Source organism: Agromyces intestinalis (assembly GCF_008365295.1).
Taxonomy (GTDB): Bacteria; Actinomycetota; Actinomycetes; order Actinomycetales; family Microbacteriaceae; genus Agromyces; species Agromyces intestinalis.
Genome location: NZ_CP043505.1, coordinates 2,390,397 through 2,447,211, shown reverse-complemented (window position 1 = coordinate 2,447,211; position 56,815 = coordinate 2,390,397). Strand labels below are relative to the sequence as shown.

51 protein-coding genes (2 of these 51 only partly in view) are annotated in these 56,815 nt (G+C 72.5%); 25 read left to right on the top strand and 26 right to left on the bottom strand.

All coding sequences use genetic code 11. The features are described from left to right. Both FLP10_RS11145 and FLP10_RS11140 read left to right on the top strand, forming a co-directional pair. Positions 1-18 carry the 3' portion of a bifunctional hydroxymethylpyrimidine kinase/phosphomethylpyrimidine kinase gene (locus FLP10_RS11145; RefSeq protein WP_149160926.1) on the top strand. Its footprint begins 2,274 nt before the window's first position, so the window shows 18 of its 2,292 coding nt (coding positions 2,275-2,292); the start codon falls outside the window, past its left edge; the stop codon is at positions 16-18. Then, positions 15-1,460, top strand: a complete 1,446-nt coding sequence (locus tag FLP10_RS11140) for an MFS transporter (protein WP_149160925.1) — start codon at positions 15-17, stop codon at positions 1,458-1,460. The genes FLP10_RS11145 and FLP10_RS11140 overlap by 4 nt, the downstream gene beginning before the upstream one ends. Here the strand turns inward: FLP10_RS11140 and FLP10_RS11135 are convergent. The 4 genes from FLP10_RS11135 to FLP10_RS11120 form a co-directional block, all read right to left on the bottom strand. Next, positions 1,382-2,194, bottom strand: coding sequence for an MOSC domain-containing protein (locus FLP10_RS11135; protein ID WP_149160924.1), 813 nt, complete (start codon positions 2,192-2,194; stop codon positions 1,382-1,384). The genes FLP10_RS11140 and FLP10_RS11135 overlap by 79 nt on opposite strands. 161 nt (positions 2,195-2,355) lie before the next feature. Then, on the bottom strand, positions 2,356-3,351 hold the full coding sequence (gene gap / locus FLP10_RS11130) for a type I glyceraldehyde-3-phosphate dehydrogenase (RefSeq protein ID WP_149160923.1): 996 nt from the start codon (positions 3,349-3,351) through the stop codon (positions 2,356-2,358). Positions 3,352-3,490: 139 nt separating this feature from the next. After that, the gene (locus FLP10_RS11125; RefSeq protein WP_149160922.1) at positions 3,491-4,336 is read right to left on the bottom strand and encodes a 3-hydroxyacyl-CoA dehydrogenase; all 846 of its coding nucleotides are present in this window, start codon (positions 4,334-4,336) and stop codon (positions 3,491-3,493) included. Between the two features lie 46 nt (positions 4,337-4,382). Then, positions 4,383-4,919 carry a MarR family winged helix-turn-helix transcriptional regulator gene (locus tag FLP10_RS11120; protein ID WP_149160921.1) on the bottom strand — a complete coding sequence of 179 codons (537 nt, stop codon included), beginning with the start codon at positions 4,917-4,919 and terminating at the stop codon, positions 4,383-4,385. A gap of 277 nt (positions 4,920-5,196) precedes the next feature. On the opposite strand from FLP10_RS11120, the gene FLP10_RS11115 reads away from it, so the two are divergent. Next, positions 5,197-5,877, top strand: a complete 681-nt coding sequence (locus FLP10_RS11115) for a ClpP family protease (protein WP_149160920.1) — start codon at positions 5,197-5,199, stop codon at positions 5,875-5,877. Then, positions 5,874-6,488 carry a ClpP family protease gene (locus tag FLP10_RS11110; protein ID WP_149160919.1) on the top strand — a complete coding sequence of 205 codons (615 nt, stop codon included), beginning with the start codon at positions 5,874-5,876 and terminating at the stop codon, positions 6,486-6,488. Before FLP10_RS11115 ends, FLP10_RS11110 begins: the two co-directional genes overlap by 4 nt. Before the next feature lie 226 nt (positions 6,489-6,714). Here the strand turns inward: FLP10_RS11110 and FLP10_RS11105 are convergent, their stop codons facing one another. Together FLP10_RS11105 and FLP10_RS11100 are read right to left on the bottom strand one after the other, a co-directional pair. Further along, on the bottom strand, positions 6,715-7,104 hold the full coding sequence (locus FLP10_RS11105) for a helix-turn-helix domain-containing protein (protein WP_149160918.1): 390 nt from the start codon (positions 7,102-7,104) through the stop codon (positions 6,715-6,717). 9 nt (positions 7,105-7,113) lie between these two features. Further along, positions 7,114-8,445: an MFS transporter gene (locus tag FLP10_RS11100; protein ID WP_149160917.1), complete on the bottom strand. Its 1,332-nt coding sequence runs from the start codon at positions 8,443-8,445 to the stop codon at positions 7,114-7,116. Positions 8,446-8,525: 80 nt separating this feature from the next. Here FLP10_RS11100 and FLP10_RS11095 point away from each other — a divergent pair, with 80 nt between their 5' ends. Next, positions 8,526-8,960: a MerR family transcriptional regulator gene (locus tag FLP10_RS11095; RefSeq protein WP_149160916.1), complete on the top strand. Its 435-nt coding sequence runs from the start codon at positions 8,526-8,528 to the stop codon at positions 8,958-8,960. 212 nt (positions 8,961-9,172) lie between these two features. Here the strand turns inward: FLP10_RS11095 and FLP10_RS11090 are convergent, their stop codons facing one another. Both FLP10_RS11090 and FLP10_RS11085 read right to left on the bottom strand, forming a co-directional pair. Further along, a complete protein-coding gene (locus tag FLP10_RS11090) occupies positions 9,173-10,120 on the bottom strand; it encodes a GlxA family transcriptional regulator (RefSeq protein ID WP_149160915.1) in 948 nt (315 codons plus the stop codon). Between the two features lie 98 nt (positions 10,121-10,218). Then, on the bottom strand, positions 10,219-11,079 hold the full coding sequence (locus FLP10_RS11085) for an alpha/beta fold hydrolase (RefSeq protein WP_168209178.1): 861 nt from the start codon (positions 11,077-11,079) through the stop codon (positions 10,219-10,221). Positions 11,080-11,140: 61 nt separating this feature from the next. Here FLP10_RS11085 and FLP10_RS11080 point away from each other — a divergent pair, with 61 nt between their 5' ends. After that, on the top strand, positions 11,141-11,572 hold the full coding sequence (locus FLP10_RS11080; protein WP_149160913.1) for a hypothetical protein: 432 nt from the start codon (positions 11,141-11,143) through the stop codon (positions 11,570-11,572). 37 nt (positions 11,573-11,609) lie between these two features. On the opposite strand, the gene FLP10_RS11075 is transcribed toward FLP10_RS11080, so the two are convergent. Continuing rightward, positions 11,610-12,329, bottom strand: a complete 720-nt coding sequence (locus FLP10_RS11075; RefSeq protein WP_149160912.1) for a type 1 periplasmic-binding domain-containing protein — start codon at positions 12,327-12,329, stop codon at positions 11,610-11,612. 279 nt (positions 12,330-12,608) lie between these two features. On the opposite strand from FLP10_RS11075, the gene FLP10_RS11070 reads away from it, so the two are divergent. From FLP10_RS11070 to FLP10_RS11060, 3 genes are all read left to right on the top strand, one after another. Beyond that, entirely contained in the window at positions 12,609-13,895 is a 1,287-nt protein-coding gene (locus FLP10_RS11070) for a HupE/UreJ family protein (RefSeq protein WP_149160911.1), read from the top strand. A gap of 172 nt (positions 13,896-14,067) precedes the next feature. Continuing rightward, on the top strand, positions 14,068-16,494 hold the full coding sequence (locus tag FLP10_RS11065) for a purple acid phosphatase family protein (RefSeq protein ID WP_149160910.1): 2,427 nt from the start codon (positions 14,068-14,070) through the stop codon (positions 16,492-16,494). Positions 16,495-16,586: 92 nt separating this feature from the next. After that, the gene (locus tag FLP10_RS11060) at positions 16,587-17,702 is read left to right on the top strand and encodes a WxL protein peptidoglycan domain-containing protein (RefSeq protein WP_210418386.1); all 1,116 of its coding nucleotides are present in this window, start codon (positions 16,587-16,589) and stop codon (positions 17,700-17,702) included. Positions 17,703-17,713: 11 nt separating this feature from the next. Here FLP10_RS11060 and FLP10_RS11055 read toward each other — a convergent pair whose 3' ends face one another. The 4 genes from FLP10_RS11055 to FLP10_RS11040 are packed head-to-tail and all read right to left on the bottom strand — an operon-like array spanning position 17,714 to position 22,825. Beyond that, on the bottom strand, positions 17,714-19,666 hold the full coding sequence (locus FLP10_RS11055; RefSeq protein WP_149160909.1) for a glycoside hydrolase family 127 protein: 1,953 nt from the start codon (positions 19,664-19,666) through the stop codon (positions 17,714-17,716). A gap of 2 nt (positions 19,667-19,668) precedes the next feature. Further along, a complete protein-coding gene (locus FLP10_RS11050; RefSeq protein WP_149160908.1) occupies positions 19,669-20,622 on the bottom strand; it encodes a carbohydrate ABC transporter permease in 954 nt (317 codons plus the stop codon). Continuing rightward, on the bottom strand, positions 20,622-21,533 hold the full coding sequence (locus FLP10_RS11045) for a carbohydrate ABC transporter permease (RefSeq protein WP_149160907.1): 912 nt from the start codon (positions 21,531-21,533) through the stop codon (positions 20,622-20,624). Before FLP10_RS11045 ends, FLP10_RS11050 begins: the two co-directional genes overlap by 1 nt. After that, on the bottom strand, positions 21,530-22,825 hold the full coding sequence (locus FLP10_RS11040; protein ID WP_149160906.1) for an ABC transporter substrate-binding protein: 1,296 nt from the start codon (positions 22,823-22,825) through the stop codon (positions 21,530-21,532). The genes FLP10_RS11045 and FLP10_RS11040 overlap by 4 nt, the downstream gene beginning before the upstream one ends. 208 nt (positions 22,826-23,033) lie before the next feature. On the opposite strand from FLP10_RS11040, the gene FLP10_RS11035 reads away from it, so the two are divergent. Further along, positions 23,034-24,065: a LacI family DNA-binding transcriptional regulator gene (locus FLP10_RS11035; RefSeq protein WP_149160905.1), complete on the top strand. Its 1,032-nt coding sequence runs from the start codon at positions 23,034-23,036 to the stop codon at positions 24,063-24,065. 182 nt (positions 24,066-24,247) lie between these two features. Here FLP10_RS11035 and FLP10_RS11030 read toward each other — a convergent pair whose 3' ends face one another. From FLP10_RS11030 to FLP10_RS11020, 3 genes are read right to left on the bottom strand one after another with little or no spacing between them, the layout of a single operon-like run. Then, positions 24,248-24,583, bottom strand: coding sequence for a gamma-glutamylcyclotransferase family protein (locus FLP10_RS11030; RefSeq protein ID WP_149160904.1), 336 nt, complete (start codon positions 24,581-24,583; stop codon positions 24,248-24,250). 46 nt (positions 24,584-24,629) lie between these two features. Next, complete coding sequence (locus FLP10_RS11025) at positions 24,630-25,571, bottom strand: 5'-3' exonuclease (RefSeq protein WP_149160903.1); 942 nt, start codon at positions 25,569-25,571, stop codon at positions 24,630-24,632. A gap of 27 nt (positions 25,572-25,598) precedes the next feature. After that, on the bottom strand, positions 25,599-26,426 hold the full coding sequence (locus FLP10_RS11020; protein ID WP_149160902.1) for an MBL fold metallo-hydrolase: 828 nt from the start codon (positions 26,424-26,426) through the stop codon (positions 25,599-25,601). 47 nt (positions 26,427-26,473) lie between these two features. Here FLP10_RS11020 and FLP10_RS11015 point away from each other — a divergent pair, with 47 nt between their 5' ends. Continuing rightward, positions 26,474-27,514: an FUSC family protein gene (locus tag FLP10_RS11015; RefSeq protein ID WP_149160901.1), complete on the top strand. Its 1,041-nt coding sequence runs from the start codon at positions 26,474-26,476 to the stop codon at positions 27,512-27,514. 26 nt (positions 27,515-27,540) lie between these two features. Here the strand turns inward: FLP10_RS11015 and FLP10_RS11010 are convergent, their stop codons facing one another. Continuing rightward, positions 27,541-27,765, bottom strand: coding sequence for a hypothetical protein (locus FLP10_RS11010; RefSeq protein ID WP_149160900.1), 225 nt, complete (start codon positions 27,763-27,765; stop codon positions 27,541-27,543). A 185-nt stretch (positions 27,766-27,950) separates the two neighbouring features. Between FLP10_RS11010 and FLP10_RS11005 the strand changes: the two genes are divergently transcribed. The 4 genes from FLP10_RS11005 (at position 27,951) to FLP10_RS10990 (ending at position 32,603) form a co-directional block, all read left to right on the top strand. Further along, a complete protein-coding gene (locus tag FLP10_RS11005) occupies positions 27,951-29,063 on the top strand; it encodes a carboxylate-amine ligase (protein WP_149160899.1) in 1,113 nt (370 codons plus the stop codon). Beyond that, positions 29,060-29,980, top strand: coding sequence for a tryptophan-rich sensory protein (locus FLP10_RS11000; protein ID WP_210418385.1), 921 nt, complete (start codon positions 29,060-29,062; stop codon positions 29,978-29,980). The genes FLP10_RS11005 and FLP10_RS11000 overlap by 4 nt, the downstream gene beginning before the upstream one ends. After that, entirely contained in the window at positions 29,977-30,636 is a 660-nt protein-coding gene (locus FLP10_RS10995; protein WP_149160898.1) for an alpha/beta hydrolase family protein, read from the top strand. The genes FLP10_RS11000 and FLP10_RS10995 overlap by 4 nt, the downstream gene beginning before the upstream one ends. 107 nt (positions 30,637-30,743) lie before the next feature. Further along, on the top strand, positions 30,744-32,603 hold the full coding sequence (locus FLP10_RS10990) for a S8 family serine peptidase (RefSeq protein WP_149160897.1): 1,860 nt from the start codon (positions 30,744-30,746) through the stop codon (positions 32,601-32,603). A gap of 15 nt (positions 32,604-32,618) precedes the next feature. Here the strand turns inward: FLP10_RS10990 and FLP10_RS17715 are convergent, their stop codons facing one another. Then, positions 32,619-33,563: an NADP-dependent oxidoreductase gene (locus FLP10_RS17715; RefSeq protein ID WP_149160896.1), complete on the bottom strand. Its 945-nt coding sequence runs from the start codon at positions 33,561-33,563 to the stop codon at positions 32,619-32,621. Between the two features lie 78 nt (positions 33,564-33,641). Here FLP10_RS17715 and FLP10_RS17710 point away from each other — a divergent pair, with 78 nt between their 5' ends. After that, on the top strand, positions 33,642-35,207 hold the full coding sequence (locus FLP10_RS17710) for a molybdopterin-dependent oxidoreductase (RefSeq protein ID WP_149160895.1): 1,566 nt from the start codon (positions 33,642-33,644) through the stop codon (positions 35,205-35,207). A gap of 81 nt (positions 35,208-35,288) precedes the next feature. Here the strand turns inward: FLP10_RS17710 and FLP10_RS10975 are convergent, their stop codons facing one another. Further along, entirely contained in the window at positions 35,289-37,178 is a 1,890-nt protein-coding gene (locus tag FLP10_RS10975) for a DUF2207 domain-containing protein (RefSeq protein ID WP_149160894.1), read from the bottom strand. 184 nt (positions 37,179-37,362) lie between these two features. Between FLP10_RS10975 and FLP10_RS10970 the strand changes: the two genes are divergently transcribed. Both FLP10_RS10970 and FLP10_RS10965 read left to right on the top strand, forming a co-directional pair. Further along, the gene (locus FLP10_RS10970) at positions 37,363-40,935 is read left to right on the top strand and encodes a TM0106 family RecB-like putative nuclease (protein ID WP_149160893.1); all 3,573 of its coding nucleotides are present in this window, start codon (positions 37,363-37,365) and stop codon (positions 40,933-40,935) included. A gap of 151 nt (positions 40,936-41,086) precedes the next feature. Then, positions 41,087-41,365 (top strand): glutaredoxin family protein, encoded by a 279-nt coding sequence (locus FLP10_RS10965; protein ID WP_149160892.1) that lies wholly within the window; start codon positions 41,087-41,089, stop codon positions 41,363-41,365. Between the two features lie 22 nt (positions 41,366-41,387). On the opposite strand, the gene FLP10_RS10960 is transcribed toward FLP10_RS10965, so the two are convergent. Continuing rightward, entirely contained in the window at positions 41,388-42,206 is an 819-nt protein-coding gene (locus FLP10_RS10960) for a hypothetical protein (RefSeq protein ID WP_149160891.1), read from the bottom strand. Between the two features lie 205 nt (positions 42,207-42,411). Next, the gene (locus FLP10_RS10955; protein WP_149160890.1) at positions 42,412-43,410 is read right to left on the bottom strand and encodes an LLM class F420-dependent oxidoreductase; all 999 of its coding nucleotides are present in this window, start codon (positions 43,408-43,410) and stop codon (positions 42,412-42,414) included. A gap of 98 nt (positions 43,411-43,508) precedes the next feature. On the opposite strand from FLP10_RS10955, the gene FLP10_RS10950 reads away from it, so the two are divergent. Next, positions 43,509-43,973, top strand: a complete 465-nt coding sequence (locus FLP10_RS10950; protein ID WP_149160889.1) for a hypothetical protein — start codon at positions 43,509-43,511, stop codon at positions 43,971-43,973. Between the two features lie 91 nt (positions 43,974-44,064). On the opposite strand, the gene FLP10_RS10945 is transcribed toward FLP10_RS10950, so the two are convergent. From FLP10_RS10945 to FLP10_RS10935, 3 genes are all read right to left on the bottom strand, one after another. Beyond that, the gene (locus FLP10_RS10945; RefSeq protein ID WP_149160888.1) at positions 44,065-45,264 is read right to left on the bottom strand and encodes a baeRF11 domain-containing protein; all 1,200 of its coding nucleotides are present in this window, start codon (positions 45,262-45,264) and stop codon (positions 44,065-44,067) included. 107 nt (positions 45,265-45,371) lie between these two features. Then, positions 45,372-46,718: a DUF4407 domain-containing protein gene (locus tag FLP10_RS10940; RefSeq protein WP_149160887.1), complete on the bottom strand. Its 1,347-nt coding sequence runs from the start codon at positions 46,716-46,718 to the stop codon at positions 45,372-45,374. 121 nt (positions 46,719-46,839) lie between these two features. Further along, complete coding sequence (locus FLP10_RS10935) at positions 46,840-48,309, bottom strand: FAD-binding oxidoreductase (protein WP_149160886.1); 1,470 nt, start codon at positions 48,307-48,309, stop codon at positions 46,840-46,842. 182 nt (positions 48,310-48,491) lie between these two features. Here FLP10_RS10935 and FLP10_RS10930 point away from each other — a divergent pair, with 182 nt between their 5' ends. Next, complete coding sequence (locus FLP10_RS10930) at positions 48,492-49,550, top strand: LLM class flavin-dependent oxidoreductase (RefSeq protein WP_149160885.1); 1,059 nt, start codon at positions 48,492-48,494, stop codon at positions 49,548-49,550. Positions 49,551-49,637: 87 nt separating this feature from the next. Here FLP10_RS10930 and FLP10_RS10925 read toward each other — a convergent pair whose 3' ends face one another. After that, positions 49,638-50,054, bottom strand: coding sequence for a transferase (locus tag FLP10_RS10925; RefSeq protein ID WP_168209177.1), 417 nt, complete (start codon positions 50,052-50,054; stop codon positions 49,638-49,640). Between the two features lie 218 nt (positions 50,055-50,272). Here FLP10_RS10925 and FLP10_RS10920 point away from each other — a divergent pair, with 218 nt between their 5' ends. From FLP10_RS10920 to FLP10_RS10900, 5 genes are all read left to right on the top strand, one after another. Further along, positions 50,273-50,944, top strand: coding sequence for a DUF4956 domain-containing protein (locus tag FLP10_RS10920; RefSeq protein WP_246149999.1), 672 nt, complete (start codon positions 50,273-50,275; stop codon positions 50,942-50,944). Further along, positions 50,941-51,852, top strand: coding sequence for a VTC domain-containing protein (locus FLP10_RS10915; RefSeq protein WP_149160882.1), 912 nt, complete (start codon positions 50,941-50,943; stop codon positions 51,850-51,852). Before FLP10_RS10920 ends, FLP10_RS10915 begins: the two co-directional genes overlap by 4 nt. Further along, on the top strand, positions 51,849-53,690 hold the full coding sequence (locus FLP10_RS10910) for a carbohydrate-binding domain-containing protein (protein WP_149160881.1): 1,842 nt from the start codon (positions 51,849-51,851) through the stop codon (positions 53,688-53,690). Before FLP10_RS10915 ends, FLP10_RS10910 begins: the two co-directional genes overlap by 4 nt. Before the next feature lie 80 nt (positions 53,691-53,770). Further along, positions 53,771-55,567, top strand: coding sequence for an ABC transporter ATP-binding protein (locus tag FLP10_RS10905; RefSeq protein WP_149160880.1), 1,797 nt, complete (start codon positions 53,771-53,773; stop codon positions 55,565-55,567). Continuing rightward, a complete protein-coding gene (locus FLP10_RS10900) occupies positions 55,564-56,430 on the top strand; it encodes an energy-coupling factor transporter transmembrane component T family protein (RefSeq protein ID WP_168209176.1) in 867 nt (288 codons plus the stop codon). Before FLP10_RS10905 ends, FLP10_RS10900 begins: the two co-directional genes overlap by 4 nt. A gap of 129 nt (positions 56,431-56,559) precedes the next feature. Here FLP10_RS10900 and FLP10_RS10895 read toward each other — a convergent pair whose 3' ends face one another. Next, positions 56,560-56,815, bottom strand: partial view of an FKBP-type peptidyl-prolyl cis-trans isomerase gene (locus FLP10_RS10895; RefSeq protein ID WP_149160879.1) — the end only. The gene runs 731 nt beyond the window's last position; 256 of the gene's 987 nt are visible here — the last part of the coding sequence; its start codon lies off the right edge, out of view — the gene reads right to left on this strand; it ends in the stop codon at positions 56,560-56,562.

Genomic DNA, 56,815 nt, shown 5'->3' with positions numbered 1-56,815 from the left:
GCAGGTGCGTCCTCGTGAACGGCGCGAACCGCGCCCCCGCCCGCCGCGCCCTGGTCGGGGCGACCGCCGGAACCGTGCTCGAGTGGTACGACTTCTTCCTCTACGGCACCGCAGCCGCGCTCGTGTTCCCGACGCTGTTCTTCCCCGACGAAGACCCGCTCACCGGCGTACTGCTGTCGTTCGCCGTCTACGCCACCGGCTTCGTCGCCCGCCCGCTCGGCGGCCTCCTGTCGGGGGCCCTCGGCGACCGCATCGGCCGGCGACGCACGCTGCTCGGCACGCTGCTCGTCATGGGCATCGCATCCGCGCTCATCGGGCTCCAGCCCACGCATTCCCAGATCGGCGCGGCGGCACCCACGCTGCTCGTCGTGCTGCGCTTCATCCAAGGGGCTGCCACCGGCGGTGAGTGGAGTGGCGCCGTGCTGCTCGCGCTCGAGCACTCGCGCGTGCGACCGGGATTCCGCGGAGCGTTCGTGACCAGCGGGGTCTACGTCGGGCTGATCCTCGGCAACCTGGCATTCGTGGTGCTCGTCGCGACGCTCGACGAACAGGCGCTGCTGTCGTGGGGGTGGCGCGTGCCGTTCCTGGCGAGTCTCGTGCTCGTCGCGATCGGCCTCGTGCTGCGCCGTCGCGTCGGCGAATCGCCGGAGTTCCTCGACGTGGTCGCGCGGCACGAACGCGTGCACCGACCGATCGCCGTGGTGCTGCGTCGACCGCGGAACGTGCTCGCGATCCTGCTCATCCGCGGCGGACAGAACGCGACGTTCTACGTCGTGACGGTGTTCTGCCTGAGCTACGCGGCCACGACCGGCATGCCCCGCTGGGTCACGCTGACCGCACTGCTCGTCGGCGCAACGCTCGCCGCGGTGCTGTGCCCGCTGTGGGGCGCGGTCGGCGACCGGATCGGCGCCCGGCAGCTGACCGCGTGGGCGCTCGCCGGCCTGGGCCTACTCGCCGTACCGCTGTTCGTGGTGCTCGACACCGGCAACGCGGCGCTCGTGGTCGGGTTCGTGGCGCTGCTGATCGGCATCGTCAACTCCGCCGCCGATGGCATGCAGCCCGCCTGGTTCACCGCGATGTTCCCCGCGAACATCCGCTATTCGGGCATCTCGATCGGCCGGGAGGCCGGAGGCATCCTCGGCGGAGCGCTCGCTCCGATCGCCGCGACCGCGATGCTCGCTGCGACCGGCCACTGGTGGCCGGTCGCAGCGATGATGATCGCCGGCGCCGCGCTCGGCATCGTCGGCACCGCGGTCGCCCGGCCCGTGCGCACCTCGCCGCTCGCGCAGCCGAACTCCGAGGGTGCTGGCGGGCGAGATCGTCTGGGCGGCGTCGCGTCGTCGAGGCTCATCGCTCGCGCGGAGGCCTCGAAGCCGAGCGATCAACCGAGCCTCGGCACGACCTCCTCGGCGACGGCGATCTCGCCCGTCGTCTCGGGTGCGAGCCAGATGCCGAAGTAGGTCTTGCCGTTGCGACGGCGATGCCGGGCGAGTGTGCGGATCGGTTCCTTGCCGCGTACGAGCGTCGTCGGGTCGATCGTGGTCATCACGCATCGGTCGCACACGCCGACCACGCGGAACCGCATCGATCCGATGTCGACGTGCGACCACGCCTCCTCGGCGAACGGCTCATCGCCGTCGATCACCACGTTCGGGCGGAACCGCAGCATGTCGAGGGGTGGCGTCTCGTCGTCGGTCCACCGGTCGAGTTGCGCGAGCGAAGCCTGCGTCGTGAGCAGCAGCGGCCCCACGTCGGCGAGGCTCACGTGCTCGCCCGCGAGGCCGCCGTGCGTCGGGTTCACCGGACGCACGCGCGGGTCGGGCTGCCACACGAGCCGTACCGGCTGCCCGATCCTGGTGCTCAGCCACTCGTCGGCCTCGTCGCCCGCGGGCAGCGCCTCGCGCTGGCGTGAGATGCCGACGGGGATGGGTGTTGCGTCGGTAGGCGGATCGACGCGCAGCAGGTCGCTGCCGGATGCCCCGGCATCGCCGAGCAGCACCCCGCCGTCGGCGAGTGCCTCGGCGGTGAGCCCGAGCATGCGGTTGCGTTCGCGCGCTGTCACGGTCGCGCCGTCGCGGTCGACCACCGCCCAGCGTCGGTCGCCGGCGAGCCCCCAGGTCTCGACTCGCGCCATGCCGACGTCGTATCCCGCGAGCGACTTCACCGGGTGCACCCGCAGCCTCGTGACCAGCATCCGTCCACGTTAACCCGGCGCGGCCGGCGCACGGGGCCGACGCACCCCTGCGGGGACGCTCGTGGTCGCTCACGTCGGGTGCGGGCGACCACAAGCGTCCCCGACGAAGGGGGCACCGGGCGGGGCGGGGCGGGACGGGCGGGACCCGCCCGGCGTGGCGATCAGGCCGCGAGCAGCAGCAGCGTGTCGATGACGCGGTTCGAGAAGCCCCACTCGTTGTCGTACCAGGCGACGACCTTGACGTGGCGGCCGTCGACGCGCGTCAGCGCGGCGTCGAAGATCGACGAGTGCGGGTTGCCGGTGATGTCGCTCGACACCAGCGGGTCCTCCGAGTACTCGAGCACACCTGCGAGCGGCCCCTCGGCGGCCGCGCGGTAGGCGGCGAGCACGTCCTCGCGAGTCACGTCGCGCGCGACCGTCGTGTTCAGCTCGACGATCGAGCCGACGGGCACGGGCACCCGGATCGAGTCGCCCGACAGCTTGCCGTCGAGCTGCGGCAGCACGAGGCCGATCGCCTTCGCGGCACCGGTCGTCGTGGGCACGATGTTGATGCCGGCGGCGCGGGCGCGGCGCGGGTCGCGGTGCGGGCCGTCCTGCAGGTTCTGCTCCTGCGTGTAGGCGTGCACGGTCGTCATGAAGCCGTGCTCGATGCCGGCGAGGTCGTCGAGCACCGCGGCGAGCGGCGCGAGCGCGTTCGTCGTGCACGACGCGTTCGACACGATGGTGTGCACGGCCGGGTCGTACGCGTCGGTGTTCACGCCGTAGGCGAGGGTGACGTCGGCGCCGTCGGCGGGGGCGCTCACGAGCACCTTCTTCGCTCCGGCGACCAAGTGCGCCGACGCGGCGTCCTTGGAGGTGAAGCGACCGGTCGACTCGAGCACGATGTCGACGCCGAGCTCGGCCCAGGGCAGGTTCGCGGGGTCTCGCTCGGCGAGCACCGTGATGCGACGGCCGTCGACGACGATCTCGTCGCCCTCGACGGTCACGGTGCGCCCGAGCCGGCCGAGGGTGCTGTCGAACTTCAGCAGTTGGGCGAGCGCCTTGGGTTCGGTCAGGTCGTTGACGGCGACGACCTCGAGGTCGACGTCGCGCTCGAGCAGGGCTCGGAGCGTGTTGCGTCCGATGCGGCCGAATCCATTGATGGCGATGCGGGTCATGTCGGTGTGGTTCCTTTCGAATCGACGTGACGATGTTCGCCGAACCCGCCCGCCCGCGGCAGTGGCGCAGGCGACATCATCCGAAAGGATCGCGCCACGCGCGAGACATCCGCCCCGCCCTCGTCCGCGCACCGCGCGCTCAGCGGTAGGAGTAGAACCCCTCGCCCGTCGCGACGCCGAGCTTGCCCTGGTCGAGGTACTGCTCCTTGAGCAACTTCGCGAACGCCTGCTGCTTCTCGCCGCCGGCGATCGACACGTTGTACGCAGTGGTCAGGCCGATCACGTCGAAGATCTGGAACGGGCCCATCGGCGCGCCGGTGCCGATACGCCAGGTCTTGTCGACCGCGTCGGGCTCGGCGATGCCGTCGACGAGCAGGTCGCCGGCCGCGTTCAGCAGCGGCACGAGCAGCGAGTTCAGCAGATAGCCGGCCTTCTCCTTCTTGATCACGATCGGCACCATGTCGATGGATGCCGCGAACTCGACGACCTGCTCGAACACGGCCGGGTCGGTCTGCGGGGTGCCCATGACCTCGGCGGTGTTGTGCAGCCAGATCTGGTTCGCGAAGTGCAGCGCGAGGAACTTCGCGGGCCGACCGGTGAACTCGGCCAGCGCGCTCGGCAGCAGGGTCGACGAGTTCGTCGCGAAGACGGTGTGCTCGGGCGCGACCGCGGCGAGCTTCGTGTACACGTCGCGCTTCAGCTCGAGCGCCTCGGGCACGGCCTCGATCACGAGGTCGGCGTCGCGCACGGCGTCGGTGAGGTCGGCGCTGTACCGGATGCGCGCGAGCGCGTCGTCGGCCTTGCCGCCCGCAGCGCCCGCGACCTGCTGCGAGTAGGTCACGGCGAGCTTGGCGAATCGCTCGCGGGCCGCGTCGAGCGCGGCGTCGTCGATGTCGTAGGCGACCACGTCGTAGCCGCTGAAGGCGGTCTGGTACGCGATCTGCGAGCCCAGCACGCCGGTGCCGAGCACGGTGATGTGCTTCATCAGGGGGTCCCTGTCCTCTCGTGGAGTTCTTGGTCGGGGTGTTCTTTCATGGGCGGATGCCACGTGGTGGTTCTTCACCCGAGGCATCCGGGTCTGGGGAGGAGCCGACCGGCTCGACGCGGCCGCCGGCGCTGCCGGTGGTCGCGGCGTTGAACCGGGCCAGGTCGCGGGCGAAGCGCGCGACCTCGGCGTCGCTCCAGCCGGCGAGGCTCGCATCGACGACCGCCTGCAGGATCGCGACGGTCTCGTCGTAGGCGCGTCGGCCCGCCTCGGTGAGCTCGAGCGGGCGACCGCGACCGGTGCCGGAAGCCTCGCGCACGAGCCCGAGCGCGACGAGGTCGCCGAGCTGGCGCGAGACGGTCGAGCGGTTGAGCCGGAACTCGCGGGCCAGGTCGACCGACCGGGTGCCCGGGTGGTCGACGATGAAGGCCACGATCGACTGCGCGGTCATCGACAGGCTGGTCGGCGCGGTACGCGCGTCGGCGACGCCGCGGCGCGAGATCAGCATGAGCGCATGCAGGATGCCCGAGGCATCCGTCGATCGCGGATCTTCCGCACGCTCACCCTGATCGTTATGTTGCACAATGCAACGCTACGCCTATCCGTTGCATCTTGCAACGGATGGTTCGCGGCCGCCGCCGCACCCACCCCTTTTCAGGAGCCGCGGGCGGATTGGGATCCCTTCTCAGGCGATTCGGTACGTTTCGGCGCCCGGATACGCAGAAGCTCCTGAGAAAAGCACCGCCCAGGGGCGGGATGGGGCATCCGCCGACGGGGCGGGATGGGGATTCCGCCGACGGGGGATCCGCCCACGGGGGAAAGCGTGGCATGCGGGGCATCCGGGCGCGCACGCTGAGGGCATGACCGAACCGACCGCTCCACTGCACCCCATCGACGCCGACCTCGCCGCGCGTCTCTTCGACCGCCGCATCGTCGTACTCGGCGACTCGCTCGACCAGGCGATCGGCAACCGGCTCATCAGCCAGCTGCTGATGCTGAGCGCTGACGATCCTCGCGAGGACATCGCGTTCTGGATCAACTCCCCCGGCGGCTCGGTGCCCGCGATGCTCGCCATCATGGACGTGATGCGCGCGATCCCGAACGACGTGTCGACCCTCGCGATCGGCATGGCGGCCAGCGCGGGGCAGTTCCTGCTCTCGGCGGGCACCCCGGGCAAGCGCGCCGCGCTGCCGCACGCGCGCATCCTCATGCACCAGGGCTCGGCCGGCATCGGCGGCACCGCCATCGACGTCGAACTGCAGGCCGAAGACCTGCGGTACACGCGCGACACCGTGCTCGCACTCATCGCCGAGCACACCGGGCAGTCGCTCGACCGCATCACCGAGGACTCGCAGCGCGACCGCTGGTGGACGGCTCAGGCCGCCGTCGAGTACGGATTCATCGACCGGGTCGTGCGAGACGCCGCCCACATCTACCCGGCGCCGCCCGCCCGCACCGTCGGCATCGGGCTGCCCGACGCCGCCGACGGCGCCGCAGCGAGGCATCCGCTCGCCCCGCGAACCGAAGGAGTACGCGCATGAGCACCTACTCGATCCCCTACGTCGTCGAACGCCGCGCCGGCGTCGAACGCTCGATGGACGTGTACAGCCGCCTGCTCTCGGAGCGCATCGTCTACCTCGGCACCGAGCTCGACGACGGCGTGGCCAATGTGCTCATCGCGCAGCTGCTGCACCTCGAGTCCGACAGCCCCGACACGCCCGTGAGCCTGTACCTGAACTCGCCCGGCGGATCCCCGCAGGCGGCACTCGCGGTCTACGACACGATGCAGCACATCAGGCCGGATGTCGCGACCACCTGTGTCGGGCAGGCCGCGGGCCCGGCCGCGGTTCTGCTGGCGGGCGGAACGCCGGGACTGCGGTCGATCCTGCGGCACGGGCGGGTCATCCTGCATCAGCCGTCGATCCAGGGGCAGGGCGCGATCCCCGACCTGATCATCCATGCTGACGAGGTGGTGCGGGTGCGTGCCGAGCTCGAGACCGTGCTCGCGCACGACACGGGCCGCCCGATCGAGCAGGTGCGGCGCGACACCGACCGCGACCTGATCCTGCCGGCGGCTGCGGCCGTCGAGTACGGCATCGCCGATCACCTGGTCCCGGTGCGGCGCGACGGCCTCGCGCTTCCGCTGGTCTGACCGATCGGGATCCGTGCGTGGCCCCGCGGACCGGGAACACATTCGAGGATTGGGAGGACGAATCCCTGGAAACGTGTTCCGAATCCTCGAATGTGTTCCCAGGCGGGCCCGGGGGCAGGGGGAGGGTAGGCAGGGGGGCAGGGGGCAGGGGGCAGGGGGGCAGGGGGGCAGGGGGGCAGGGGGGCAGGGGGGCAGGGGGGCAGGGGGGCAGGGGGGAGGGGGCAGGTCAGGCGGCGAGCAGCGCCGAGGGGGTGCCGGGCGAGATCTGCGACGGCAGCACGCCGAGATCGACGCTCGTCGGCAGCACGATCACGCGCCCCCGGGCCTCGGCCATGCGGCGGTCGGTCGTGAGCATGCGCGCGACTCCCGCCGCGAGATCGGCGAGGTCGAGCCCGAGCGCTTCGCCGACGGCGCCGAGCACCTCGCTCGATGCCTCCTTGCGGCCGCGCTCGACCTCGGACAGGTGCTGGACCGAGACGCCCGCCTCGCGGGCGACGTCGGCGAGGGTGCGCTGCTGTTCGAGGCGCTCCTGCCGCAGCAGGGCTCCGACGGCCTCGCGCCAGAGCGCACGGCGGCGCGGGCGCTCGGCCGACGGATGCCACGTGATGCTCGCCATGGCACGAGGCTAACCCTGCGCGCCCGTCGCCGTCTGCTCCGATCCGCTCACAGCGGAACGGGCGCCCGACGACCGGGCCGACCACCCCGAGGCGGCGAGCGCCGCCCCAGACAGCACGACCACGCCGGCGGCGAGCACGGGCAGCGTGCCGATGCCGAACCCGTTCACCACGGCCGACGAGAGGGCCGCCCCGATCGCGATGCCGAGGTTGAACACCACGGGGATGAGCGCCCCGGCCAGATCGCGGCGCGACGGACCGGCGAGGCGCAGCACCAGGGTCTGGGCGAGCGGCGGCACCGCCCCGGATGCCACGCCCCACAGCAGTACCACGCCCACCGCGAACCCGGGGCTCGCGCCGACGAACACCAGCGCCGCGATCGCCGCAGCTGTGACGAACGTCGCCCCGACGAGCGCACGACGGGTGTCGGCGAACCGGCCTGCGACGAACACGCCGATCGCCGAGGCGACGCCGAACGCGAACAGCATCGCACCGATGCCGCCCGGAACGCCGGGCACATCGACGAGCCGGGTGACGAAGGTGTACGCGCCGTAATGCCCGACGAGCAGCACGGCGACGAGCGAGATCACCACGACGATCGGGCGGATGCCACGCCCGGCGTCGGCGGCCGAGGGGACGCCGCGCTCCGAGGCATCCGTGTCGCCGCCGACCGCGACGGAACCGTTCGCCGCCGCGCGCTCCGCGACATCCGCGACCCGAGGAGTCCGACGCACGACGAACCGCACGAGCACCGCCGCGATCAGCGCGGCAACGGCGAGCCCGCCGAAGGCGGCCCGCCAGCCGATCGCATCCGCGACGACCGCACCGACCGGCGTGCCGAGCACCGTGCCGAGCGTGGCGCCGCCGAGCACGACCGAGACCGCTCGGCCGAGGTCGCGGTCGGCGACGAGGTCGGCGGTGTGCGCGTTGCTGGTGGCCCAGAGCAGGCCGACGGCGAGCGCGCCGATGAGCCGTGCGGCGATCACGTCGGGGTAGGTGTGCACGAGCGCGGTCGCGGCGGTCGAGCCGGCGAGCGCGACGAGGCTCCACACGATGACGGCGCGGCGATCGAAGCGACGGGTGAGGTGCGCGAGCGGCAGGCATCCGACCACGACCACACCGGCCCAGATCGAGACGAGCAGGCCGATCTGCGGTTCGGTCACGCCGAGGCCGGCGCTCATCCACGGCAATACCGCGGTCGGCAGCATCTCGGCGGTGACCATGACGAATGCGGCAGCGCCGAGGACGAGCAGCGACGGCCAAGGGAGTCGCGAGGGGCCGTGCGTGCGAACGGCGTCACGTTCACCCGCGCGTCGGCTGGTGGGTTGGCTGGTGCGGTGCATGGTTCGACGCTAAACTCTGACATTGATGTCAATGTCAAGGTGTTGATGCGCCTGCATCGATCCGACCATCCGGAGGGCTCATGAAGATCGGTGAAGTAGCCGAGCGTGCCGGTGTCTCGCCGCGCCTCGTGCGCTATTACGAGCAACAGGACCTGCTCGCGCCCGAGCGGCAGCCGAACGGCTACCGCGCCTACGACGAGGCCGACGTCGATCGCGTGCGGCGCATCGCCGGCCTCGTGCAGTCGGGCCTGCCGACCCGGCTCGTCAAGGAGGTGCTCGTGCTCGAGGGCGTGGCATCCGACAGCCGCCCCACCTGCGCCCGCGGCGTCGCCGAGATGCTCGCCGCAGAGCTCGCCGGCATCGAGGAGCGCCTCGCCTGCCTCACCCGCAGTCGCGACACGATTCGCGACTTCCTCGCGCGCACCGAGCACGCCGCGCTCCTCGACGACGCGGCACGCGTGACCTCCGACGAAAACAGGACCAGCCGAGCCATCCCCCTCACCCGACCCGCATAACCCGCCTCATCCTGTTTTCGCAGGGCGGCAACCGCACCAGCGACGCCGAGGCAGCCGGTCGCACCCGCCCACCCTCCGACGAAAACAGGACCAGCCGAGCCATCCCCCTCACCCGACCCGCATAACCCGCCTCATCCTGTTTTCGCAGGGCGGCAACCGCACCAGCGACGCCGACGCAGCCCGGGGCCGGCCGGGCCTGCCCGCCGCCCCGCTCAGCGCTGGAAGGTGTGCCGGTACTCCATCGGCGACGTGCCGAGGATGCGCTGGAAGTGCAACCGCAGGTTCGCGCCCGTGCCGAGCCCGGCCTGCGCGGCGATCTGCTCGACGCCGAGGTCGCTGCGCTCGAGCAGTTCGCGGGCCAGGTCGATGCGCGCGCGCAGCACCCACTGCATCGGCGTGTATCCGGTGTCGTCACGGAACCGCCGCGAGAAGGTGCGGGCCGACACGTTCGCGTGCCGGGCGAGGTCGTCGAGCGTGATCGGGTCGCCGAGTCGGGCGATCGCCCACTCGCGCGTCGCGGCGAACCGTTCGCCGAGCGGGTCGGGCAGTGCCCGCGGCACGTACTGCGCCTGCCCGCCGCTGCGGTAGGGGGCGGCGACGAGCCGCCTCGCAACGTGGTTCGACAGTGCGACTCCGTGGTCGCGACGCACGAGATGCAGGCAGAGGTCGATGCCCGAGGCCGCACCGGCCGAGGTGAGCAGCGCGCCCTCGTCGACGAACAGCACGTTCTCATCGACACGGACGAGCGGATGCTTCGCCTGCAACTGCCTCGTGTAGTGCCAGTGGGTCGTGGCGCGGCGGCCGTCGAGCAGGCCGGTCGCGGCGAGCGCGAACGCGCCGGTCGAGATCGCTGCGAGCCGGATGCCGCGGGAATGCGCCGCACGGAGGGCGTCGACCACGGCGCCAGGCGGGTCCTCTCGATCGGGGTGCCGGTAGCCCGGGACGAAGATCGTCTGCGCCCACTCGAGGGCCTCCAGTCCCTCGGCGACGTGGTACGAGAGTCCGTCGCCGCCCGTCACCATGCCGGGGGTCGCCCCGCACACGCGCACCTCGTAGGGCATGCTCGCCCGGGTCGTGAAGATCTGCGCCGGAATGCCGACGTCGAGCGGCTTCGCGCCCTCGAGCACGAGCACCGCGACGCGGTGGTTCCGTCGTGACATCCGCTCTCCTCGATACCGACTGCTTGCGGTCGCAAGGATACCGCCACACCGAACCGACCCCATCGCCCGGTCGTCGCGCCGGAGCCGCCGGAGGCGCCCTACTCGTCGCGCTCGAGGAACTCCGCGACGGTGCGGTCGAACGACACCGGGTCGGTGGCGAACCCCAGGTGCACGGGCATGGTCGCGAACTCGGCGTCGGGCATGTTCACCGTGACCCAGTGCGCGGCGGCCTCGGCCCAGTCGTCGCGCGCGATGAAGAGGGTCGGCACCTGCTCCGAGGCATCCGATGCGACCTCTGCGTAGTCGCTGGTGAGCCCGTCGGCGCCGGTGGCGACCGCGATGTGCTCGGGCGTCTGCAGCCCGAGCTCGACGATGCGCGCGATGTCGGGATCGTCGAGCGGGGCGCCCTCGTCGCGGCCGATCATGTAGGCGGCGTACGCGGTCCAGAACCCGACCCGGTCGTCGATCATGGCTCGCAGGAACGCGACGATGCCGTCGTGGCTGAGCTCGGCCTCGCCCCACTCCTCGGTGCCGGGCATCGCGGGCACCTTCGGGGTCTCGTCGACGAGCACGAGCTTCGAGACCCGGCCGGTGCCGAACTGCTGCAGGTACGACAGCACGTCGAGCACACCGAACGACCAGCCGAACAGCACCACCCGGTCGAGGTCGAGCGCGTTCAGCAGCGCGTCGAGATCGAGGCCGCGCTGCGCGAAGGTATTGCCGGTGAGCGGCTTGGACGAACCGCCGTGCCCACGCGGGTCGACGGCGATCACCTCGAATCCGCGGTCGGGGAAGTCGGCGAGCTGGTGCACGAAGAAGTCGGCCGTGCACGTCCAGCCGGGCAGCATCACGATCGGCGTGCCCGAGCCCCCGCGCAGCACCCGAAGGATGACGTCCTCGCCCAGCTCGACGAGCTCCTCGCTCACGGACTCGGGAACGGGCGGCAGCAGCGCGGTCATGCGTCGAGTCCAGCAGAGCGGATGCCTCGCGGCAAGCGTTCGCGGCGAGGATACTGACCTCATGCACACCACATCGAGAGTCGTGCTGCTCGTCGTGCAGGCGATCGTCGCCGTCACCGCGTTCGCCGGCGGCGTCGCGCTGACCGCCGGTTCGCTGAATCCCGACGTCGCGATGGTCATCAGGCCGCCCCTCGAGTACCTCGAGGGGTCACCGTTCTCGAGCTACCTCGTGCCGGGGCTGGTGCTCGCGCTCGTGCTGGGCGGCATCCACCTGCTCGCGTTCGGGTCGCTGCTGCGTCGGAGCCCGGCGGCGCTGTTCTGGTCGACTGCGGCCGGGTACGCCGCACTGATCTGGATCTTCGTGCAGATGGTGTTCATCCCGTTCAGCTTCCTGCAGGCGATCTACTTCGCGGCCGGGGCGATCGAGCTCGGCCTCGTGCTGCTCATCCTGGGGTTGCTGCGCGGCCCTCGCACTTCCGCGCCGGTCGCGTAGGCAGCCACGCGGCCCGTATCGAGACCTGCGATCACGCTCACCGAGTCGACAGGTGCAGCACGATGCCGGTGTGCCCGTGCAGCACGCTCGCAACGCCGGCCTCGATCGCGTCGCTCGCGCGGGCGGGCGTGATCGCCTCGGCGGTCGGCTCGGATGCCGCGGCCAGCCCCGTGCCGCGGAACGCCGCGCCGTCCCAGATCACCGAGGTGACGTTCTCGGTGGGCTCGGCGAGCTGGGCGCCCACCACGAGGAACTGCTGCCCGAGGTGCTGGGCCGTCAGCAGCGCGAACACGTCGACGACGCCGGCACCGGCACCGACCACGAGGTCGGGAGCGAGGGCGACGGCTTCCTCGATGCGCGCCTCGACGCCGTCGTCGTCGACCGCCGTGCGCTCATCGAGGGCGACACCGGTGCGAGCGGCCCAGACCCGCACCCCGTCCGCGACGGCCGTGCTCGCGGGGTCGTCGCCCGCGGTGATGAGCACGACCCGGTAGCCGGACGGCGGCACGACGCCCGCCCATGAACCGGGTTCGGGTTCGACGGTCGCCTCGGGGGTCGGGGTGGGGCCCGAATCGCCCAGGAACCCGTGGCCGAGCGGGGCGACCCCGGGCACCGGCGAACCGATCGCGGTCGGCGCGCCGTGCGTGGACGCGGCGAGCGCGCACCCGGCCAGCGCCACGCCCGGCGCGAGCAGGGCGGCGACGAACACGGCCAGGCGCACTCGAGTGCGCGGGGGGATCGCACGGCGATCGGTCACGGCGAGGCCTCCTCAGGTGGTTCGGCACCGCAGCGTCGCAACGGCGCGCAGCCCGCACGTGGAGCCCGCGCGACCGACGGGTGAACGCGACGCGAACGTCCGGCATCGAGCGACGCACCCCGACGCAGCGCGTCACGTCACGCGTCGCGCCGTGCGTCGCGCCGCATGGGCTCGGACGCGGTGATGCGCCGTCGCCCCGGGTTCGCCCGGGCGTCGCCTGCCGTTCATCCGCCTCGGGCATGGTGCCCGGGCGACGCCCCGCCGACCCCGAGGAGCCCGATGTCCCCCGCCCCAGCCCGCAGCTCACGACACCCGCGCCGCCCGAGGCATCCGTTCGCCCTCGGACGCATCGCGAGCGCCGCCGCCGGGCTCGCCGCCGCCGGGCTCGCCCTCGTCGGCGCCCTGCTGCCGACCGCGGCGGCGACCGCCCACGGCTTCACCTCGACCGTCTACGTCGAAGTCACCGCCCCCGCTCCCGACCGCGTGCGCGCCGCGCTCGAACTCGAGTACGACCTGCTCGTCGTCTCGGCCGCCGAATACGAGCACGACCCCGCACTCTTCGACGAGGGCATGGCCCTGTTCGAGACGGGTGACGAGGCCCGGGCGCTCGATGCGCATGCCGACACCGTGCTCGCCTACGTGTCGCAGCGATTCACGGTGACCGCCGACGGCGTCGCGTGCGAGTCCGAGCAGACGGGCGGGTTCGGTTCGCGCATCCGCGACGACGTGCCCTACGCGCAGCTCGTGCTCGACTTCACCTGCCCGGCGGCCGACGGCGAGCACGCGGCGCACGCCGCGCACGAGGTGCGAAGCAGCCTGTTTCCCGACGAGGAGGGCTATGTGCGGGACACGAAGACGATCGTCACCTACGAGCTGGACGGCGCGAACGGCAGCGCGGCACTGGATGCCTCGCATCCCTCGTTCTCGACCGGTCAGTCGCTCGGCGAACGCTTCGGCGAGTTCTTCCTGCTGGGTGCCGAGCACCTGCTGAGCGGCATCGACCACATCCTGTTCCTGCTCGCCCTGATCATCGGCTCGCGACGGCTGCGCGACGTGGTGCTCGCCGCGACCACGTTCACCGTGGCCCACTCGGTGACCTTCCTGCTCGCCGCGCTCGGGGTGGTCGACGCTCCGCCGGCGGTCGTCGAGCCGGTGATCGCCGGGTCCATCGCGGTCGTCGCGATCTGGTACCTGCGCGGCCTGTGGCGCCGCCGCGACCGGCTGTACCTGCCCGAACCGCCGCACCGGGGCCCGCTCGGACTGAACCGCGCCGACTGGTCGCGGCTCGGGGTCGTGTTCGCCTTCGGCCTGGTGCACGGCCTCGGGTTCGCGGGTGCGCTCGGCATCGACGAACCGTGGTCGTGGACGCTGCTGTGGTCGCTGCTCGTCTTCAACATCGGCATCGAGGCGGTGCAGCTGGGCATCATCGCGCTGGTCTTCCCGGCCCTCACGCTGTTGCGCCGCCGGATGCCGCGCACCGCCCTGTGGGCGTCGGTCGCCCTCGCGACCGGCATCACGGGCACGGCGCTGGTGTGGTTCACGCAGCGCGTGCTGGGTCTCGAGTGAGCCGACTCGGTCGAGCACGGTCAATTATCGGGCGGGCCACCCCGCCGGTGCCGGCCGTTCATCCCCGATTCATCCGGCGTCGAAACCGTGAGGGCGCGCATGTGCGCAGCGCGCGCCTCTCCGGGCGCGCGTGCTCCCTCCGCGAACTCACTCGAAAGGTGAACCGCACATCATGACAACCCCAGCCCTCGCGTCAGGCCGGCTCCGCCGCGCCCCGCGCGCCGCCATCGCGGCGGTCGGCCTGGTCTCGCTCGTCGCGGGATCGGTCGCCCTCTCCGCGGTGTCGGCGAGCGCGGCCGACGACCTGCCCGCGACCTTCCTGAGCACCGGCTCGACGTGGAAGTACTCGGACACGAACGTCGACCCCGCCGGCGGCGACGCCGACCGGATCGTGTGGACCCGTGCCGGCTACGACGACTCGGCGTGGAAGAGCGGCACCGGCGCCTTCGGCGCCAAGAACGGCTCGCCCACGCCGAACCTCGGCTCGGCGTTCCCGGTCTCGACGGTGCTGAACCAGTACATCGACCCGAACGCGGCGTCGAAGGTCGACGTGCCGACGTTCCACTTCCGCACCACGTTCGACGTCACCTCGGCGCAGCTCAGCGAGATCTCGGGCCTCGCCGGCACCGTCGTCTACGACGACGCCGTGCAGGTGTTCGTCAACGGCACGAAGGTCGCAGGGCTCGCCGACGACCGCGTGAACGAGGTGCCGCCCGCCCAGCAGAACCTCACCTACGCGGGTGAGGGCCTCAGCGACCCGGCGACCTCGACGTTCCAGGTGCCGGCGGCCGCCCTGCAGGCCGGCACCAACACGATCGCCATCGCGCTGTACCAGGACCGCCCCACTTCGAGCGACGCGTACCTCGCACTCACCTCGCTCGCGCCGGTGGAACGGGAGACGGGCTCGACCGCCATCACCGACGTCGTCCTCGGCGTCGGCGGTGACGAGTCGCAGCGCATGCTCACCTGGTACACCTCGAAGGACACCGCGCAGGTCGCGCAGTTCGCGCCCGCAGCGGCCGTCGTCGACGGGAAGTTCCCGGTCTCGGCGGTCACGGTGCCGGCCACCGGCGGCGCGACGACGAGCGGTGAGTTCAACCGCGTCGCGACGCTGACGGGCCTCGCCGAGAACACCGCCTACGTGTACCGCGTGGGCACCGACGGCGACTGGTCGACGGTGCACTCGTTCCGCACCCGGGCGTTCGAGGGCGACTTCGACTTCCTGTTCTTCGGCGACCCGCAGATCGGTTCGTCGGGCAACATCGGCCGCGACGGCGACGGCTGGGCCGACACGCTCGACGTGGCGACCTCGACGTACCCCGACGCCGAGCTGCTGTTCTCGGCGGGCGACCAGGTCGAGCACGCGGCGAACGAGGAGGAGTACGCGGCCTTCCTCGCCCCCGACGCGCTGCGCGAGATCCCCTTCGTGGCGACCAACGGCAACCACGACGTCGGATCGAAGGCGTACGAGCAGCACTTCGGCACCCCGAACACCGACCGCGCGGCCGGCCCCGGCTCGGGAGCCAGCTCGGGCGGCGACTACTGGTTCGTCCACAAGGGCGTGCTGTTCATCGACCTGAACTCGAACAGCCGCGACTACGCGTCGCACGAGGCGTTCGTGCGGAACGTCGTCGCCGAGCACGGCGACGAGGCGTCGTGGAAGGTCGTGGCGTTCCACCACTCGATCTACTCCGCCGGCCCCCACGCGACCGACAGCGACGTGAAGGACCGCCGCTCCACCTGGCCGACGCTGTTCTCCGAGCTCGGCATCGACCTGGTGCTGCAGGGCCACGACCACAGCTACGCCCGCACGTACCTGCTGCACAACGGCGACATCGCGAACCCCGACGAGCAGGCGGGCGCCGACACCGTGACCGCGGGCCCCGGCGGCGTGCTGTACGTGACCTCGAACTCGGCGTCGGGTTCGAAGTACTACGACCTGCAGCCGCAGGGCTTCCCGTGGCTGAGCGTGGCGAACCAGGAGAAGGTGCGCAACTACACCGCCGTCGAGGTCACCGCCGACGCCGTGACCGTGAAGACCCTGCGTTCGCAGGCGAACGGCGATGCCCTGCCGGTCAATTCGGTCGTCGACCAGGTCACGCTGCAGCGCGCGACCGACCCGAACGCGCAGCGCCTGCAGGTCACCGTGCCCGAGGGCGCGCCCGGCGAGTTCGTGTGGTCGATCGACGGCACGAACGGCATCGTCGACCTCGGCACCGCGACCGAGCAGGGCGACCACTTCGCGGCCGCCGGCTCGATCAACCCGATCCGGGTGACCGACACGCGCCGCTCGGGCCCGAACTGGGCGGTCTCGGCGCAGGTCGGCGACTTCGCCGCGGGCGGCACGTCGTTCTCGGGCAAGTACCTCGGGTGGACGCCGAAGGTCGTCGAGCAGGGCGCCGGTGCGATCGCGGGCGACCGCGTTGGCTCGGGCTTCGACGCCGGCGAGGGCCTCTCGTCGTCGTCGACCCTGGGTCGCGCCGACGTCGGGCACTCGCGCGGCTCGGCCAAGCTCGGCGCCGACCTGGAGCTGAAGATCCCGGTCGACGTCACCGACGGCACCTACCGGGCCACGCTCACGCTCACCGCGCTGAGCTGAGCTGAGTCGACCCAGGGGTGGGGCGGGCAGCCAGCTCGCCCCACCCCGCCTTCACTCCCTTGCACCACCAGCACCACCGATCGGAGTCACCCGTGCACACCGCGCCCCTGCTTCGCACCGCCGGCCGCCCCTCGCGCGCCGCCGCCATCGCGTTCTCGGCACTCTTCGCGGCCCTGCTCGCCGCCGGAAGCCTCGCCGGCGCGACCGCGGCGTCCGCCGATGAGGCAGCACCTGAGGGCGCCGTGACGTGGGGGGTGCGCACCGCGTCGAACGCGCTGGGCACCGCCCGCGACAATTTCGCCTATGCGGTCGACCCGGGGGTCGCGGTCGACGACGCACTGGTGGTCACGAACCACGACGATGTCCCCCTCGCTCTCGATCTCTACGCCGCCGACGCGTTCACGACGACGGCCGGCCAGCTCGACGTGCTCGCGCGCGACACCGCGTCGAACGACGCGGGCACCTGGATCTCGCTCGACCGCGAGTCGCTCGAGCTGGCACCCGGCGAATCGGCCGAGGTGCCGTTCACCGTGGCCGTGCCCGACGATGCGACGCCCGGCGACTACGCTGCCGGCATCATCACCTCGCTCGACCGCCCCGCCGATGCGGCCGGCATCACGGTCGACCGCCGCCTCGGCATCCGCGTGCAGCTCAGGGTCGGCGGCGTGCTCGACCCGAGCCTGTCGATCGAGGGCCTGCACGTCGACTACGCCGGCACGTTCAACCCGTTCGGCACCGGGTCGGCGACCGTGGAGTTCACGGTGCGCAACAGCGGCAACGTGCGACTCGCGGCCGGGCAGGCGGTCGCGATCGCCGGGCCGTTCGGGATGCTGCGCACCGACGCGATCGGCGTCCCCGAGCTGCCCGAACTGCTGCCGGGCGAGACGTGGCCGGTGACGGTGCCGGTCGACGGCGTGTTCCCCGCTTTCTGGGTGACCGCGAGCGCCACGCTCTCACCCCGGATTCCGGCGATCGACGAGACCACCGTGCCGCCCGCCGTGGCACCGGTCACGTCGGAGTCCGGCACCTGGGCCGTGCCGTGGGCGCTGCTCGGGCTCGTGCTGCTCGTGGCCGCCGCCGCCGTCGCGGCCTCCCTGCTCGGCCGCCGGGCGCGCCGCCTCCGCGCCGAGCGCGAGGAGGCACGCGTGCAGGCCGCCGTCGAGCAGGCCCTGCGCGAGCGCGAGACCACCCCTCCGCTGGTCGGGTAGCGATCGCAGCGCTACTCGCCCAGCGGAAGGCGCTCCGCGACCGGCACCCACACGCGCATCTGCGAGGGACCGCGCTCGGCCCACGCGTGGTAGGGCACGAGCGGCGCCTCGGTACGAGCGCCCGTGCGTCGATCGACGATGGCCGCCGCGACTCCGCCGTCGGGCAGGTCGCGCGGCGGAGCGGTCGCGTCGACGTGCAGGTCGGCGAAGTCGGCCCCCTCGAGCGGCGTTCCCACGAGGTCGACGGTCTCGAGCGCGAAGACCTCGGGGCCGCGCTCGACCACCAGGCATCCGCGCACCGCGTCGACCCGCGGGTCGGGTGCGGTGAACCGGGGTGCCACGGGCAGCGACAGCTCGACGACGTCGCCCGCGGCGAACGCGCGCTCGACCGCCGCCGTACCCGGTGCCGCCGCGCGCGTCTCGACCCCACCGCCGCCGGCCGGCCGCACCGAGAGCGAAGCCCCGGCCGCCCAGGCCGGCACACGCAGCGACAGCGTCCATGGTGCGTCCCCGCCGGAGGCGAGCACCTCGACCCGCACGATGCCGTCGGCCGGGTAGTCGGTCGACACGGCGAGCGCGACCTCGTGCCCGTCGTCGAGCGTCGTGCGGATGCGCGCCGGCGCGTACTGGTGCAGCTGAACGCCCGAGGCATCCGCGGTCGCCAGGTACCCGGCGAGGCTCGCGAACGTGCGCGCCGTGTTCGGCGGGCAGCACGACACGTCGAACCACGGCGCCCGCAGCGACGAGTGCGCCCGAGGCGAGACCGCATCGGGGTCGGCCGCAGCACCGGGCACGCGCTGGTGCAGCGTGTTGGCGTAGTAGAACGCACGGCCGTCCGCGGCGGGCGAGGTCTCGACCACGTTGAACAGGGTGCGCTCGACCAGGTCGGCGTACTTCGCGTCGCCGGTCGCGAGCAGCAGGCGCCACGAGAACATGACGGATGCCACGCCCGCACACGTCTCGGAGTAGGCACGATCGGCCGGCAGCTCCCAGTCGTCGCCGAACGCCTCGTCCTGGTGGTGCGACCCCTGCCCGCCCGTGACGTACGTGCGGCGCTCGACCGTGGCATCCCACTGGCGCGCGAGCGCATCGAGCAGCTCGTCGTCGCCGGTCTCGATCGCGACATCCGCCGCGCCCGCCGCGAGGTAGTTCGCCCGAACCGAGTGGCCGCGCAGCGCGGTCGCGTCACGCACCGAGATGTCGTCCTGGTAGTACGACCGGCCCCACTCGATGTCGGCGAGCGTGCCGCGCCCGTGCCGTTCGACGAACAGCGCGGCCTGCGTGAGGTATCGCGGCTCCCCCAGGGCGCGGCCGAGTTCGGCGAGGCCGACCTCGACCTCGGCGTGCCCGCAGATGCGCTCGATGCCGCCGTCGCCGAACACCTCGCAGACGAGGTCGGCCGCGCGGCGGGCGACGTCGACGAGTCCGTCGTCGGCGCCGGGGCGGGTGCGGTGCCGCGCCACGGCCGCCTGGAACAGGTGCCCGAGGCAGTACAGCTCGTGCCCCCACTCGAGGTCGCTCCAGCGTGCGCCCTGGCCGGGTCGGCCGAAGCGCGTGTTCAGGTAGCCGTCGGGCTCCTGCGCCGCGGCGACCCGCGCGACGATCGCGTGGAACCGGGCTTCGAGGGCGGAGGCGCGCTCCGAGGCATGCGGGTCGGTGAGCGCACCCAGCCGCCCGAGCTCCCACGCGACCGCCTCGAGGTACTTGTACACCTCGGAGTCGCTGAACTCGCGGCCGCGCCGCCCTGCGGGCAGGGTCCCGGCCGCCGCGAGGTCGAAGTTGCCGAGCCATCCTTCTCGCTCGAGCCATCCTTCGATGTGGTCGAGGGTGTTCGTGCCGTTGACCTCCTGCCGGCGATGCCAGAAGCCACCGGTGATGCGCACCTCGTCGAGGCCGAGGGGGCGCAGCGCCCCCGAGCTCGGCGCGACCGGCACGAGGTGGGCGGTGGTTGCGGTGAGGGTCATGTTCATCCCTTGAAGGCGCCCGACATGAAGCCGCGCACGTAGTGACGTTGGAGGATCAGGAAGAGCAGGATGCACGGCAGCGCAAGCACGACCACGCCGGCCTCGGTGGCGCCGTAGTCGACGACGCCCTGCACCTGGCCGCGCAGGTTCGAGATCGCCAGCGGCAGGGTCATGCGGTTCGAGTCGTTGATGAGGATGAGCGGGGCCATGAAGTCGTTCCACGCCGCGAGGAACGCGAACAGGCCCACCGTGATGAGCCCCGGCTTCACCGCGGGCACGAGCACCCGCCAGAGCACGGTCCACGAGCTGCAGCCGTCGACCATCGCCGCCTCGTCCATCTCGCGGGGGATCGACTCGAACGAGATCCGCATCATGAACATCGAGAACGGCAGCTGGAACATCGCGAGCACGAGCGACACCCCGACGAGCGAGTTCGACAGGCCCACGGTGTTGAGCAGCACGTACAGCGGGATGAGCAGCGTCGCGTACGGCACCATCAGGATCGCGAGCGTCGCGAGGAACAGCAGATCCTTGCCGGGGAACCGGAACCTGGCGAACGCGTACCCGCCGAGCAGCGACACCCCGAGCGTGAGCGCCACGGTCAGCAGCGACACGAAGACCGAGTTGAACAGGTACACCCAGACGCCCGCCTGGTAGTTCGCGAGCGTGATGTAGTTGCCGAAGCCCCAGCCGTCGGTCTGGTTCGTGCCGGCCAGCGGCGACACGCTCGATACGGCCGTCCAGATCAGCGGGTAGAGGAACAGCAGGGCGAGCGCGGCAGTCAGCACCCAATAGGGCGTGCGCAGCGCGATGCCCGCGATGGTGGTCGGATGCTTCCGGCGGCCGGGCCCGCCGCCCCGGCGGGCATGATGCGGCGCGACGATCGCGCGCGTCGAGTCGTCACGAGCCGGGTCGGCGGCGGCGGCGCGGGCCGCGCCGGTGCGAGTCAGGCTCATCAGTCCTCGGCCTTCCGGTTGAACGCGCGGATCTGCGCGACGTTGATCACGATGAGGGCGAGCAGCACGATCACGCTGAGCGCGCCCGCGATGCCCAGGTCGTTCTGGCCCTGGAACGCCACGTTGTAGATGAGCTGCACGATGGTGATGGTCGAGTTGTCGGGCCCGCCCTTGGTGAGGATGTAGAACTGCTCGAACGCGAGCAGCGACCCCGTCACGCACAGCACGGTGGTCAGCGCGAGGGTCGGGCGCAGCAGCGGGAGGGTGATGGTGCGGAACGTCTGCCACCGGGATGCCCCGTCGATGCGCGCCGCCTCGTACACGTCGTCGGGGATGCCCTGCAGGCCCACGAGCATGAGCAGCATGTAGAACCCCGCGTACCGCCAGACGATGAGGAAGATCGTCGACCAGAGCGCACCCTCGGGGGTGCCGAGGAAGGTGAACCCCCACGACTTCATCAGCCCGGCGAAGGGCCCGGCGATCGGCGAGTACAGCACGTAGAACAGCAGCGATGCGGATGCCAGGCCGAGTGCGCTGGGCACCAGGAACGACGTGCGCAGCAGGCCCTTCCACCTCGTCGACTCCTGTACCAGCAACGCGAGGCCGAGGCTCAGCGCGAGCAGGATCACCGTGGTGAGCACGGTGTACTTCAGGGTGAACCCGACCGAGTCCCAGAAGAACCGGTTGCTCACCGCGTCGGAGTAGTTCTGCGGGAGGTTCCACCCCTGGTTGCCGCCGAGCAGCGGCCAGTCGCTGGCCGACATCTGCACGACGAGCGCGAGCGGGATGAGGAACAGCCCGAGCACGAACAGCGCGGTGGGCAGGGCGTACAGCCAGCCGGCGAGCGCCCCGGTGGCGCGACGGCCACGTCGACGTTGCCGGAGCGCTGCCGGCTGGCTGAGGGTGCTCACTGCTGCAGCACCGCCGTGATCTCGTCGTTGTCGGCGTCGACGGTGTCGGTGCCCTCGAGCACGGCGTTGCGCACCAGCGTCAGCCACGGGCTGTTCGGCGCGTTGAACGCCTGCTGGAAGTTGATCGCGACGGGGGTGTCGCCGTTGCCGGCGACCTCGTTGATCGTGATCAGGCGCGGGTCCTTCTGCGAGTACTCGTTGTCGGCGAGGTCGCTGCGCGACACCACGTCGTTGTCCTTCGCGAGCACGCCGACCTGGGCGTCCTCCGACATCATCCAGCTGAGGAAGTTCCACGCCTGCGCGGCCTTCGTCGAGTCCTTCGACACGCCGATGCCGTCACCGCCGACGAACGTCGACCCGCCGCCGCCCGGCCCGGGGATGCCGGCCACGCCGACGTCGAACGGCGTCGACGAGAGCAGCGTCGCGGGGTAGAACATGAGCCCGACCTTGCCCTCGGTGAACCCGGCCGTCCAGGTGGGGCCGGCCTCATCCTTCGAGCTCGGCAGCACCGCACCCGACTCCCAGAGGTCGCGCCACGTGTCGTAGACCGCCTTGGCGGTGTCGCCGGCGAGCAGCGACTCGGTGCCGTCGTCGCTCAGCACCTCGTCGCCGTCGGCCCAGATGCTCGGGAACCAGGTGAACACGAGGCATCCGCCGCAGTTGAGGCCCGTCGCCGTGCCGTAGGTGTCGGGCTTGTTCAGCGCCTGGATGGCCTTGGCCCACTCGGCGTACTCCTCGAGGTTCGCGGGGCCCGATTCGGCGTCGAGGCCGGCCTCGGTCGCGAGGTCTTTGTTCCAGAACAGCATCGACAGGTCGAGCACGAACGGCAGCACGTGCTCCTTGCCGTCGAGGGTGCCGGCCGAGAGGTGGCCCTGGTTGATCTCGTCCTTGAAGTCGAAGCCGTCGATGTTCGCGGTGATGTCCTGGAACAGGCCCTGCTGCACCCAGTTCGGCACGTACACGATGTCGGCCGCGAACAGGTCGGGCAGGCCGTTGGAGCCGGCCGCCGCACCGACCTTGGCGACGTAGTCGTCGTTCGGCACGACGGTGAGCTCGACCTGGTTCTCGTGGCTGTCGTTGTAGGCCTCGACCAGGAGCTTCGCCTGCTTCTCGAGCGGCGCGCGAGTCCAGAGCGTGAGGGTCGAGCCGTCGTCGACGCCGTCGACGCCGGCGTCGGCCAGGCTCGTGCTGTCGCCGTCGTCGCCGCCCGAGCAGGCGGCGAGGCCGACGGTCAGGGCGCCTGCGGCGAGCAGCGCGATCACGCGCGTGCCGCGGCGGATGGATCGTCTCATCTGTGTTCTCCTAGCTCGTCGTTGAGCGGATCCGCACCGGACCCGGAATCTGTGATCGCATCGGCGGCCCGGATGCCTCGCGAGCGGCGTCTGCCGAAGACCTGGCGCCGCACGAACGAAAACACCGAAATGCCTTTCGGCACGCTACTCTGGGCGCTGTGCGGCCGTCAAGAGCCGTGTACCGGTAGCGTTTCAGCAGGGAGGTGCCATGGCGCGATCGGAGTCGGGCGGCAGCAGTCGAACCGCCACACTGAGCGATGTCGCCCGGTTGGCCGGCGTCTCGCTCGCCACCGCGTCGAAGGCCATCAACGGCCGCGACCAGGTCGCCGCCGCGACCCGCCGGCGCGTCATCGAGGCGGCCGAGTCGCTCTCGTTCACGCCGAACGCCCTCGCCCGCAGCCTGACCGCGGGGCGAACGGGCACCGTCGGCCTGCTCACGAGCGACCTCGAGGGCCGGTTCGTCATCCCGATCCTGATGGGCGCCGAGGACGCGTTCGGCGCGGGCCAGGTGAACGTGTTCCTGTGCGACGCCCGCGGCGACGCGATTCGCGAGCAGCATCACCTCAAGGCGCTGCTCAACCGACGCGTCGACGGCATCATCGTCGTCGGCCGGCAGACCGATCCGCGGCCGTCGCTCGGGCACGATCTGCCCGTGCCCGTCGTGTACGCGTACGCGCCGAGCGACGACGACACGGACGTCTCGGTCACCCCGGACAACGTCACCGGCGGTCGGCTCGCGGCCGAGCACCTCATCGCCACCGGCCGCCGCCGTATCGCGCACATCAGCGGCGACCCGGCCTACGCCGCGGCCCAAGACCGCACCGTCGGCGTGCAGGCCGCACTCGCCGACGCGGGGCTCGAACTCGTCGGCGACGTGCTGTACTCCGAGTGGACCGAGCACTGGGGCCGCGATGCATCCGCCCTGCTGCTCGCGAGCCACCCCGACGTCGACGGCATCGTCTGCGGCAGCGACCAGATCGCGCGCGGCGTGCTCGACACGCTGCGCGATCTCGACAAGCGCGTGCCCGAAGACGTCGCCGTGATCGGCTACGACAACTGGGAGGTGCTGGCTACGAACTCCCGCCCCGAGCTCACGAGCATCGACGCCAACCTCAAGCAGCTCGGCCGCGCCGCCGCGATGCGTATCTTCGACGCCATCGACGGCGCCGAGCCCGCCACGGGCGTGCAGTACCTGCCCGTGCGCCTCGTCATCCGCGGTTCCACGATCCCCCGCCGCTGAGCTGGCGCCGACCCACCCCGACGATCCGGGGCGGGCCGCCGGCCTGCGGCGCCGTAACGTGAGAAAACAGGATCAGCCGTCCCATGGCTCGCCTGGGGCGGGGAACGCGCGGTTGATCCTGTGTTCTCCCCGCAGGAAGCGGGTGCGCGCCCGGGGCGCGAGGTCTCGTCAGCTCGTGCGGATCAGCGCGCCGCGTACACCCACGCGTCGAGGCCCGACGCGAGTGTCACCGGCACCCGTGCGTAGTCATCGACCTCGTACGCGTCGGCGGCAGCGAGCTGGGCGGCCGTCAGCTCGAGCACCGCGCCCTCGACCCGATCGGCCGGGTCGCCGGTGCGTTCGAGGATCGGATGCTCCGCCTCACCGCTGAGCGCCACGACCGCGGGATCGGCGATGCGAAGCATCCGCAGCCGCCAGCCGACGAGCGCGTCGGCACGCGTCGGCAGCTGGCCGCCGAACGTCTCGCGCTGCACGTGGGGCAGGCGAAGGGTGCCATAGGAGAAGAGCCGTTCGACCACGCTGCGACCCTACCGGCCCGGCGACCGACCCCCGCCGGCGACGCTCCTACGCCCGCTCGCCCACCGCATCCAGCGCCGCGAGCACCCGCGCGACCGACCCGCCGAGGTTCCACTCGGTCGCGAGCTGCTCGAGCCGTGCGCGCGCGTCGCCCGCCACGGGTCTGAGCCGTGCGTCGAAGGGCGGCAGGTCGAGATCGCGCACGACGCGAACGACGGTGGGCGCGACATCCAGGTAGTCGGATGCCCCGAGCACCTTCGCGCGCACGCCCGCCGCCATGCCGGGCGCCCCCGACGCCGCGGCCTCGCGAATCCCGTCGAGGTCGACGAATTTCTGCAGGAGCCCGGCCGCGGTCTTCTCTCCGACGCCGGCCACGCCCGGCAGCCCGTCGGACGCATCGCCGCGCAGCACCGCGAAGTCGGCGTACTGCTCGGGCAGCACGCCGTACTTCTGCACGACGACGGCGTCGGTGAGCACCTCGAGCTTGCTCATGCCGCGAGCGGTGTAGATCACCCGCACCCCATCGGCGTCGGAGACGAGCTGGAACAGGTCGCGGTCGCCGGTCACGACGTCGACGGGGAGCCCCGCATCCGTCGCCAGCGTGCCGATGACATCGTCGGCCTCGTGCTCGGGCGCGCCGATCACCGTGATGCCGGCGAGCGCAAGCGTCTCGAGGATGAGCGGCACCTGCGCCTCGAGCGGGTCGGGCACCTCCTCGACGTCGGGCGCGGGGCCAGGCACGACCTGCGCGACCCGGTGCGCCTTGTAGCTCGGGATGAGTTCGACCCGCCACGCGGGGCGCCAATCGTCGTCCCAGCAGGCGATGAGGTGAGTCGCCTCGAAGTCGACGACGAGCCGAGCGATCATGTCGAGCAGCCCCCGCACCGCGTTCACGGGCGTGCCGTCGGCCCGCCGGATCGAGTCGGGCACGCCGTAGAACGCGCGGAAGTACAGCGAAGCGGTGTCGAGCAGCATGAGTCGGTCGGCCACGGGCCGATCCTGTCATGCCCGCGCCGCTCAGACCACCGTCGGCAGCCCCCGCTCGAGCCAGACGACCTTGTCCCGCACCGCGACGGACGCCTCGTCGAGCACCCGGCGGGCCGATTCGCCCGGCTCACGGAAGTGGGTCCACTGGTCGAAGTGCACGGGGACGACCGCGCGCGGCTGCAGCGAACCGATCAGCTCGATCGCACTCGACGCGGTCATCGTGTAGCGCGCCGACCCGGTCACGGGGAACTGCACGCCTCCGAGATGCACGACCGCGACATCGACGTCGAGCCGCGCAGCGGCGTCGCGCAGGCCCTCGTGCAGCACGCTGTCGCCCGAGATCCACACCGCGGTCTCGGGTGCGTCGCCGACCGACAGCGCGAAGCCGATCACGCTGCCGACGATCGGTCGCGCCCACGCCGGCCCGTGGCGGGCGGGCGTCGCGGTGACGGTGAGCGAGGCGCGCGCGCCGCCGTCGTCGGACGACTCGCCGTCATTGGGCGGGATGACCGCGGTCTCCCACGCGTGCAGACCGTGCGCACGCCGCAGGCCCTGCCGCTTCAGCCGCCGTGCCCCGGCGACGGTCGTGATCACCTCGCCGGCGCCCGGCAGCAGCGCTCGGCCCGCTTCGTCGAGGTTGTCGGCGTGCTGGTCGTGGCTGAGCAGCACCACGTCGACAGGCGGCAGGTCGGTCGAGGGCACGGCCGGCCCCTCGGTCTTCCTCGACGAGGTGCCCCATCCGAACGAGTAGGTTCGGCCGGGTGGATCGAAGGTCGGGTCGACGAGGATGCGCCAGCCCGCGAGTTCGATGAGCAGGGTCGGTCCGCCGATGCGGGTCAGGGTGGGCCTCCGCGCCATGGCCAGATGCTATGCCCCGGCCGGGCGCGCTGACTAGCGTGGATCGCATGGGATTCGCCGACACGCTGCGCGCGGCGAAGCGCCCGCCGATCATCCAGGTGGGCAAGGCCGCGGTCGCGACGATCGCTGCCTGGTTGCTGGCCGGATGGCTCGTGCCGGGTCAGCTGCCGGTGTTCGCCGCGATCGCCGCACTGCTGGTGGTGCAGCCGAGCGTGAACCAGTCGTTCGGCAAGGCGATCGAACGGTCGATCGGCGTCATCATCGGCGTGCTCGTGGCGACCGCCATCTCGCTCGTGCTGGGGCAGTCGAGCTGGATCGTGCTGCTCGCCGTGGTCGTCGCGATGGTGCTCGCGTGGGTGCTGAAGATGACCCCGGGCACCGCGAACCAGGTCGCGATCAGCGCGATGCTCGTGCTCGCGCTCGGCGCGTCGTCACCCGAGTACGCGCTCGCCCGTGTGCTCGAGACGCTCATCGGCGCGGCGATCGGCATCGTCGTGAACGCGCTCGTCGTGCCGCCGGTGGCGATCGCGCCGGCGCGTCGCGACCTGGCGCTGCTGGGCGGCGAGCTCGCCGCCTCGCTCGACCGGCTCGCCGCCGCGCTCGAGACGGCGCAGCCGCCCGCGGCGCGCGAGGAGCTGATGCTGCAGGCGCGGCTCATGCGCCCGATGCGCGACGCCGCCGACGCCTCGATCCGCGCGGGCGAGGAGTCGCTGACGTTCAACCCGCGCCGCTCGGCGCACCGCGAGGAGCTCGCGCACCTGCGCACCCTGCTCGAACGACTCGGCCCGATCGTCACGCAGGTGATCGGCATGACGCGCGCGTTCGTCGATCACTACGACGACGAGCTCTCGGCGGAGTCGACGGTGCCCGCGATCATCGAGCAGCTGCGTCGGGCGGCGCACGACGTGCGACTCGCCGTGCACCTCGCCGATGTGGTGCCCGACCCGCCGACCTCGGCGATCCCGGCGCTCACCTCGACGCTCGTCGTGAAACCGCCGCAGTCGACCCACTGGGTCGTGATCGGATCGCTCGTCGAGGACCTGCGCCGCATCCACGACGAACTGCTCGAGGAGCATCCGGGCGACTGAGACGGCGCTCGGGGTGACGCGCGGCGCTACACGAGCAGGTCGTGCACCGAGAGCCCCCACTCGAAGCCGCAGTCGCGGCAGTCGAAGATGGGCGAGTCGTCGGGGCCGGCGAAGCCGGGCACCGCCTCGACCTCGAGGTCGAGAGGGCCGTAGAGGATGACCCGCACGCCGGTCGAGCCGCAGCGCGGGCACGGGTCGTCGAGCACGGCGGTGCCCTCGGGGAGGACGTTCTGCTGCATCTGCTCGCTCATGGCGCCAACGGTACGCCGGGCCGCCGACATCGCCGCGACGAGCGACGCGCGTCGAGGCATCCGGTCGGAGCATCCGGTCGCGTCGGCCCGTGTCGCCGGATGTCTGCCACACCGGACGAACCGGCGCAAACGGTTGACACCCCATCCGAAGCCCCGCAGGCTCGTACAGAGTGACGGGAGGCGCCATGGCGACCACGTTCGGCATCGAGGAGGAGTTCATCTTCCTCGACCCCGTCACCCTGCGTCCGGCCGACGTGGCCGAGCAGGCGTTCGCGCAGCTGGCATCCGAACCCGCCTGGGCGCAGTACACCCACCGCGAGTTCCTCGCCTCGCAGGTCGAGCACGCTTCGCGCGTGTTCACCGAGCTCGACGACGCCGAGTCCGCGCTGGGCGCCTTCCGCCGCCGCATCGCCGACGAGGCGACCCGGCTCGGCACGCTCGTCGCGAGCACCGGCACGACCCCCGACGCGCACGCGTTCCCGGCGGTCGCACACCTCGAGCGGTACGAGCGCATCGTGCGCGATATGGCCGGCCTCATCGCCGATCACCAGTTCAGCGGCCTGCACGTGCACGTCGGCGTTCCCGACCGCGAGGCCGGGGTGGTCGCGCTGAACACCGTACGGCCGTGGCTGCCGCTGCTGACCGCGATGTCGGGCAACTCGCCCTTCTTCCGCGGCTTCGACACGGGGTACGAGAGCTGGCGCACCATCCAGTTGCGACGCTGGCCGACGGCGGGGTCCCCGCCCCGGTTCCGCGACGCGAACGACTACGACCGGCGCATCCAGGCGCTGCTGGGCATGGCGGGCATCAGCGACGTGCACCTCATCATGTGGAACGTGCGGCTCAGCGAGCAGCTGCCGACCATCGAGTTCCGCATGGCCGACGCGCAGCTCACCGCCGAGGACACACTGCTCATCGCCGCGGTGTGCCGCGGCCTCGTCGAGTACGCGATCGACACCGCCGGCGGCCCGCCTCGCGAGGCGGACATGCCGGCCGAGCTGTTGAGCGCGGCGGTCATGCACGCCGCACACACGGGCCTGCGCGGTCTGATGTACGACCCGGCGACCCGCGACCTGGCCGACGCGCGGGTCGTGCTCGAGCGCCTGCTCGAACGTATCGGGCCGTACCTCGAACGCTCGGGCGACGCCCCACGGGTGGCCGATCTGGTCGCGCGGCTGCTGCAGGCGGGCACCGGGGCCATCCGCCAGCGCGCGGCGTTCCGGCGCGGCGGCACCGAGGGCCTCGAGCGGCTGTTCGCGGCGACGATCTGCAACGACCCCGATCGCCGGGCGGCGTGAGCGACGGGGCGGGCGACACCGAGGGGGTGGTCGCGGCGACCCCGCCGCCGACTGCGGCGCCCGCGACCGGCGCCGACATCGCGAGGGTCTTCATCGTCGCGGTCACCGCGGTGGTCGCGATCGCGGGCGCGGTGCTCGGTTCGGGCGCGTTCGGCGGCACGCCGGTGCAGGATGCCGCGGGCGGAGCCCTCGACGCGGATGCCACGCTCATCGCTCCCGCCGGAGCGGCGTTCTCGATCTGGTCGCTCATCTACGTCGGCCTCGTCGCGTACGCGGTGTGGCAGGCGCTGCCGTCGCAGTGGGCGTCGGCACGTCACCGGCGGGTCGGCTACCTCGTCGCGGCATCCCTGCTGTTGAACGCGGCGTGGATCCTGGTCGTGCAGGCCGGTCTGCTCTGGCTCAGCGTCGTGGTCATCGCGGTGCTGCTCGTCGTGCTCGGCATCGCGTACGCGTCATGCGTGCGCAACCCACCGCGTCGACTGGCCGACGCGCTCCTCACCGACGGCGTGATCGGGCTGTACCTCGGCTGGGTGAGCGTGGCGACCGCGGCGAACCTCACCGCCGCGCTCGTCGCCGCGGGCTTCGACGGCTGGGGCATCCCGTCCGCCGCCTGGGCGATCGCGGTGCTCGCGCTGCTGACGCTCGTGATGATCGCGCTCGCCGCGTTCAGTCGCGGCGGCCTCGCCCCGATGCTGTCGGCGACGTGGGGCCTCGTGTGGATCGCGGTGGGTCGCCTCGCCGGCGAACCGGCGTCGTTCGCCGTGGGCATCGCGGCGATCGTCGCGGCGGTCATCGTCGCGGGCACCACGCTCGCGATCCGGTTCGTCGCCGGTCGGCAGCGCAGGCTCGGTCCGATCCTCGACGACAGAGCGGATGCTCCGCGGCACGCGAGCGGGCCCGGCATCCTGGACCAGTGACCGACGAGACCCGCCTCACCATCGACGTCGACGGAACGCCGATCGGCGCGATCGCCGCACGACCCGGCGGGGCGACCGCCACGGTCGTCGTGGCGCATGGCGCAGGCGCGGGCATGGAGCATCCGTTCCTGTCGGGGTTCACGCGTGCGTTGAACGCGCTCGGCCTGGCCACGCTGCGGTTCAACTTCGCCTACATCGAGCAGGGCCGACGGATGCCCGGCCGCCCGCCGGCCGCGATCGCCGCGTGGCGCGCCGTCATGCAGTACCTGCAGGCGGATGCCGCGGGCCCGGTGTGGGCCGCGGGAAAGTCGTACGGCGGGCGGATGGCGTCGATGGCGGTCGCCGAGGGCATGCCGGCCGCCGGGCTCGTGTTCCTCGGCTATCCGTTGCACCCGCCGGGCAAGCCGGCGCAACTGCGCGACGCGCACCTGCCGGGGCTCACCCTGCCGATGCTGTTCGTGCAGGGCGCGAACGACCCGTTCGCGACGCCGAACGAGCAGCTCGACGAACTCGCCTCGCGGATCGGTCCGAACGCGGTGGTCGACTGGATCGAGGGCGGCGGACACTCGTTCGAGGTGAGGGGCCGCAAGCGCCCGCCCGCCGAGGTCGCCGCCGACCTCGCCCCGCGCGTCGCCGCGTTCGTGCGCGCCCACTGACGCCGCGCCCACCACGGCCTGCCCCCCCCCCCCGGCCGCGGGTGACGTCGGCCTCGGCGGCCTGCTAGCTTGTGACCGTCCATGGGATGGACCGGCTGGGGGGCCGCATGACACGACGGGCATTCGTCCCTTGCACGATCGCGGTTGCCCTGCTGTCCGTCGCGACCGCGACGGCGCCCGGACCGACCGGCGCGAGCGCGGCCGCGACGCCCGAGGATGCGTCGTGCCGCATCATCCCCGTCGAAGCCGACGGACCGCACCGGTCGGCGGAAGCCCGCGCGGCGTTCGGCGTCGACGGCACCGGCGTGACGGTGGGCATCATCTCGGATTCGTTCGCGACCGCGCCCGGCCTGTTGACGACACCCGAGCAGGATGTCTCGATCGGATCCCTGCCCGGCCCCGGGAACCCCTGCGGGTACGAGACACCCGTCGAGGTCCTCGCCGACGGACCCGGCTCGGACGAGGGCCGCGCGATGGCCCAACTCGTGCACGGCATCGCACCGGGCGCGAGGCTGCTGTTCGCGACGACCGGCATCGACTCGCTGGGCCGGACGACCCCTCTTCACATCTTCCACGCCGTCGAGTTGCTCGTTGCGGCGGGCGCGGACATCATCGTCGACGACATCGGCGAGGAGCTCGACCTGTACTTCCAGCAGGGCATCACCTCGGCGATGATGCGGGCGGCCGCCGCTGCGGATCCCTCACTCATGTTCTTCAGCTCGGCCGGCAACGACAACGTGCTCGGAACCCCGGGCACGTCCGTCGCCGGCCGACCGGTCGGCTCGTGGCAGACCCCGGCCTACCGGCCCGTGGAGTGCCCCGAGTGGGCCGTCGACGGCACCGAATTGGACTGCCTGGACTTCAGCCCGACGGGCGATGGCGACGCCACCTACGGCGTGACGACCGGCGCCGAGACGCAACTCCTCTCCACCCTGCTGCACTGGGCTGAGCCGATGACCACCGGGCCGCCGACGCCGTCGTCCTTCGAGCTCCGGGTCTACGACGCCCAGCACGCGCTGGTCGGCGAGGCCCCGCAGCATCGCACCTTCCTGCCCGTGGCGAGCTTCGAAGCCGCTGACGGCCCGATCCTGCCTGCGGGCGACTACGAGATCGTCGTGGCCCGTACCGCCGCCGCCGACGAGTCCGCGCGTCCGGCGATCTGGATGATGCCCTTCCTCCGGCACCGCGCGTTCACCATGGCCCCCGAGTACGGCGTGAGCGCGGGCCCCGACCTGGTCGGGCCGACCACCTACGGGCACCCGGCGCAGGGCACCGCGATCGGCGTCGGCGCGGCCGATTGGACGACGCCCGACGTGCCCGAGGTCTTCAGCTCGATCGGACCGGGCATCGAGCTGTTCACCCCATTCGACGAACCGTTGCCGGCAGAGGTCGCCGACACGCCGGTACCCGTCATCCCGGCGGTCCGATCGGCGGCCGCCGTCTTCACCGCGGCGCCGCTGCCCGAGCCGATCGTGACGACGGCGCCGCAGATCACCGGCGTCGACGGCACCCAGACCTCCTTCTTCGGGTCGCGAGACGACCAGAGCGCTCGCCGCTTCTCCGGGACCTCCGCATCGGCACCGCATGTGGCCGCGATCATGGCGCTCGCGAAGTCCTACTCGCCGGCGACCTCGCGCGAGGAACTCCGCCGGTTGCTGCTCGAGACCGCGACTCCCATGACCAACCCGTACGCGCAGTTCGGCTTCGAGGACGCGAATGTCATCGGAACCGGCCTCGCCGACGCCTACGCGCTGCTCGCCGCGCTCCCGGCGCCGCACACCGCGGCGCCGACACCACCCGCTGCACCCACGGCTCCCGCTGCACCCGTGCAGCTGCCCGCCTCGGGCCCCGATCCCCTCCCGGCCCTCGCCGCGGCGACGCTGCTCGCATTCACCGGGCTGCTCGCGGTGCTCCAGCGCCGTCGGCGCCCTTCGCGGAACGCCCGGGCGGGGCGACTCGCGCGATGAGCGCGAGGAGGCTCTCTACGGAATGAGCACGATCTTTCCGCGCACGTGCCCGGTCTGGCTCTGTCGGTGCGCCTCGGCGGCGTCGGCGAGCGGATAGCGGTGCGCGATCTCGATCACGAACTCGCCCTGCGCGGCGAGTTCCGCGGCGAGCGCAATGCCGTCGAACCGGCTCTGCTCCTCCTCGTCGGTGAGGGGCACGGGGCTGCCGCCGCCCCAGGCGCGAATGCCGAGCTCCGCCGCGTCGGCGCCGCGCACGATGGTCGCGACCCGGTCGTGGTCGGCGACGAGCTCGTTCGACACCTCGATCGCCTCGTCGGTGCCGACCGCATCGACGGCGACCGTGATGCCGTCGGGCGCGACGGCCCGCACGCGGTCGGCGAGGCCCGGCCCGTACTCGACGGGCTCGGCTCCCAGCTCACGCAGGTGGGCGTGGTTCCGCTCGCTCGCGGTCGCGACGACCCGGGCTCCGAACCGGCGCGCGAACTGGATCGCGGCCTGCCCCACCGCCCCCGCGCCGCCGTGCAACAGCAGGGTGTCGCCCTCGCCGACGCCGAGCGACCGCAGCACCTGGTGCGCGGTGCCGGCGGGGACCCCGATGGCGGCGCCCTGCTCGAAGCTCAACGCGTCGGGCTTGCGCAGCAACTGCGCCGCGGTCACGGCGATCTCGGTCGCGTAGGTGCCCGACGCGCGCCGCACGATCACGGGGTCGCCGACCGCCCAGCCCTCGAGACCGGCACCGACCTCGGTGATCACGCCCGAGGCATCCAAGCCCAACCGCCGCGGAGCGGAGATCTCGCCGCTCGGCCGCAGGCGGGCGCGCACCTTCCAGTCGATCGGGTTCACTCCGGCCGCGCGCACCTCGACGACGACCTGGCCGGGCCCGGCGACGGCGTACGGGATCTCGCGGAACTCGAGCACTTCGGGGCCGCCGAAACGGTCGTATTCGATGGCGTGCGGCACGGAACCTCCTCGATCGGGCTGTCTCCACCCTAGGCCGGGCGAGGGGTCGGGTTCGGGTTCGCGGAGTACGCTGCGGCCATGTCCGCCACGGCCCGAGCACGGCACGGATGGCTCGCCGCGATCGCCGGCGTCGCCGCGGCCGCGTTCGCGGCCGGCGTCGGCGAGCTCACCGCGGCGCTCATCGCACCGGGCTCGGGTCCGTTCGTGGTCGTCGGCTCGGCCATCATCGACCTGGCGCCGCCGTGGGCGAAGGATGCCGCGATCACCCTGTTCGGCACGGCCGACAAGATCGCCCTGCTCATCGGCATCGCACTCGTGCTCGCCGCGGTCGCGGCCGGTGCGGGCCTGCTCGAACACGTGCGGCCGCCCTGGGGGCGCGTGGTGTTCGGCGCGCTCGGCGTCGCGGGTGCGGTCGCCGCGGCGACCCGCACGGGCGCGAGCCCGCTCGCGATCGGCCCATCGCTCGTGGCGGGTGCCGCCGGGGCGATCGCGGTCATGCTGCTCGTGCGTCGCATCGACGGAGTCGGCGCGTCGCACGTCGACACCGGGGCATCCGACGACCTCGCGACCGCGGCCCCCGACCGCCGACGCTTCCTCACCTGGGCGAGTGGCGCGGCGGCGATCGGCGTACTCGCCGCGCTCGGCGGATACGCGGCGCAGGCGGGGCGCCGCGCGGTGCAGGCGGTGCGCGAAGCCGTGCGCCTTCCGACGCCCGCCACGACCGCCGCGATCCCGGCGGGCGCCGCGTTCGACGTCGACGGCCTCACGCCGCTCGTCACGCCGAACGCCGACTTCTACCGCATCGACACGGCGCTGCGCGTGCCCGAGGTCGACCCCGCCGAGTGGTCGCTGCGGATCCACGGCGAGGTCGCCGACGAGGTCGTGCTGACCTGGGACGACCTGCTCGCGCTGCCGATGGCCGAGCGCATCATCACCCTCGCGTGCGTGTCGAACGAGGTCGGCGGCGACCTGATCGGCAACGCCGTCTGGCTCGGCACGCCGATCCGCGACCTGCTCGCACGCGCGCAACCGACGGCCGGTGCCGACATGGTGCTGAGCCGCAGCATCGACGGCTTCACGGCGGGCACGCCGCTGTCGGCGCTGCAGGATCCCGACCTCGACGCGATCCTCGCGATCGGGATGAACGGCGAACCGCTGCCGCTCGAGCACGGGTTCCCCGTGCGCATGGTGGTGCCGGGCCTGTTCGGCTACGTGTCCGCCACGAAGTGGGTCACCGAACTCGAGGTCACGAGATTCAGTGCGGCATCCGCCTACTGGACCGATCGCGGCTGGAGCGCCGAGGGGCCCGTGAAGCTCTCGAGCCGCATCGACGTGCCGCGGCGCGGGTCGACGGTCGCGACCGGCCCGATCGTGGTCGCCGGGGTCGCCTGGCATCAGCACGTCGGCGTCGGGCGGGTCGAGGTGCAGGTCGACGACGGGCCGTGGCACGACGCCGAGCTCGCCACCGCGATCTCGGACGACACCTGGGTGCAGTGGCGATGGACGTGGGACGCCGCCGCCGGATCGCACGCCCTGCGGGTACGCGCGACCGGCCGCGACGGCGAGGTGCAGACCGACGAGATCGCGCCCGTCGTGCCCGACGGTGCGACCGGGTGGCACACGATCGACGTCACGGTGGGATGAGCAGGCAGGCGCGCGGCCGAGGCCTCCGCTCGGGGCGGCCGCCGCGGGGCATCCGCCCAGGCACGCGCCCGAGGCATCCGCTCAGCGACCGCCTCCGCCGCCTCCCCCGCCTCCGCCGCCGGCCGACGCCCCGCCGCCCGACCCGCCGCTCGAGCTCGAGCTCGCGAACGACGCCGTCGTGCTCTGCGACATGCTGCTGAGCGACGAGACGAACACCGCCGTCGAGAAGGGGTGCGATCCGACGTACCAGTCGGGTTCGCGGCCGGCCTGCTCGTAGGCGCGACCGAGCACGTCGGCCCACTCGCGCTCGTGGCCGAGCAGCACCGCCCACGGCAGCAGCCGCTCGGTGAGCTCGAGCACTTGGCCCGGGTCGTCGGCCGCGATCGGTTCGCGCAGCGCGCCCTGCGGCGACTGCAGCACGCGGATGCGATCGGCCTCGGCGAGGCGGATGTAGAGGTCGAGCCCGGCGAGGTGGTCGCGCAGCTCGGCGCCCTGCGCCTCGTACGGCCACTTCGACACCAGACCGACCGCGGCCAGCGCCGCGGCGATCGCCACCGTGACGCCGATCCACGGCCACCAACCGCCCACGACATGCTCGGCCGCGAGCACGGCGAACACGAACGCGAGCACCGCGCCCAGCCCGCCCAGCCCCCACGCGAGTGCCGAGGCGCCGAACGACCGCTTGCGTCGCAGCCCCTGCGCGGTCGCGGCGCTGCGACCCGACTGGATCAGCGCGCGCAGCGAGTTGCCGATCGACTCGTTGCGCTCGCCCAGCGAGCGGTACTCGCCGTGCACCAGGTTGCGACCGAACACGGCGTGCAGCGCGCGCTCGTCGTCGGGGGTCGCCTCGGGCCGGCGCAGCCGCCGCACCGGCGCCTCGGGCGCGGGGCCCGCGAGGTACTGCAGCACGTAGACCGGCTTGCGTGAGAACCATCCCTGCGCGGGCTGCTCGACGACGCGCATGCGGCCGATGACCGCGAGCTGCAGCAGTTCGGCGGTGATCGGGTCGTGCGGCGAGCGCAGCAGCGCCGCGGCCACCGGGATGCTGAGGCCGGGCGGCGGCAGGTACTCGGCGATGATCGTGGGCCGCCCGGGCGCGTCGCGCAGCCTCGTGACGCGCACGACCGCCGCGCCGATCGCGGCGAGCACCGCGAGGAGCGCCGCGACCGCCGACAGCGTGGGCCACGGCCCGGCGAAGAACCCGTCGTCGCGCGGCGTGAACGTGCCCGGCTCGAACCCGATCGCGAAGGTGAGCGTCTGGTACGGGCCGACGTTCGACGCCGCGACCGTCCAGCCGTCGTCGGTCGGCGTGATCGTCGCCGGGTTGTCGGACCCGAACGAGCCGGCCACCGCGTCGGTGCCGCCGGTCGCCGCGGCGAGCAGTTCGTCGTCGACGTGCACGTCGGCGGTCACCTCGCCGAACGGCTGCGCCCACCCTTCGCCGTTGACGTCCCAGTAGAACTCGTCGGCGTTCGTGTCGGCGTAGTGGCGGGTGACGTTGCGCTGCGTATAGGTGATCACATAGGTCTGCTCGCCGTGGACGTACTCGTCGGTGCCGAGCGCGAGGAAGATGATGCCGTCCTCCTCGGACTCGATCTCCCAGTGCACAGGTGCACCCGAGGCATCCGTCACCGACACCACCTGCAGGTCGGTGGGGTGCCCGTCGTAGACGTCGACGAGCTGGCGCACGATGCCGCGGTTCTGGTCGAAGTCGGGGAACAGCGCCACCAGCGTCTCGACGGTCGTGAGCGTCGAGCGCCCCTCGGCGTCGCGGCCGAGGTCGTAATCGGCGTGGAACGAGGCGAAGGTGAAGTCGTCGACACCGGTCGCGACGGGCGCGGCGAGGACGGGCGCGGCGGGGGCGGACGCCACGCGAGAGGTCGGTTCGGTCGCGCCGGCGGCAGCGGGCGCGACGAGTGCCAGCGCGGCCGCGGTGGCGGCCGCGACGAGAAGTCGCACACGAGTGCTCACGCGCCCAGCCTAGGCAGTCACGGGCGTGGCGGTCGATCGGATCCGCCGCCGGATGTCACGGCGGATGTCACGGCGGATGCTTCGCACGGCGCGGCCGCGGGGCATCCGACGCATGGTGGACGCCCCGCCCCTCGATGTCGGATGCCGCGGCTAACGTGGGCAGCACACGAGGAGATGGGGTCGCATGTACGTCGAAGACGGGCGAGTCGTCACGAGTGCGAGCGATCTGAAGAAGGCGTCCGACTGCGAGTTCGCGTTCCTGCGCGAGCTCGACGTCAAGCTCGGCCGCGACACGCTGTTCGAGGCACCCGACGACGAGATGCTGCGACGCGCCGGGCAGCTGGGCACCGAACACGAACTGCGAGTGCTCGAGCGGTATCGCGACGAGTTCGGCGACGCGGTCGTCGAGATCGAGCAGCCCAGCGTTCGCGACCTGCCCGCGGTCGAGGCGGCGGTCGCGGCGACGATCGACGCGCTCGAGGGCGGCGCACCCGTCGTGTACCAGGCCATGTTCCGCGACGACGGGTTCGTGGGGTTCGCCGACTTCCTGGTGCGACGGCCCGACGGGCGCTACCGCGTGCAAGACTCCAAGCTCGCCCGGCATGCCCGGGTCACCGCGCTGCTGCAGCTCGCAGCGTACGCCGACCAGCTCGACCGGCTCGGCATCCCCCGCGACGACACCGTCGAGCTGCTGCTCGGCGACGGCACCTCGAGCGTGCACCTGCTCGACGACATCCGCCCGGTGTACCGCGAGCGGGTCGCGCGCCTCCACGCCATCGTCGCCGAGCGCCTCGCCGATCCCGACCCGGTGCGGTGGGGCGATCCGCGCTACGCGCACGACGGGCGCTGCCCCACCTGCGAGCTCGAGGTGCAGGCCTCGCGCGACGTGCTCATGGTCGGCGGCCTCCGCGTCACGCAGCGCGACCCGCTCGCCGCGGTCGGCATCCGCACGATCGACGCGCTCGCGGCGTCCACCGGCCCGGTTCCGCACCTCATGGACGCCACGCTCGACGGCCTGCGCGAACAGGCGCGTCTGCAACTCGCGGCCGAGGCGGCCGAACGCGACGCCGAGGCATCCGGGCTGCGCGGCCCCGACGATCCGCCGCTTCCGCCGCCCGTCGCGGTGCGCGAGGCCGGTGCGCTCGCGGCGATCCCCGAGCCGAACCCCGGCGACCTGTTCTTCGACTTCGAGGGCGATCCGCTCTACACCGAGGGCGACGGCACCCGGTGGAACCTCGACTACCTGTGGGGCATGGTCGACGTGCACGACGCGTACACCGCGTTCTGGGCGCACTCGTTCGCCGAAGAGCGCGAGGCGCTCGTGCGGTTCCTCGAGTTCGTCAAGCTGCGCCGGGCGCAGCACCCCGACCTGCACATCTACCACTACGCGTCGTACGAGCGCACGCACCTCACCTCCATCGCCGCGCGCCACGGCGTCGGCGAGGCCGACGTCGACCAGCTGCTCGCCGACGGCGTGCTCGTCGACCTCTACCCCATCGTCAAACGCGCGGTGCGGGTCGGCAGCCGGTCGTACTCGATCAAGAAGCTCGAGCCGCTCTACATGGGCGCCGAGCTGCGCGAGGCCGACGTGAAGTCGGGCGGCGACTCGATCACCGAGTACGTGCGCTCGCGCGAGCTCGCCGAGTCGGGGCGGCCGGGCGCGACCGACCAAGCGCAGGCCATTCTCGACGACCTCGCCGAGTACAACCGGTACGACTGCGTGTCGACCAGGCGGCTGCGAGACTGGCTGCTCGCGCTCGCCCGTCGCGAGGGCGTCGAGCCCGTTCCGCCCCGCTACCTCGCCGAGCTCGGCGGCGCCAAGGTCTATGACCCGAGCCCGCTCGCCGCGGCGCTGCGCGAGGCGGCCGGCCCGCGCGAGCCCGGCCGCGAACGCGACGCCGATCACACCGCGATCGCACTCGCCTCGGCGGCGATCGACTACCACCAGCGCGAAGACAAGAGCTTCTGGTGGGCGCACTTCCTGCGCACCGACCAGCCCGTCGAGACGTGGGAAGACCAGCGCGACGTGCTCGTCGTCGACCCCCTGCGCTCGGCGGTGGGCCAGCAGTGGCACGAAGAACCGAACTGGCGCAAGGCGCGCCGGGTGCTGCGTCTCGAGGGGCGGGTGGCACCCGGGTCGCGGTTCACGCCGGGCACCGAGGTCTTCCTGCTCTACGAGTGGCCCGCACCCATGCCGTCGAACACGTTCCGGCCGGGCCAGCGCGCGTGGACCGACGCCACCGTGGTCGAGGCCACCGAACTCGGCATCGTCGTCGAGGAGTCGTCGGTCGCCGGCGCCGACCCGTGGCATCCGCTGCCGTTCGCCGTCACGCCCGGCCGGCCGCCGCGCGCCGACAAGCTGCGCGAGGCGATCGCCGAGTGGGCATCGCCGATCGTGGCGGGCCTCGGCGGCTCGCCGAAGGTCGCGCCCGCCCTGCCGCATGGGCCGGCGATCGACATCCTGCGGCGGCTTCCGCCGCGCGCCCGCGGCGGGCTCGTCCCGCACGTCGAGGGCGGCGACGTGGTCGCCGAGGTGGTCCAATCGGTGCGCCGCCTCGACCGGTCGTACCTCGCCGTGCAAGGCCCTCCCGGCACCGGCAAGACCTACCTCGCGTCGCACGCGATCGCCAAGCTCGTCGCCGACCACGGGTACCGGGTGGGCGTCGTCGCCCAGTCGCACGCCGTGGTCGAGAACGTGCTCTGCGCCGTGGTCGACGCCGGCCTCGACCCCGCGCTCGTCGGCAAGGCGGTGCGCAGCGGCGACGAGGTCGAACGCGCGCCGTTCACCGCCTTCACGCAGAAAGACAAGCTCGCCGACTTCATCGGCGATCACCCCGAGGGGTTCGTCATCGGCGGCACCGCTTGGGACTTCTGCAACACCCGCCGGGTGGGGCGCGGCGCGCTCGACCTGCTCGTCATCGACGAGGCCGGGCAGTTCTCGCTCGCCTCCACGATCGCGGTCGCCGTGTCGACGCAGAACCTGCTGCTGCTCGGCGACCCCCAGCAGCTGCCGCAGGTGAGCCAGGCGCTGCACCCCGAACCCGTCAACACCTCGGCACTCGGCTGGATCGCCGACGGGCACGACGTGCTGCCCGCCGAGTACGGGTACTTCCTCGCCGAGAGCCGGCGCATGCACCCCGAGATCGCCGCACCCGTCTCGCGACTGTCGTACGAGGGCGAGTTGCGCTCGCACCCCGTCGCGTCGGCGCGGCGGCTCGCCGGCGTCGCGCCCGGGCTCACGCCGCTACCCATCGAGCACGTCGGCAACGCCACCTACTCGCCCGAAGAGGCGCAGGTGATCGTCGAGCTCGTCGCGTCGCTCATCGGGCGCGACTGGTCCGAGGCATCCGAAACGCCAGACGGCATCGTGACCGAGGCCGGGCGGCCACTCGAGCAGACCGACCTCATCGTCGTCACGCCGTACAACGCGCAGCTCGCGGTCGTGCGCACCGCACTCGACCTCGCGGGCTACACCGGGGTGCCGGTCGGCACGGTCGACAAGTTCCAGGGCCAAGAGGCAGTCGTGGCGATCATCTCGCTCGCGGCGTCGTCGGCGGCCGACGTGCCGCGCGGGCTCGAGTTCCTGCTGCTGAAGAACCGGCTGAACGTCGCGGTGTCGCGGGCGAAGTGGGCGGCGTACCTCGTCTATTCACCCGGGCTGCTCGAAGGCCTGCCACGCTATGCCGACGGCGTCGCGCAGCTGAGCGCGTTCATGCGGCTCGTCGGCGCCGAGCGCGGGGCGCCGGCGCGGGTCTGAACCTCGATGCCCGTGTTGGGGCCGTCGAGGAACATCGTCGGCTCGAATCGCGTGCACCGATTCCGTCACCGGGCTCGCCCCCCGCAGCAGCCCCGACGCCTGCCCGCCCTGGCTGGGAATACCGCACAGGTTCGCTGCGTAGATTGATGGCATGAGTTCCCCCTCTGACCTGACCCCTGCCCGCATCACGATGTACGGCGCCGACTGGTGCATCGACTGCCGCCGCTCGAAGGCGCTGCTCGACCGTCGTGGTGTCGAATACGACTACGTCGACCTGCTGGTGGTCGAAGACGGCGCCGACCGTGCCAAGGCGATCTCGGGCCGCACGAACATCCCGGTGGTCGTGTTCCCCGACGGCACGCACTTCACCGAGCCGAGCGACGCCGAGCTCGGCGCCAAGCTCGACGAGGTCGGCGCCCTCACCGCCTGAGCGCCGCCTGCTGATCTGGGCCTCAGGCGCGCGGGTTGACCCGATCGCCGTCGATCGAGAGGTCGGCGCCCTCGGGGATCTGCGACGCCTCGACGCCCGGAAGCCCGAGCAGATCGGCGATGCACGCCGCAGTGCCGCCGATTACGGTCGAGTCGAAGTCGATCTCGCTGACGAGCACCCAGGCGAGGTCGTCGGGCCAGAGCAGGCTCGGCGACTCGCCCCGCAGCGCGGGGTCGGCGATCCATGGCGCACGCGTCGGCCACGAGGCATCCGCGAACTCGGCGACGCCCGCGTCGAACAGCAGGTGCTCCCGCATCGGCAACGACAGCCGCGGCCCGAACTCGACGTCGGGCCCGAGTACCGCCGGCGGCGTATCGACCGAGACCTGCCCCGACGCATCCGTCGAATCATCCGCGGCGACCAGCGTCAGGCGCCGGACGCCGTGGCCGAACAGCCCGCCCCAGCCCTCCCAGATCGCGGCGCATCCCGAGTCCGGCGTGGCCGTGTGGCGAGCGAGCACCTCCGCGATCGACGCGAGCAGTTCGGGCTCGAGCGAGCCCTGGTCGGGCGAGTGGTAGCGCCAGTGGTCTCGACCCGGGATGCCGTTCCACGAGCCGCGGCGCGGGTCGGTGTCGCGCACGCGCTCCCATTGGACGAGCGGATGCCACGTGAGCCCGGCGTCGGCAGCGACCTCAGCCCAGGTGGCGGCGCGGTGCTGCCAGCCGTCGGGTGAGGCGCCGTCGCGCACCTCGGCCCACGTCGCCCCGACCGGCCGTTGCGCCGCGATCGGATGGAAGACGCGCACGTACGCCTCGAATCCCCGCGGAACGACGAGGTGCATCGTGCCCCACGCATGATCCAGCCGAGGTGCAACCCACGCACCCCGCGAGACCTCCGGTTCCCACCGCACCCGCCCACCCTAGGTCGACACCGTCCTTCAGTCGACACCGTCCCTCAAAGGGAACACATTCGAGGATCGGGAACACGTTTCCGTGGATTCGTCCTCCCAATCCTCGAATGTGTTCCCGATCGGGGCGTCGGGGCGTTCACCGCAGCTGCGGCACGACCTCCTGCTCGAACAGCTCGAGCCCGCTGCGGTCGTACGCCAGCTCGGGCTGATAGGTGATGACGTACTCGAGGCCGCGCTCGCGCAGGCTCGACAGCTTCGCCACGATCTCGGCGGGCGTGCCGACGAGCGAGTTCGGGCCGCGGTAGTCGGCGATGAAGCGCGCCGTGACGTCGGGGCCGAGGTAGGGCGCGACCCGGGCCTCGAGGGCGGCGAGCCGACGCTCGACGTCGGCCGCGTCGCTGCCGATGACGGTGTTGAAGTTCGCCGACCGGGTGATCGACGAGAAGTCGCGGCCGAGCTTCTCGCAGTGCCCGCGCAGCACCTCGCTCTTGTGGGTGAACTCCTCGGGCGAGCCGAAGAAGTTCGTGTACGACGCGTACTTCGCCGCGATGCGCAGCGTCACCTGCTCACCGCCGCCGGCGATCCAGAACGGGATGCCGCCGGGCTGCAGGGGCTGCGGCTGGAAGATCGCGCCGTCGACCTGGTAGTACTCGCCGTCGAGCGTCGCGGTTCCGGTCGTCCATGCCTGGCGCATGATCTCGACGCCCTCGCGCAACCGCCCCAGCCGTTCGCGCACAGGCGGGAACCCGTACCCGTACGCGCGCCACTCGTGCTCGTACCATCCACCGCCGATGCCCATCTCGACGCGCCCGCCCGAGACGAGGTCGGCAGTCGCGGCGACCTTCGCGAGGTACGCGGGGTTGCGATACGACATGCAGGTGCACATCTGGCCGATGCGGACCCGCGAGGTCGACGCCGCGTAGGCGTTCACGAGCGACCACGCCTCGTGGGTGGCCTCGGTGAGCGAGGGGGTCGGCACGGTGTGGAAGTGGTCGTAGACCCAGATCGACTCCCACGGCGAGTCTTCGCGGTCGGCGTGCGCGGCGATGCCGTGCATCACCGCCCAGTGCTCGGCCGGCTCGATGCCGACGAGATCGTGACGCCAACCCTGGGGAACGAACATTCCGAATCGCATGGGGTCGAGCCTATTCGGATGCCGCGGCCCCCGAGGCATCCGCATCTCAGCGCCAGCCCTGATGCATCGGGCTCGCGCCGTCCGTAGCGTCGGCCGGTATGACCGACCTGGACATCGACCTGAACACCCGCCCGCTTCGCATCCCCTTCGTGCCGGCAGTGCACCGGATCCACTCGTCGCAGCCCGCGCCCGCCTGCGAGTTCTCGGCCGTCGACTTCACCGCGACCGCGTCGACGTCGTGCGGGGTGCGCATCATCCGCGTCGCCGGCGCCGGGCTCTGCCCCACTGCGGGCTGGTCGCTCGCGCTCGTCGCGGCGAACCCCGGCATCGTGCCCCACCCCGATCAACTCTGGCTCGAGTTGCGCGAGACCCCGCCGTCGGATGCCGCGGCGAGCGTGCTGAGCGACGTCGACGTCGAGACGCTCATCGAGGACTCCTCGGCACACGAGGTGCTGATCCGCTTCGCGCATCGCGCGCCGATCACGGTGCCCGTGATGGAGGCGGCGCAGGTCGGCGTCGCGAGTTCCGCGCCCGGTCGGTGGACCGGGCGCGACGCTCGCTGAAGCTGCCGAAGCCTTCCCGCCGAGCGGGCGGCCGACGTGCCGAGCGGGCGGCCGACGTGCTGAGCCGCCGGCCGACCGCTGAACCGGCCGGCTACGCCAGCGCGTACCGCAACTCGGCCATCGCGGGGCCGGCCCACACGCCGCCGTCGAGGTCGTCGCCGCGCACCGTGACCACCTTGCCGCCCTTGGCCAGCACGAGCAGGGCGAGCTGGGGCAGCAGGTCGCCGGCGTGCGTGCCGTCGGCGAGCGCGTCGCCGGTGCCGTTGCCGCTCGCGAACTCGATCGCACCCGACTCGGGGTCGAGGGTGCCGTTCACCGACGTGGTGAAGTCGAACCACAGCGTCTCGACCGCGCCGTCGGCGGCCTCACGTGCGATCGCGGCGAGATCTCGTTCGACCCGGCCGGCGCTGCCCTCGGCGAGGGTGCGCAGCTGCGACACCGCCTCGTGGACGTTGAGCTTCGCCAGTTGCTGGCGCACCGCCTCGTCGACCTCGGCGGGCGTGAGCCGATCGGCGCCGCCGGGCACCGCGACGACCCGGCGCGAATTGCGGGCGCGGTCGATGAAGAGGCTGAGCAGCGGCTCGGCCGAGAACACGAAGAGCGGCACACGCTCGTTCGGGTCGAGTTCGTGCAGGGCCCGCCGCACCACATCGGCGACGCGCTTCGCGTAGAGGTCGAGCAGCGTCTTGCGGCCCTCGTCGCCCGTGAGCCGGCTCGCTCCGCCCTGGCTCGCGGTGCCGCGCTGCGCGCCGCGCGGGCGGTCCTCGTCGGGTTCGCGGTTCGTCGCCTCGTCGAGGTTCGCCACGCCTTGCGCGTCGAGTTCGAGCTTCGCCGCCCGCGCGACGGGCGTCGCGTGCCAGAGCGACCATTCGTGCGCCGAGATCGTGATGGCGAACGCCTCCTGGTCTTGGCTGGGCGCGCGCAGCAACTGCCCGAGCGTGAAGTGGGAGCCGACATGCCACGAGTCGTCGAGCCGGTTCGGCAGTACGAACACCTCGTCGAAGTCGGGCGCGACGAAGATCGCGATCGACCGCGCGAGGGCGCCCCAGAGCTGTTGGTCGCCGAGGATCGCGGCGCGTCGGGCGCGGAGTGCGTCGAGCTCGCCTGCGGATGCCCCGCCGCTCTTCACCTGCTCGATGGCGGCGTCGAACGCGCTCTTCACGGCGACCTCGGCACGCTCACGCTCGGCGACGACCGGCGACGTCGAAGCGTAGATCGAGATGGCCGGGTGGTGGGCACCGGCGAGGGCGGTGAAATCGGCCGTGGTGGGCATGTCGTGATGAACGGTCATGCGTCCCTCCCCCTGGGAATCGTCGCGACCCGCGACCGCGGTGTCGCATCACCCCAGCCTAGGGAGGCCGACGCGAGAGCGACACCCCCGACCGGGTCGGTCGGCACTCACGCCGACGACGGCTCGACCGGCGCGCCGTCGAGGTCGCGCTCCCATTCGCGCACTGCACGGGTCGCGATGAACGGTGCCCGCTGTTCGCCCCACTCGTCGATGGCGGCGAGCTCGGCCTCCTCGGCCCGCGCGACGAACGCCTCGGCGACGCGTCGGCCCGACTCGCGCCGCAGCCCGGCGCGGTACTCGGCGACATCGAGCCGCGGGGCCGCCTCGTCGCGCGCGGCGCGCAGTCGCTCATCGGCGCGCTCGCGTTCGGACGCCACGATGGCGTCGTCGGTGAGCTGGGCGACCTCGTCGTACGCGGTCGGCGCCATGAGGTTCTGCAGCGTCTTCGTGAGCACGGGCATGAGCTCGATGCACACGAACAGCAGCGCGATCATGAGGTGCGCGAACCCGAGCAGGCCGTTGCGCTCGCCGATGCGCCAGAGCGCGTCGAGCCGGGCGAGCATGCCGTCGCCCTGCTCGGCCGCCGCCTCGTATCTGGCCTGCTCGACGTCGCGCGCAGCGGTGAGCCGGTCGAGCCGCTGCTCGTCGGCGGCGAGGGTCTGCTCGGCCTGGGCGACGGCCTCGGCTGCGCCTGCCGAGATGCGCGCCTCGGCCTGCGCCTTGGCGTCCGCTTCGGCGGCCTTCGCGGCGTCGAGCGCGGCGAGCTTGCCGTCGCGGTCGAGCTTCTTCGACTGGGTGATCGGGCCGTCGCCGATGATGCCGGTGCCCTCGGTGCCGTCGAGCTCTGCCAGCCAGACTCGATTCGCCTCGTCGTAGGCGGCCTGCGCCGCGGCGGTGGCGGCCTGCGCGGCGGCGTAGTCGGGGTCGGCGGCGAGCGCGTCGCGGCCGCCGTCGGAGATGAGCGCGCGCTGCGCGGCGACGCTTGCGGCGAGCGCGTCGATCTCGGCGTACCGCGGGTCGTTCGCGAGCTCCTCCTCGAATGCCTGCTTCGCTTCGAGCGCCATGACCTCGGTCTCGGCGGCGATCTCGCGCTCGAACACCTGAAGCGTGAGCGGGGTGGCGACCACGACGCCGATGACGAGTGCGAGCGCGACTCGCGGCAGGGCGAGCCACACGTTCGCGGACGGGCGCGGTTGGCGCGGCATCCCGACGACGAGCATGCGGTCGATCGCGAGGATCACGAGGCCCCACGCGATGCCGACCCCGACCGCGACCCATGGGGGTGCGGTCAGCGCCATGAGCAGCGCGAACGAGGCGGCCGCAGCCGAGACCACCGCGGTCGCGATGAGCACGAGCCCCATCGAGAGGTAGCGCTGCCGCTGACCGGGCGCGCGACCGATCACGTCGGGTCGCGCACCACCGAGCGTCACGAGCGTGTCACCGAGCCGGCTCATCGATCCCCCCGATCCGCCGAGCTGACCGATCAGGTCAGGCGGGTCACGATACTCCCCCGGCCGTTCCCCGTCACTGGGGGAATCCCCCGATCGCCCCTGATCTCGTGCCCTCGCGTCGCGCTCAGCGCACCGGATGGTTCGAGCGGATCACGCCCGTCGGGTCGACCGTGCGCTTGATCGCACGCAGCCGATCGATCGCGTCGCCGAAGAGTCGCTCGGGGTGGCGCGCGTGCTCGGCGAAGTTCAGGTAGTCGACCTCGGCGCGCCACGGCTCGATCTGCGCGAGGAGGCGCCCGACCGACGCGATGAGCCCCTCGACGGCACCGGGCACCGTGGTCGGGATGCCGACGCCGTAGACGAGGTATCCGCCCTCGAAGCCCGCGGTCGCTCCCGGCTCGGGCAGGGCGAGCGCCCGTGCGCGCGCCCGAGCCGCCTCGGGCCGCACCGTGCCGCCGAGGTGACGGATCTCGGCCGAGAGCAGCGCGCTGCCCGAGTCCGGCCCGACCGCCCGGGCGAACGCTCGCACCGCCGCGGCCAGGTCCTCGGCGTCGAGGTCGCGCAGCATCATGCCGTCGCCGATGCCGGGCGTCGGCCCGGGCGGGTCCATGTGCAGCTGCAGCAGCTCCGCGGCGGGCTGCGGATGCACGGTGTCGATCACGGGGCCCAGCGCCCGCAGCGGCGCGAGCAGCTCGTCGGCGCGCTCGACGGACTCGAGCATCGCGGCCTCGACGACCACGTACGACTGCCCCGAGAGGAACGGCGGGAGGTCGGGCAGCGGGGGGATCCGCAGCACCCGGCCCACGCTCGTCACGCTGACGGGCACGGCCTGCGTCCACGACGCCCACGCCTGCAGCACCTCCTCGGTGCGCTCGATCGGGAAGAACAGGGTGCCCGCGACCACCTCGGCCACCTCGAACACGCGGAACTCCAGTGCCGTCACGACGCCGAAGTCGCCTCCGCCGCCGCGTACCGCCCAGAACAGATCGGCGTCGTGTTCGGCGTCGACCCTGCGCAGCACACCGTCGGCGGTGACGAGCTCGACCGCGAGCACCTGGTTCGCGGCGAGGCCGTGCGCGCGGGCGAGCCACGAGAATCCGCCGCCGAGCGTGTAGCCGACGACGCCGACATCGTGCGACGACCCGGCGAGCGCGGCGAGGCCGTGCGGTGCGGTCGCGGCGACGACGTCGCCCCACTGCGCGCCCGCCTCGACCCGCGCGGTGCGGGCGAACGTGTCGACGGTCACGCCCCGCAGTTCGTGCGTGCGCAGCAGGATCGCGTCGGCGAGGTCGTTGCGGTCGACGAGCGGGCCGGCGTTGTGGCCGGTGCTCTGCGGCACGACCGCGAGCCCGAGGTCGCGGGCGGTCTCGACGACGCGCACGACGTCGGCGACCGATGCGACGACCGCGACCGCCGCGGGACGCTGGTCGATCGCGAGGTTCCAGGCGGCACGGTCGGCCTCCCAGCCGGTGTCGCCAGGGATGGACAGGCGGCCATCGAGCCGGGCGGCGAGCCGCGCGAGGCTCTCGCGCAGGCTCGGCGGGGTGGAGAGTTCGGCAGCGGGCGCAGCGGCGGCGGGCACAGGGGTGTTCATGGATGGTTCCTTCCGATGGGATGTCTCGCCGCGATCGAATGCCCCGACAGGGCGGCGCGACGCACAACGGGAGCCATTCGACTCGACCGACGCCGGCCTCGAATCAGAGCGAGCCCGCCGATCGGCTCAGGGAGAACCCCGAACGAGGAATACCCGCCGCACGGGGCCGGTTGCGACATCCGATGCCTGCTTCACCTCGCCTTTCCGTGCTCGACCTCGTACCCGTGCGATCGGGGCAGACCAGCGCCGAGGCGGTGACCGCCTCGGTCGCGCTCGCCCGGGCCGCCGACCGGCTCGGCTACACCCGCTACTGGTTCGCCGAGCACCACAACATGCGCGCGGTCGCGTCGACCACGCCGCCCGTGCTCGCGGCCGCGATCGCGGCGCGCACCGATCGCATCCGGGTCGGGTCGGGCGGGGTCATGCTGCCGAACCACGCACCGCTCGTGGTCGCCGAGCAGTTCGCCGCGCTCGAGGCGATCGCGCCGGGGCGCATCGACCTCGGCATCGGGCGGGCGCCGGGCAGCGACCCGGTGATCACGCAGTTGCTACGCATCTCGGGGCCGACGGCCGACGTCGATCGGTTCCCCGACCACATCGCCGACATCATCAGCCTGCTCGACCCCGACGGCGCGACGCTGCGGCTCACCAACGGGCGCGAGTACCCGATCACCGCGACGCCCGCCGCGGCCGGGTCGCCCACCGTCTGGCTGCTCGGCTCGAGCGACTACTCGGCCCAGCTCGCCGCGCAGCTCGGACTGCCGTACGTGTTCGCCAACCACTTCTCGGGCGAGGGCCTCGAGCGCGCGCTGGCGCTGTATCGCGACGGGTACACGCCGAGCGAGCGGCATCCGGTGCCCGAGACCTTCCTCACGGTGAACGCGGTCGTCGCGCCCACCGCCGCCGAGGCGCAGGAGCGCGCGCTGCCGCAGCTGCGGATGTTCGCGCGCATGCGCATGAACCAACCGCTGCGCGAACTCGAGACCGTCGAGGAGGCGCTCACCGCGCCGGCCGACGGGCTGGCCGAGGAGCTCATCGCCCCGATCCGCTCGCGCTGGGTGATCGGCGATGCGGATGCCGCGGCCGCGCGCGTGCGCGATCTCGCCGAGCGGCACGGGGTCGACGAGGTCATGGTCGTTCCGGTGGCGGGCGCCTACGCGACCGAGGCGGTGGATGCCTCGCCGGGGCGCGTGCAGACCCTCGAGCTGCTGGCGGGCGCGCTCCACCCGCCGGTCGAGTAGCGAGCGCCGGCGAGCGGATCACCGCGCGGGTGACGCGCCCTCCGGGGTCTCGATACGCCCTGCGTGCTCCTCGACCGGCGGCTTCGCTCAGGCCGCGAGGCCGAGCCGGCGCAGGTCTTCGGTCGAGGCGCGGTACTCGTCGCCCTCGGCGACCTTGGCCTCGCGCGGCACTCGCGCGCCGTTCTGCACGCGCGCGGCAGCGCCGATCGACGCGTACGGCCCGACGACGGCGTTGCGGCCGACGACGGCGCCCCGCCCGACGTGGGCGCGCACCCCGATCTCGGCGCGCTCGGCGACGATGGCGTCGCGGTCCACCCAGCCTCCGGGGCCGATGACGGCGTGGCGCTGGACTTCGGCTCCGGGGTCGACGTAGGCGGTCGGGTCGACGAAGGCGGTGGGGTCGACCTTCGCGGTCGTGGCCACGAGGCCGCGCCCGTTCACGTGCTTGCGGTAGCGCCGCAGAACCCCGTTCTCGTCCTCGAACTCGACGTAGCTGATGCCCACGGACTCCTCCCTTCGGGACGCTCGGATGCGTCCGCAGGTGCTACAACACCGATGCTGATCGGGGCATTCCCGGGGCTCGGCGGTGCGGCTCGATGCGGATGCATCGACGTTCGGCACTCCGCCAGGGGACGCAGAGGTTCCGCATGGCGAACCCACAGCACCCGGCTTGCGGGATCCGGCTGGATGGAGGCATCCCATCGAACCGATCGGAGCCCAACGTGGACCAGTCCCTCCTGCTCATCGCCGTCGACCTCGTGGCGATCGCCATCTTGGTGTTCGGCCTCTACTTCCCGAGGCATCGCCGGCGCGACCTCGTCGTCGCCTACCTGACCGTCAACGTCGGCGTGCTCGCCGTCGCGCTCGTGCTCGGGCAGACCGCTGTCGGCGCCGGGCTCGGCCTCGGCCTGTTCGGGGTGCTGTCGATCATCCGGCTGCGCTCGCGCGAGATCGAGCAGCACGAGGTGGCGTACTACTTCGCCGCGCTCGCGCTCGGCCTCATCGGCGGCCTGGTGGGCACTGCGACCTGGCTCGCGATCGGGCTCATGACGCTCGTGCTCGCCGTGCTCGCGATCGGCGACCACCCCGCGCTGTTCCGTCGTTCGCGGCAGCAGACGGTCGTGCTCGATCAGGCCATCGCCGACGAGCGCGAACTCACGGCCCGCCTCGAGCAGGTGCTCGGCGGCCGGGTGCTGCGCGTGCGCATCGAGCAGCTCGACCTCGTCGACGACACCACGACGGTCGACGTGCGCTACGAGGCTCCGCGGCCGGGTACGAAACGGTCGGATGCCGCGGCCTCGATCACGTCGCAGCTCGGCGCCGCGGCGGGCCGCCGTGACCTCCGCGACGTCGCCGCGTTCGAGACCGCGTCCGCGGCCGAGGTCACGCGATGACCGCGCCCGGTGCCCGCGAACAGGCGCTCGCCTCGCTCGGCGCCCTGGCTGCTGTGAGCCTCGAGGAGCTCAACGCCCGTGCCGAGTTGCTCACCCGGGTCGACCGCAAGTACCTCCTGCCGCTCGCCGACCTGCCTCGAGTGCTCGACCGGCTGCCCGCCGGCACCCTCGCGCTCGAGATCGACGGCACCCGCGCCCAGCCGTACGAGTCGGTGTACTTCGACACCGACGACCTGATCAGCTTCACGCTCGCCGCCCGCGGCAGACGCCGCCGCTTCAAAGTGCGCACGCGCAACTACCTCGGCTCGGACCTCGCGTTCCTCGAGGTGAAGACCCGCGGCGGCCGGGCGATGACGGTCAAGGACCGCGTCGCGGTCGATCCGGATGCCGCGGCCGCCCTCGGCAGCGACGGCCACGCCTACACGCGTGAGGTGCTCGACGACTCGGGTATCGGCGCCCCGGCCGACCTGCACCTCGGCGCGGTGCTCACGACCCGCTACCGGCGGGCCACGCTGCTCGTGTCCGCGGCCGCGGGCCGGCCCGAGAGCCGGGCAACGGTCGACCTCGACCTGACCTGGGTCGACCGGGGTCGCGGCGGGTCGTTCCCGACCACGATGACCACGCCCGACCGGGTGATCGTCGAGACGAAGTCGGGTACCTCGGCCGGCGAGGTCGATCGTGCGCTGTGGGCGTGCGGGCACCGACCCGCGCGCATCTCGAAGTACGCCACGGGGCTCGCGGCCCTGCGCCCCGACCTGCCGTCGAACCGCTGGCACCGGGTGCTCGCGCGCGACTTCGCCGACGCCCGGCGCGAGCCGGGACCACCCGCGACCTGGTGGCCCGACCAGGCGACCTGCCCCGCGACATCCGCGAACCCCACGACTCCCCGAACGAAGGAGACCCCATGACCTCCCCACGCATCCGCCGCCCCTGGCTCACCGCCGCGGTCGCGGCCCCGCTCACCCTCATCGGCGCGCTCGTGCTCGCGAGCTGCACGGGCGTCGGCACCGCAGGCATCGGCGCGACCGCAGGCGGCGGTTCCGAGCCATCCGTCGAACTCGCGACCGTCGACGCTGTCGACGCCGGCGCGACCGCCGCCGAGGTGATGGCCGACAACGAGGCCGCGCCCGGCGAGGACGGCGACGACACCTGGTCGACCGCCGACGAGGTGGCGATCACGCTGTCGGGCTCCACGGCACGGGTGGGCTCGGGGGCGAACGCCGACGCGGTCTCGGTCGCGGACGGCACGGTGACCATCGGCGCCGCCGGCACCTACCGCCTCACGGGCGACCTCGACGGGCAGGTCGTGGTCGACGTCGCCGGTGACGACCTCGTGCGGCTCGTGCTCGACGGTGTCGAGATCTCGAGCGACTCGTCGGCGGCGATCGCGGTGACCGCGGCCGGGCGGGTGCAGGTCGTGCTGGCCGACGGCAGCTCGAACACCCTCGCCGACACGGCGTCGTACGATGACGGCGCCGACGTGAACGCGGCGTTGTTCAGCGCGACCGACCTGGTGATCGCGGCCGAGTCGGCGGGCACCGGCGAACTCACCGTGCACGGCAACGGCAACGACGGCATCGCGAGCAAAGACGGCCTGCGCATCACCGGCGGCGCGATCACGGTCGATGCGGTCGACGACGGCATCCGTGGCAGAGACGAGGTGCAGGTCGACGCCGGAACGATCACGGTGACGGCCGGCGGAGACGGTCTGAAGGCCGACAACGAGGAGGACGCCGACCGCGGATACCTCGCGATCGGCGGCGGCGACGTCTCGGTCGACGCGGGCGGCGACGGCCTGGATGCCGCGACCGACGTCGTGGTGTGGGGCGGCTCGCTCGACGTCACCTCGGGCGGCGGCCACGAGGCGTCGATCGCCGATGGCGCATCGGCCAAGGGCCTGAAGGGTCGGGTCTACGTCGTCGTCGACGGCGGATCGGTCACCGTCGACGCCGCCGAGGACGCGATCCACACCGACAACAGCGCACACCTCGCCGAGGGCGTGATCGAGGTCGCGGCCGGCGACGACGGCGTGCATGCGGATGTCGCGCTCACCGTCTCGGGCGGCACGGTCGACGTGATCTCGTCGTACGAGGGCCTCGAGGGCTCGGCGATCTCGATCTCGGGCGGACGCACGCGGGTCGCGGCATCCGACGACGGGGTGAACGTGTCGGCCGGCGACCTCGCGTCGACCGCCGACGCGCTGACCCTCGCCATCACGGGCGGCACCCTCGAGGTCGACGCCGACGGCGACGGCATCGACGTGAACGGCTCGGTGTCGATGTCGGGCGGCACCGTCACCGTGCAGGGTCCGACCGCGAACGACAACGCCGCGCTCGACTACGACGGCACGTTCGACATCACGGGCGGCACGCTGATGGCCGTCGGCAGCGCGGGCATGGCGATGGCACCGGGCGCGGATGCCTCGCAGGCCTCGGTGCTCGTCGCGCTCGACCGGTCCGTGCCCGCCGGTACGGAGCTGCAGGTCACCGCGGCCGACGGCACCCCGCTCGGCACCGTGACCACCGCGAAGCAGGCCGGCTCGGTGACGTTCTCGTCGCCCGAGCTGGAGAACGGCCAGACCTACTCGGTCACCGCCGACGGTGCCCGCATCGGTTCGGCGGTCGCGGGAGAGCAGGTCTCGACGGGGATGCCGGGTGGCGGGCCCGGCGGCGGGGGCGCGCCCGGCGGCGGCGCGCCCCGCGGCGGCTCGGGCACGGGCGGCGGGCAACCCCCGGCTCGGCCCTGATCGCGACGCCTGCGCCCGCCGCCGGTACGGGCAGAGAAGTTAGGCTTGCCTGAGTTCTGCTTCGGCCCCTCCATGACTGGATGCCCATGACCCCTGTTCCGCTCATCGAGCTCCACGAGGTGCGCATCCGCCACGACGGCGCCGATCGCGCGACGCCCGACGGCGTCACGCTCGAGATCCGCCCGGGTGAGGTGGTGCTGGTCCTCGGGCCATCGGGATGCGGCAAGTCGACCCTCGCGCTCGCGCTCGACGGGCTCATCCCGCACGCGGTGCCCGCCGACCTCGAGGGACGGGTGCTCGTCGCGGGGCTCGACACCCGCGACCACCATGTCGGCGAGCTCAGCGAGCACGTCGCGATGGTGTTCCAGGATCCCGACGCGCAGGTCGTCACGGGATCCGTGCTCGACGAGGTCGCGTTCGGCCCCGAGAACCTGCGCCTGCCGGTCGACGAGGTGCTCGCCCGCGCCGAGCGCGCACTGAAGCTCGTCGGCCTATGGGAGCGGCGCACCGAGAACCCCGACCGGCTTTCGGGCGGCGGCCGACAGCGCCTCGCGATCGCCTGCGCGCTCGCGATGGCGTCACCCGTCCTGGTGCTCGACGAGCCGACGGCGAACCTCGACCCGGCCGGCATCGACGAGGTGTACGCGGTGCTGCGCGAGCTCGCGAGCGAGCGCGACCACGCGATCGTGCTCGTCGAGCACAACCTCGACGCGGCGGTCGACGTGGTCGACCGGGTCGTCGTGCTCGATGCGAACGGGCGCCTCGCGATGGACGGCCCGGTGCGCGACATCCTGCGCGGGCGTACGGATGAACTGCTCGCGCTGGGCGTCTGGCTGCCGGTCTCGACGCTCGCGGCGCTGCGACTGCGGGAGGCCGGGGTCGTGCTCGACCCGCTGCCGCTGACCCCGGCCGAACTCGGGGCGGCACTCGACGCGCAGGCGGTGCTGCCGGCGCCGCGGCCCTCCGCTGGTCGAGTAGCGCCGGCGCGCAGCGACGACCCGCATCGAGACCCCGCGACCCGACCCGCGATCCGGGTGCGCGACCTGTCGGTGCGTCGGGGCGGCAAGCGCGGGCCGGTCGTCGTGCACGGCGTCGACCTCGACGTGGCACCCGGCGAGTTCCTGGCGATCGTCGGCACCAACGGCGCCGGCAAGACGAGCCTGCTGCAGGCGATCGCGGGGGTCATCCCGGCCCCGGCGGGCGCGGTCGACGTGCTCGGCCTCGACCCGCAGCGGGCGGATGCGCGCGAGCGCAGCCGGCGCATCGGCTTCGTGTTCCAGAACCCCGAGCACCAGTTCGTCGCGACCAGCGTCGCCGGTGAGCTCGACCTCGGGCTGAAGCCGCAGGGGCTCGACGATGCGGCCCGCGAGGCCGAGACCGCCCGCATCCTCGATCGGTTCGGGCTCGCCGAGCTGCGCGAGCGGCATCCGTTCCTGCTCTCGGGCGGGCAGAAGCGCCGGCTCTCGGTCGGCACCGCGCTCGTCGCCGGTGCCCCCGTGCTGGCGCTCGACGAACCCACCTTCGGCCAGGACCGCGAGCGCGCCGCAGAGCTGCTCGACATGCTCGCCACGCTGAACGCGCAGGGCACGACGGTCATCGTCGTCACCCACGACCTGCAGCTCGTCGCCGACTACGCGAGACGCGTGGCGGTGATGGGCGAGGGTCGCGTGCTCGGCATCGGCCCCACCGCCGAGGTGCTCGCGGGGCCGCTCATCGAGCAGGCCGGGCTGCGGCACCCTCCGCTCGCGAGGGCCACGCGCGGCCTCGAGCACCACCCCGACTGGCATTCGGTGAGCCGGATGTCGCAACTGCCCGCTTCCGTCCCCGCGCTGCCGAAGCGGCCCGACGTGCCGGCCGAGCCCCGAGGCATCCGATGACCGCGACCGCCGCGACACCGCCCGAGGCATCCGCTTCGCAGCCCGTGAGCGCCCGCTTCGACCCGTTCGCCGAGGCCCCCAAGCCGCGCGGACGCTTCCTGTATGCGCTCAATCCGCTCGCGAAACTCGCCGGGCCGTTGCCCGTCATGTTCGCGCTCGTCTTCACGCGCGGCCTCGCGATCCCGACCGTGATCATCGTCGTGTCGCTGCTGCTGCTGCTCGTCGGCGCGAAGCTGCGCGCGCGTGTGCTCGCCGCGGTGCTCATCGGCCTGCCGGTGCTCGTCGGTGTGCTCGGCGTGAGCTTCGGCATCTGGGTCGACCCGGCGCGCATCGACGAGACGTCGGCCGCGGCATCCGTCACCCTGTTGCAGGTCGGTGACTGGCGCTTCACGCTCGCGGCGTACCTCATCGGCCTCGCGACCGCGCTGCGCATCGCCGCGCTGCTCATGCTGAGCCTCATCGCGGGGCTCACCTCGTCGGGCCCCGAGCTCGTGCGCGCGCTCGTGCAGAACCTGCGGGTGCCGTACCGCATCGGGTACACCGCGCTCGCGGCGCTGCGGTTCGTGCCGCGGTTCGCACACGAGCTCGAGGTGATCCGTGCGGCGCATCGGGTGCGCGGCACCGATCACGGGCACGGGCCGATCGCGTGGCTGCGGCGCACGCTCGGGCTCGCGATCCCGCTGCTGGCCGGAGCCATCCGTCACGCCGAGCGCGTCGCCCTCGCCATGGACGCGCGCGCCTTCGGCGCCCACGCCACTCGCACCGAACGCACGATCAGCCGTTGGCGCGTGCACGACACGGCGTTCGTGCTGCTCTTCTGGGTCGGCGCCGCCGCCCTCTACGGGTGGCTGCTCGCGGTCTGACGCCGCCCGCCATCCCGCCGACACCCGCCCGCCGCCCGCACGCCACCCGCCACCCGCCGACACCGCTCGCCGCTGCGGCGAAGAACGAGATCAGGTGACCCGGCGCAGCGGCGCAGGCGGGCCGGCGCGCTACTCCGCGGACGCGGTGTCGACGATCTCCACGTAGAACACGAGGGTGTGGCCCCCGAGGCCGTTCGCCGACTCGGCCGTGCCGTATCCGAGCTCGGGCGGAATCGTCACGATGAGCTTGGTGCCGACCTTCTGGCCGACGAGCGCGGCCCCGAAGCCGGGGATGACGCCCGAGGTCGCGAAGGTCGCAGGCTCGCCGCGGTCGAAGCTCGAGTCGAACTGCTCTTTCGTGTCCCAGTTGATGCCGACGTAGTTC

Excerpts from the sequence above, each read along its gene's own strand:
- FLP10_RS11135 (WP_149160924.1), bottom strand. The coding sequence starts at position 2,194 with ATGCTGGTCACGAGGCTGCGGGTGCACCCGGTGAAGTCGCTCGCGGGA.
- FLP10_RS10935 (WP_149160886.1), bottom strand. The coding sequence starts at position 48,309 with ATGAACACCCCTGTGCCCGCCGCCGCTGCGCCCGCTGCCGAACTCTCC.
- FLP10_RS10940 (WP_149160887.1), bottom strand. The coding sequence starts at position 46,718 with ATGAGCCGGCTCGGTGACACGCTCGTGACGCTCGGTGGTGCGCGACCC.
- FLP10_RS10900 (WP_168209176.1), top strand. The coding sequence starts at position 55,564 with ATGACCGCGACCGCCGCGACACCGCCCGAGGCATCCGCTTCGCAGCCC.
- FLP10_RS11100 (WP_149160917.1), bottom strand. The coding sequence starts at position 8,445 with ATGCACCGCACCAGCCAACCCACCAGCCGACGCGCGGGTGAACGTGAC.
- FLP10_RS11005 (WP_149160899.1), top strand. The coding sequence starts at position 27,951 with ATGGCGACCACGTTCGGCATCGAGGAGGAGTTCATCTTCCTCGACCCC.
- FLP10_RS11080 (WP_149160913.1), top strand. The coding sequence starts at position 11,141 with ATGCACACCACATCGAGAGTCGTGCTGCTCGTCGTGCAGGCGATCGTC.
- FLP10_RS10915 (WP_149160882.1), top strand. The coding sequence starts at position 50,941 with ATGACCGCGCCCGGTGCCCGCGAACAGGCGCTCGCCTCGCTCGGCGCC.
- FLP10_RS11105 (WP_149160918.1), bottom strand. The coding sequence starts at position 7,104 with ATGGCGAGCATCACGTGGCATCCGTCGGCCGAGCGCCCGCGCCGCCGT.
- FLP10_RS10950 (WP_149160889.1), top strand. The coding sequence starts at position 43,509 with ATGACCGACCTGGACATCGACCTGAACACCCGCCCGCTTCGCATCCCC.
- FLP10_RS10960 (WP_149160891.1), bottom strand. The coding sequence starts at position 42,206 with ATGCACCTCGTCGTTCCGCGGGGATTCGAGGCGTACGTGCGCGTCTTC.
- FLP10_RS10905 (WP_149160880.1), top strand. The coding sequence starts at position 53,771 with ATGCCCATGACCCCTGTTCCGCTCATCGAGCTCCACGAGGTGCGCATC.
- FLP10_RS11010 (WP_149160900.1), bottom strand. The coding sequence starts at position 27,765 with ATGAGCGAGCAGATGCAGCAGAACGTCCTCCCCGAGGGCACCGCCGTG.
- gap (WP_149160923.1), bottom strand. The coding sequence starts at position 3,351 with ATGACCCGCATCGCCATCAATGGATTCGGCCGCATCGGACGCAACACG.
- FLP10_RS10970 (WP_149160893.1), top strand. The coding sequence starts at position 37,363 with ATGTACGTCGAAGACGGGCGAGTCGTCACGAGTGCGAGCGATCTGAAG.
- FLP10_RS10955 (WP_149160890.1), bottom strand. The coding sequence starts at position 43,410 with ATGCGATTCGGAATGTTCGTTCCCCAGGGTTGGCGTCACGATCTCGTC.
- FLP10_RS10910 (WP_149160881.1), top strand. The coding sequence starts at position 51,849 with ATGACCTCCCCACGCATCCGCCGCCCCTGGCTCACCGCCGCGGTCGCG.
- FLP10_RS11055 (WP_149160909.1), bottom strand. The coding sequence starts at position 19,666 with ATGACCCTCACCGCAACCACCGCCCACCTCGTGCCGGTCGCGCCGAGC.
- FLP10_RS10930 (WP_149160885.1), top strand. The coding sequence starts at position 48,492 with ATGCCTGCTTCACCTCGCCTTTCCGTGCTCGACCTCGTACCCGTGCGA.
- FLP10_RS11065 (WP_149160910.1), top strand. The coding sequence starts at position 14,068 with ATGACAACCCCAGCCCTCGCGTCAGGCCGGCTCCGCCGCGCCCCGCGC.
- FLP10_RS11090 (WP_149160915.1), bottom strand. The coding sequence starts at position 10,120 with ATGTCACGACGGAACCACCGCGTCGCGGTGCTCGTGCTCGAGGGCGCG.
- FLP10_RS11095 (WP_149160916.1), top strand. The coding sequence starts at position 8,526 with ATGAAGATCGGTGAAGTAGCCGAGCGTGCCGGTGTCTCGCCGCGCCTC.
- FLP10_RS10965 (WP_149160892.1), top strand. The coding sequence starts at position 41,087 with ATGAGTTCCCCCTCTGACCTGACCCCTGCCCGCATCACGATGTACGGC.
- FLP10_RS11110 (WP_149160919.1), top strand. The coding sequence starts at position 5,874 with ATGAGCACCTACTCGATCCCCTACGTCGTCGAACGCCGCGCCGGCGTC.
- FLP10_RS10945 (WP_149160888.1), bottom strand. The coding sequence starts at position 45,264 with ATGACCGTTCATCACGACATGCCCACCACGGCCGATTTCACCGCCCTC.
- FLP10_RS11040 (WP_149160906.1), bottom strand. The coding sequence starts at position 22,825 with ATGAGACGATCCATCCGCCGCGGCACGCGCGTGATCGCGCTGCTCGCC.
- FLP10_RS11115 (WP_149160920.1), top strand. The coding sequence starts at position 5,197 with ATGACCGAACCGACCGCTCCACTGCACCCCATCGACGCCGACCTCGCC.
- FLP10_RS11015 (WP_149160901.1), top strand. The coding sequence starts at position 26,474 with ATGGGATTCGCCGACACGCTGCGCGCGGCGAAGCGCCCGCCGATCATC.
- FLP10_RS10990 (WP_149160897.1), top strand. The coding sequence starts at position 30,744 with ATGACACGACGGGCATTCGTCCCTTGCACGATCGCGGTTGCCCTGCTG.
- FLP10_RS11050 (WP_149160908.1), bottom strand. The coding sequence starts at position 20,622 with ATGAGCCTGACTCGCACCGGCGCGGCCCGCGCCGCCGCCGCCGACCCG.
- FLP10_RS11035 (WP_149160905.1), top strand. The coding sequence starts at position 23,034 with ATGGCGCGATCGGAGTCGGGCGGCAGCAGTCGAACCGCCACACTGAGC.
- FLP10_RS17710 (WP_149160895.1), top strand. The coding sequence starts at position 33,642 with ATGTCCGCCACGGCCCGAGCACGGCACGGATGGCTCGCCGCGATCGCC.
- FLP10_RS11020 (WP_149160902.1), bottom strand. The coding sequence starts at position 26,426 with ATGGCGCGGAGGCCCACCCTGACCCGCATCGGCGGACCGACCCTGCTC.
- FLP10_RS11085 (WP_168209178.1), bottom strand. The coding sequence starts at position 11,079 with ATGACCGCGCTGCTGCCGCCCGTTCCCGAGTCCGTGAGCGAGGAGCTC.
- FLP10_RS11125 (WP_149160922.1), bottom strand. The coding sequence starts at position 4,336 with ATGAAGCACATCACCGTGCTCGGCACCGGCGTGCTGGGCTCGCAGATC.
- FLP10_RS11070 (WP_149160911.1), top strand. The coding sequence starts at position 12,609 with ATGTCCCCCGCCCCAGCCCGCAGCTCACGACACCCGCGCCGCCCGAGG.